This is a genomic window from Paraburkholderia sp. CI3 (assembly GCF_050436505.1).
Classification (GTDB): Bacteria; Pseudomonadota; Gammaproteobacteria; order Burkholderiales; family Burkholderiaceae; genus Paraburkholderia; species Paraburkholderia tuberum.
Genome location: NZ_JBNDMI010000004.1, coordinates 1,151,765 through 1,208,771 on the forward strand (window position 1 = coordinate 1,151,765; position 57,007 = coordinate 1,208,771).

General features: G+C 62.3%; 53 protein-coding genes (2 of these 53 cut by a window edge). 7 read left to right on the forward strand and 46 right to left on the reverse strand.

The window, feature by feature from the left end; translation table 11 throughout:
- A protein-coding gene (locus OKW29_RS26680) for a LuxR C-terminal-related transcriptional regulator (protein WP_429293224.1) crosses the window boundary here: on the forward strand, nt 1-389 show its final stretch. The gene continues 2,350 nt to the left of window position 1, outside the view; 389 of the gene's 2,739 nt are visible here — the last part of the coding sequence; its start codon lies beyond the left edge, outside the window; the stop codon is at nt 387-389.
- Between the two features lie 36 nt (nt 390-425).
- Here the strand turns inward: OKW29_RS26680 and OKW29_RS26685 are convergent, their stop codons facing one another.
- From OKW29_RS26685 to OKW29_RS26715, 7 genes are all read right to left on the reverse strand, one after another.
- Nucleotides 426-1,196, reverse strand: coding sequence for an SDR family NAD(P)-dependent oxidoreductase (locus tag OKW29_RS26685; RefSeq protein WP_429293225.1), 771 nt, complete (start codon nt 1,194-1,196; stop codon nt 426-428).
- Nucleotides 1,197-1,238: 42 nt separating this feature from the next.
- Nucleotides 1,239-1,553 carry a DUF445 family protein gene (locus tag OKW29_RS26690; RefSeq protein WP_429293226.1) on the reverse strand — a complete coding sequence of 105 codons (315 nt, stop codon included), beginning with the start codon at nt 1,551-1,553 and terminating at the stop codon, nt 1,239-1,241.
- On the reverse strand, nt 1,450-2,283 hold the full coding sequence (gene phaZ / locus OKW29_RS26695; protein ID WP_429294942.1) for a poly(3-hydroxyalkanoate) depolymerase: 834 nt from the start codon (nt 2,281-2,283) through the stop codon (nt 1,450-1,452). The genes OKW29_RS26690 and phaZ overlap by 104 nt, the downstream gene beginning before the upstream one ends.
- 86 nt (nt 2,284-2,369) lie before the next feature.
- Nucleotides 2,370-2,786 carry a phasin family protein gene (locus tag OKW29_RS26700; RefSeq protein WP_429293227.1) on the reverse strand — a complete coding sequence of 139 codons (417 nt, stop codon included), beginning with the start codon at nt 2,784-2,786 and terminating at the stop codon, nt 2,370-2,372.
- A gap of 65 nt (nt 2,787-2,851) precedes the next feature.
- The gene (locus OKW29_RS26705; protein WP_429293228.1) at nt 2,852-4,558 is read right to left on the reverse strand and encodes an alpha/beta fold hydrolase; all 1,707 of its coding nucleotides are present in this window, start codon (nt 4,556-4,558) and stop codon (nt 2,852-2,854) included.
- Nucleotides 4,559-4,605: 47 nt separating this feature from the next.
- A complete protein-coding gene (locus OKW29_RS26710; protein WP_429293229.1) occupies nt 4,606-5,070 on the reverse strand; it encodes a MaoC family dehydratase in 465 nt (154 codons plus the stop codon).
- A 22-nt stretch (nt 5,071-5,092) separates the two neighbouring features.
- Nucleotides 5,093-6,736, reverse strand: a complete 1,644-nt coding sequence (locus OKW29_RS26715; protein WP_429293230.1) for a fatty acid--CoA ligase — start codon at nt 6,734-6,736, stop codon at nt 5,093-5,095.
- Between the two features lie 415 nt (nt 6,737-7,151).
- Between OKW29_RS26715 and OKW29_RS26720 the strand changes: the two genes are divergently transcribed.
- Entirely contained in the window at nt 7,152-7,601 is a 450-nt protein-coding gene (locus tag OKW29_RS26720; protein WP_429293231.1) for a hypothetical protein, read from the forward strand.
- A gap of 18 nt (nt 7,602-7,619) precedes the next feature.
- On the opposite strand, the gene OKW29_RS26725 is transcribed toward OKW29_RS26720, so the two are convergent.
- The 12 genes from OKW29_RS26725 to OKW29_RS26780 all read right to left on the reverse strand — a co-directional run bounded on the left by OKW29_RS26725 (nt 7,620) and on the right by OKW29_RS26780 (nt 22,269).
- Nucleotides 7,620-9,107 carry an MdtP family multidrug efflux transporter outer membrane subunit gene (locus tag OKW29_RS26725; protein WP_429293232.1) on the reverse strand — a complete coding sequence of 496 codons (1,488 nt, stop codon included), beginning with the start codon at nt 9,105-9,107 and terminating at the stop codon, nt 7,620-7,622.
- Nucleotides 9,104-11,203, reverse strand: a complete 2,100-nt coding sequence (locus tag OKW29_RS26730) for an FUSC family protein (protein ID WP_429293233.1) — start codon at nt 11,201-11,203, stop codon at nt 9,104-9,106. The genes OKW29_RS26725 and OKW29_RS26730 overlap by 4 nt, the downstream gene beginning before the upstream one ends.
- A 9-nt stretch (nt 11,204-11,212) precedes the next feature.
- Nucleotides 11,213-12,271 (reverse strand): multidrug transporter subunit MdtN, encoded by a 1,059-nt coding sequence (mdtN, locus tag OKW29_RS26735; protein ID WP_429293234.1) that lies wholly within the window; start codon nt 12,269-12,271, stop codon nt 11,213-11,215.
- Between the two features lie 19 nt (nt 12,272-12,290).
- Nucleotides 12,291-12,575 (reverse strand): YtcA family lipoprotein, encoded by a 285-nt coding sequence (locus OKW29_RS26740; protein ID WP_429293235.1) that lies wholly within the window; start codon nt 12,573-12,575, stop codon nt 12,291-12,293.
- 253 nt (nt 12,576-12,828) lie between these two features.
- Complete coding sequence (locus OKW29_RS26745; RefSeq protein WP_429293236.1) at nt 12,829-13,629, reverse strand: potassium channel family protein; 801 nt, start codon at nt 13,627-13,629, stop codon at nt 12,829-12,831.
- Nucleotides 13,630-13,757: 128 nt separating this feature from the next.
- Complete coding sequence (locus OKW29_RS26750; protein ID WP_187626613.1) at nt 13,758-14,693, reverse strand: 3-hydroxyacyl-CoA dehydrogenase NAD-binding domain-containing protein; 936 nt, start codon at nt 14,691-14,693, stop codon at nt 13,758-13,760.
- A gap of 20 nt (nt 14,694-14,713) precedes the next feature.
- Complete coding sequence (locus OKW29_RS26755; protein ID WP_187626612.1) at nt 14,714-15,919, reverse strand: acyl-CoA dehydrogenase family protein; 1,206 nt, start codon at nt 15,917-15,919, stop codon at nt 14,714-14,716.
- A 31-nt stretch (nt 15,920-15,950) separates the two neighbouring features.
- A complete protein-coding gene (locus OKW29_RS26760; protein ID WP_187626611.1) occupies nt 15,951-16,688 on the reverse strand; it encodes an acetoacetate decarboxylase in 738 nt (245 codons plus the stop codon).
- A gap of 81 nt (nt 16,689-16,769) precedes the next feature.
- Complete coding sequence (locus OKW29_RS26765) at nt 16,770-17,999, reverse strand: CaiB/BaiF CoA transferase family protein (RefSeq protein WP_429293237.1); 1,230 nt, start codon at nt 17,997-17,999, stop codon at nt 16,770-16,772.
- A 91-nt stretch (nt 18,000-18,090) separates the two neighbouring features.
- A complete protein-coding gene (locus tag OKW29_RS26770; protein WP_429293238.1) occupies nt 18,091-18,894 on the reverse strand; it encodes an enoyl-CoA hydratase-related protein in 804 nt (267 codons plus the stop codon).
- Nucleotides 18,895-19,460: 566 nt separating this feature from the next.
- The gene (locus OKW29_RS26775) at nt 19,461-20,135 is read right to left on the reverse strand and encodes a response regulator transcription factor (protein WP_429293239.1); all 675 of its coding nucleotides are present in this window, start codon (nt 20,133-20,135) and stop codon (nt 19,461-19,463) included.
- Nucleotides 20,136-20,223: 88 nt separating this feature from the next.
- The gene (locus OKW29_RS26780) at nt 20,224-22,269 is read right to left on the reverse strand and encodes an ATP-binding protein (protein ID WP_429293240.1); all 2,046 of its coding nucleotides are present in this window, start codon (nt 22,267-22,269) and stop codon (nt 20,224-20,226) included.
- A 592-nt stretch (nt 22,270-22,861) separates the two neighbouring features.
- Here OKW29_RS26780 and OKW29_RS26785 point away from each other — a divergent pair.
- Nucleotides 22,862-23,845 (forward strand): helix-turn-helix domain-containing protein, encoded by a 984-nt coding sequence (locus tag OKW29_RS26785; protein WP_429293241.1) that lies wholly within the window; start codon nt 22,862-22,864, stop codon nt 23,843-23,845.
- A gap of 14 nt (nt 23,846-23,859) precedes the next feature.
- Here the strand turns inward: OKW29_RS26785 and OKW29_RS26790 are convergent, their stop codons facing one another.
- The 7 genes from OKW29_RS26790 to OKW29_RS26820 all read right to left on the reverse strand — a co-directional run bounded on the left by OKW29_RS26790 (nt 23,860) and on the right by OKW29_RS26820 (nt 29,778).
- The gene (locus OKW29_RS26790; protein ID WP_429293242.1) at nt 23,860-24,657 is read right to left on the reverse strand and encodes a c-type cytochrome; all 798 of its coding nucleotides are present in this window, start codon (nt 24,655-24,657) and stop codon (nt 23,860-23,862) included.
- The gene (locus OKW29_RS26795; protein WP_429293243.1) at nt 24,654-26,276 is read right to left on the reverse strand and encodes a cbb3-type cytochrome c oxidase subunit I; all 1,623 of its coding nucleotides are present in this window, start codon (nt 26,274-26,276) and stop codon (nt 24,654-24,656) included. The genes OKW29_RS26790 and OKW29_RS26795 overlap by 4 nt, the downstream gene beginning before the upstream one ends.
- Nucleotides 26,266-26,835: a cytochrome C oxidase subunit II gene (locus tag OKW29_RS26800; protein ID WP_429293244.1), complete on the reverse strand. Its 570-nt coding sequence runs from the start codon at nt 26,833-26,835 to the stop codon at nt 26,266-26,268. Before OKW29_RS26800 ends, OKW29_RS26795 begins: the two co-directional genes overlap by 11 nt.
- A gap of 29 nt (nt 26,836-26,864) precedes the next feature.
- On the reverse strand, nt 26,865-27,056 hold the full coding sequence (locus OKW29_RS26805) for a hypothetical protein (protein WP_429293245.1): 192 nt from the start codon (nt 27,054-27,056) through the stop codon (nt 26,865-26,867).
- A 7-nt stretch (nt 27,057-27,063) separates the two neighbouring features.
- Entirely contained in the window at nt 27,064-28,347 is a 1,284-nt protein-coding gene (locus tag OKW29_RS26810; RefSeq protein WP_429293246.1) for a c-type cytochrome, read from the reverse strand.
- A gap of 13 nt (nt 28,348-28,360) precedes the next feature.
- Entirely contained in the window at nt 28,361-29,029 is a 669-nt protein-coding gene (locus OKW29_RS26815) for a c-type cytochrome (RefSeq protein WP_429294943.1), read from the reverse strand.
- Between the two features lie 377 nt (nt 29,030-29,406).
- Nucleotides 29,407-29,778: a response regulator transcription factor gene (locus tag OKW29_RS26820; RefSeq protein ID WP_429293247.1), complete on the reverse strand. Its 372-nt coding sequence runs from the start codon at nt 29,776-29,778 to the stop codon at nt 29,407-29,409.
- A gap of 570 nt (nt 29,779-30,348) precedes the next feature.
- Between OKW29_RS26820 and OKW29_RS26825 the strand changes: the two genes are divergently transcribed.
- A complete protein-coding gene (locus OKW29_RS26825; protein WP_429293248.1) occupies nt 30,349-32,001 on the forward strand; it encodes a Na+/H+ antiporter in 1,653 nt (550 codons plus the stop codon).
- 273 nt (nt 32,002-32,274) lie between these two features.
- Here OKW29_RS26825 and OKW29_RS26830 read toward each other — a convergent pair whose 3' ends face one another.
- The 5 genes from OKW29_RS26830 to OKW29_RS26850 form a co-directional block, all read right to left on the reverse strand.
- Nucleotides 32,275-33,573 carry a tyrosine-type recombinase/integrase gene (locus OKW29_RS26830; protein ID WP_429293249.1) on the reverse strand — a complete coding sequence of 433 codons (1,299 nt, stop codon included), beginning with the start codon at nt 33,571-33,573 and terminating at the stop codon, nt 32,275-32,277.
- A gap of 222 nt (nt 33,574-33,795) precedes the next feature.
- The gene (gene guaA / locus OKW29_RS26835; protein ID WP_429293250.1) at nt 33,796-35,379 is read right to left on the reverse strand and encodes a glutamine-hydrolyzing GMP synthase; all 1,584 of its coding nucleotides are present in this window, start codon (nt 35,377-35,379) and stop codon (nt 33,796-33,798) included.
- Nucleotides 35,380-35,594: 215 nt separating this feature from the next.
- A complete protein-coding gene (locus OKW29_RS26840; protein ID WP_429293251.1) occupies nt 35,595-36,338 on the reverse strand; it encodes a hypothetical protein in 744 nt (247 codons plus the stop codon).
- 6 nt (nt 36,339-36,344) lie between these two features.
- Complete coding sequence (gene guaB, locus OKW29_RS26845; RefSeq protein ID WP_187610480.1) at nt 36,345-37,805, reverse strand: IMP dehydrogenase; 1,461 nt, start codon at nt 37,803-37,805, stop codon at nt 36,345-36,347.
- A gap of 51 nt (nt 37,806-37,856) precedes the next feature.
- Entirely contained in the window at nt 37,857-38,048 is a 192-nt protein-coding gene (locus OKW29_RS26850) for a hypothetical protein (protein ID WP_429293252.1), read from the reverse strand.
- Nucleotides 38,049-38,111: 63 nt separating this feature from the next.
- On the opposite strand from OKW29_RS26850, the gene OKW29_RS26855 reads away from it, so the two are divergent.
- Nucleotides 38,112-39,098 (forward strand): DMT family transporter, encoded by a 987-nt coding sequence (locus OKW29_RS26855; protein WP_184066148.1) that lies wholly within the window; start codon nt 38,112-38,114, stop codon nt 39,096-39,098.
- Between the two features lie 73 nt (nt 39,099-39,171).
- Here the strand turns inward: OKW29_RS26855 and OKW29_RS26860 are convergent, their stop codons facing one another.
- Together OKW29_RS26860 and OKW29_RS26865 are read right to left on the reverse strand one after the other, a co-directional pair.
- Nucleotides 39,172-39,504, reverse strand: a complete 333-nt coding sequence (locus tag OKW29_RS26860; protein WP_090800565.1) for an RnfH family protein — start codon at nt 39,502-39,504, stop codon at nt 39,172-39,174.
- Nucleotides 39,501-39,938, reverse strand: coding sequence for a type II toxin-antitoxin system RatA family toxin (locus tag OKW29_RS26865; RefSeq protein ID WP_018417666.1), 438 nt, complete (start codon nt 39,936-39,938; stop codon nt 39,501-39,503). The genes OKW29_RS26860 and OKW29_RS26865 overlap by 4 nt, the downstream gene beginning before the upstream one ends.
- Before the next feature lie 100 nt (nt 39,939-40,038).
- Between OKW29_RS26865 and smpB the strand changes: the two genes are divergently transcribed.
- Nucleotides 40,039-40,485, forward strand: a complete 447-nt coding sequence (gene smpB / locus OKW29_RS26870; protein WP_013089686.1) for an SsrA-binding protein SmpB — start codon at nt 40,039-40,041, stop codon at nt 40,483-40,485.
- A 100-nt stretch (nt 40,486-40,585) separates the two neighbouring features.
- Here the strand turns inward: smpB and OKW29_RS26875 are convergent, their stop codons facing one another.
- The 3 genes from OKW29_RS26875 to ppsA all read right to left on the reverse strand — a co-directional run bounded on the left by OKW29_RS26875 (nt 40,586) and on the right by ppsA (nt 44,597).
- The gene (locus tag OKW29_RS26875; RefSeq protein ID WP_429293253.1) at nt 40,586-41,533 is read right to left on the reverse strand and encodes an SPFH domain-containing protein; all 948 of its coding nucleotides are present in this window, start codon (nt 41,531-41,533) and stop codon (nt 40,586-40,588) included.
- An 87-nt stretch (nt 41,534-41,620) separates the two neighbouring features.
- Nucleotides 41,621-42,076, reverse strand: a complete 456-nt coding sequence (locus OKW29_RS26880; protein WP_090805347.1) for an NfeD family protein — start codon at nt 42,074-42,076, stop codon at nt 41,621-41,623.
- A 118-nt stretch (nt 42,077-42,194) separates the two neighbouring features.
- Nucleotides 42,195-44,597, reverse strand: a complete 2,403-nt coding sequence (ppsA, locus tag OKW29_RS26885) for a phosphoenolpyruvate synthase (protein WP_429293254.1) — start codon at nt 44,595-44,597, stop codon at nt 42,195-42,197.
- A gap of 515 nt (nt 44,598-45,112) precedes the next feature.
- On the opposite strand from ppsA, the gene ppsR reads away from it, so the two are divergent.
- Nucleotides 45,113-45,928 carry a posphoenolpyruvate synthetase regulatory kinase/phosphorylase PpsR gene (ppsR, locus tag OKW29_RS26890; protein WP_090800570.1) on the forward strand — a complete coding sequence of 272 codons (816 nt, stop codon included), beginning with the start codon at nt 45,113-45,115 and terminating at the stop codon, nt 45,926-45,928.
- Between the two features lie 58 nt (nt 45,929-45,986).
- On the opposite strand, the gene OKW29_RS26895 is transcribed toward ppsR, so the two are convergent.
- From OKW29_RS26895 to OKW29_RS26940, 10 genes are all read right to left on the reverse strand, one after another.
- Nucleotides 45,987-46,775 carry a TrmH family RNA methyltransferase gene (locus OKW29_RS26895; RefSeq protein ID WP_429293255.1) on the reverse strand — a complete coding sequence of 263 codons (789 nt, stop codon included), beginning with the start codon at nt 46,773-46,775 and terminating at the stop codon, nt 45,987-45,989.
- Between the two features lie 92 nt (nt 46,776-46,867).
- Nucleotides 46,868-47,617, reverse strand: a complete 750-nt coding sequence (gene rnhB, locus OKW29_RS26900) for a ribonuclease HII (protein ID WP_429293256.1) — start codon at nt 47,615-47,617, stop codon at nt 46,868-46,870.
- On the reverse strand, nt 47,614-48,783 hold the full coding sequence (lpxB, locus tag OKW29_RS26905; protein WP_429293257.1) for a lipid-A-disaccharide synthase: 1,170 nt from the start codon (nt 48,781-48,783) through the stop codon (nt 47,614-47,616). The genes rnhB and lpxB overlap by 4 nt, the downstream gene beginning before the upstream one ends.
- Nucleotides 48,784-48,786: 3 nt before the next feature.
- On the reverse strand, nt 48,787-49,575 hold the full coding sequence (gene lpxA, locus OKW29_RS26910; protein WP_184056892.1) for an acyl-ACP--UDP-N-acetylglucosamine O-acyltransferase: 789 nt from the start codon (nt 49,573-49,575) through the stop codon (nt 48,787-48,789).
- Between the two features lie 100 nt (nt 49,576-49,675).
- Entirely contained in the window at nt 49,676-50,140 is a 465-nt protein-coding gene (fabZ, locus tag OKW29_RS26915; RefSeq protein WP_006048683.1) for a 3-hydroxyacyl-ACP dehydratase FabZ, read from the reverse strand.
- A gap of 187 nt (nt 50,141-50,327) precedes the next feature.
- Nucleotides 50,328-51,440 (reverse strand): UDP-3-O-(3-hydroxymyristoyl)glucosamine N-acyltransferase, encoded by a 1,113-nt coding sequence (gene lpxD / locus OKW29_RS26920; RefSeq protein ID WP_184066166.1) that lies wholly within the window; start codon nt 51,438-51,440, stop codon nt 50,328-50,330.
- A 103-nt stretch (nt 51,441-51,543) separates the two neighbouring features.
- A complete protein-coding gene (locus OKW29_RS26925) occupies nt 51,544-52,065 on the reverse strand; it encodes an OmpH family outer membrane protein (RefSeq protein ID WP_429294944.1) in 522 nt (173 codons plus the stop codon).
- Between the two features lie 89 nt (nt 52,066-52,154).
- Nucleotides 52,155-54,458: an outer membrane protein assembly factor BamA gene (gene bamA / locus OKW29_RS26930; protein WP_429293258.1), complete on the reverse strand. Its 2,304-nt coding sequence runs from the start codon at nt 54,456-54,458 to the stop codon at nt 52,155-52,157.
- Between the two features lie 67 nt (nt 54,459-54,525).
- Nucleotides 54,526-55,920: an RIP metalloprotease RseP gene (gene rseP, locus OKW29_RS26935; protein ID WP_018417653.1), complete on the reverse strand. Its 1,395-nt coding sequence runs from the start codon at nt 55,918-55,920 to the stop codon at nt 54,526-54,528.
- Between the two features lie 7 nt (nt 55,921-55,927).
- Nucleotides 55,928-57,007, reverse strand: partial view of a 1-deoxy-D-xylulose-5-phosphate reductoisomerase gene (locus OKW29_RS26940; RefSeq protein ID WP_429293259.1) — the 3' portion only. Its footprint extends 126 nt past the window's final position; only the last 1,080 of its 1,206 coding nucleotides appear in the window; its start codon lies beyond the right edge, outside the window; its stop codon occupies nt 55,928-55,930.

Here is a 57,007-nt window from a genome sequence, read left to right on the forward strand (position 1 = left end):
CGCCCGCAGGCATCTACCAGTCGATCCTCGACCAGGGGCCTGAAATCGGGCCGCTATTGCAGGCAGTGCGCGACGATACACGCAACACAGCGCAGACGAGGGAGATGGTGAATTACCTGGATCGTCTGCTCCACGGCTGGCGTGCGCTCCATCAACCCAACGGCAAGCGTCAACGGGATGCGGAACGCGAAGCGCTGAGCGCGAGAGAGCGCAATATCGTCGACCTGATCGCGCAGGGCCGGTCGAACAAGGAGATAGCTCGCGACCTCGGGATTGCCCCTGAAACGGTCAAATCCCACGTCAAGAGCATTTTCGTCAAACTGGCGGTCGACAAACGCGCACATGCCGTCGCACGCGCGCAAGCGCTGGGGCTGGTCGGGCATAGCTAGACCCGGCATTGTGCGGTGAACTGACACACAGGGCCGTTATTTTGGCGGCATCCGCACCGCCCCATCGAGGCGGATGACTTCCCCATTCAGCATCAGGTTGCCGAGTACATGCGCCACCAGGCTCGCGAACTCCGGGGCGCGTCCGAGACGCGGCGGGAACAGGACGTTTTGTGCCAGCGCGTCGCGCACGGTCTGCGAAACGTCTGCCGCCATTGGGGTCTCAAAGACGCCGGGGGCGATCGTCACCACGCGGATACCTGTGCGGGCCAATTCCCGGGCAAGCGGCAAAGTCATGCCGGCCACGCCCGCCTTGCTTGCCGCGTAGCACGCCTGACCAATCTGTCCATCGAATGCGGCGATCGACGCCGTGTTGATGATGACCCCACGCTCGCCTTCGATATCAGGCAGATTATCAGCCATCGTCTTTGCGGCCAGCCGGACGACGTTGAAGGTTCCAATCAGGTTCACCTCGATACCTTTGGTAAAGAGCGCCAGTGGATGGACCGTGCCATCCTTGCTGAGCACTTTGTGCGGGATAACGATTCCGGCACACTGAACCACACCTTGCATGCTCCCCCCGAGTTCGCGCGCACTCGCAATTGCGGCCTCGACATCTGTTTCACTCGTCACATCGGTCGGGCAAAAGTGCACCTTGTCACCGAGCGCGGCGGCCAGTTGCAGGCCGGCGTCATGATTGACGTCAGCGATGACTACGTTGGCGCCGGCTGCTGCGAACATCTCGACAGTTGCGCGCCCCAAACCCGAACCGCCGCCTGTGACCAGAAAGGTGTTGCCGCAAATGTCCATGATTGTCTCTCCTCGAACGATGATTGAGCGAAGCGCACGCGTTCACCGCACCACGACGAACGTGGCAGCGTGAAGCAACACGCCCGCCATGCCACCGACAAGCGTGCCGTTGATACGAACATATTGCAGGTCACGGCCGATCTCCGCTTCGATTTTCCTGCTGACCGCATACGGGTCAAACGAAGTTCCTTGTGGTTCTCCCGTATATCGGGTGAAGCGCGGCTCACGCTTCGATCGTCGCGAATCCGGAAACTCAAGTCCCCTCCTGACGGAGAAACCTGCGCACGACGGGTGCGACTTCTTTCGCTCGCGTAATAAGAAACAGATGACCGTCGTCAATGACATAGAGCGTCGCATTGCGGATGCGCGACGCAAGAATCCTGGCGTTGGACAAGGGCACGATGGGATCGTCGTTGCCGTGCATGACGAGCGTCGTCTGACGCAACGTACGGAGCCAGTGAAGACTGGTCCAGCCCCAGGCGGCCATCAACTGATAAATGTATCCGCGACCGCGCGGCGGCTGAATATGGCGGCTGTGCTCCTTGAGCAACCCCGGATCGCGCCGGTAAGCGCCACCGTAGATCTCCGGCCCGATCCGTTGCAGATAGGCCGGATCGGTATAACGCCTGGGACCGATCAGCTTCGACAGAACGGAGAGTTTGGCCGGCATCATCAGAACACCCGGCGAAGTCGCAGCGAGGATCAGTCTGCGGCAGCGCACGGGATAATGCCGCGCGAACTGCTGCGCGAGCGCGCCGCCCCACGACACACCGAGCACATCGACAGGTCCGTCATGCCCCAGCCGCCGCAACAGTTTGTCGGCCAGCACGGAGAGTGTCGAAAACCGATAGGGCGCGAAAGGCGCCGGTGATCCGCCCACGCCGGGAATGTCGAAGATGATGACGCTGACATCGCCCAGTGCTTCGACGAATGGCTCGACAAGTTCCAGATTGGCGCCAATGCCGTTGAATATGAGTAGCGGCGGGGAGGCGTCACTGCCATTCCGGACGCCGACGCGCACGATCTGGCCATCCAGATCGATCATCCGGATTTCCATGCTCTTGACTGACTCGGGACTGTTATTCATTTCTCTCATCCGGACACAAGCTCCTCGCAACACGCTTCGTCATAGCATCGGCGCCAGGCCGCGCCGTGCTGCTTTACTTTGCTGCGTTATCTCGCCGGTTGCAGGAGTGCCTTCAACTCCTCGACGTTCTCCGCTACGCGCTTCGAGATCACCACGTAGCTGTCGGCCTGGGCGCGATAAGCCGTTTCGGCGAGTTCCTGCATGTCCGAAAGCGCCTTGTGCAACGCCTGTTGCACCGCTTTGTCTGCGGCCGGCTTGCTCTCCGATCCGCTCTGCTGCGCGACCAGCGACTGGAGCCGCGTCATCGTCGCGCTCAAAATCTCCATCTGTTTCTGACCGAGCGACTGCATGCCGGTCAGCGCCGTGGTGTTGGCGGCTGCCAGCGCCACGATGTCCTTACGGCGCGACTCCAGAATGGCGCACGCGTCGACGCCGGGCAGCTTGAACTGCTTGATGAGTTTGATGTATTCAGCAAAAAGGGTGTTGGGATTGATTGATTCCATAATCGGTTCTCCAGACAAAGTATGTTGATTCGATGACGGCCACAACGCCGCCAGCGTGTTGTACGTCAGGCTTGCATGACGTAGATTCCCGGCGCCGCCGTCATCGACGCATGCCGCTCGTTGCCGAGCGCCGCTGGCGCGGCTCGCCGTTCGCCGGAACGCGCGGACAGCCAGTCTCGCCAGTTGCCCCACCACGAGACCTTCTCGGCCTGCGCACTCGCGAGCCATGCGTCGGCGTTCGCGGGCAATTCAGGATTGAGGTAAAACTTCGCTTTCGGATTGCCCGGCGGGTTGATCAGACTCTGGATGTGGCCGCTCGAACTCAGTACGAACTGCGTATCGCCGCCAAACAGCCGAGCCGTGTTGTAGACGCCTTTCCAGGGCGTAATGTGATCCGTGATGCCGGCCACCACGTACTTGTCGCACGTCACCTCGGACAGGTCGATCGGCGTGCCGAGGACGCTCAGAGCGCGAGGCTTCGTGAACAGGTTGTCCATGAAAATGTCGAGCAACTGGCCGTGCAGACCGGCGGGTAAGCGCGTTGTGTCGTTGTTCCAGTACAGGATGTCGAACGCGGGCGGCGTCTTGCCCATCAGGTAGTTGTTGACCCAGTAGTTCCACACCAGATCGTTGGGTCTCATCCAGGCGAACACGCGGCCCATCTCCTCACCGGCGAGCACGCCTCGGGACGTGCTGTTTTGCTTGGCCGCCGCGATCGCCTCGGGCGTCGCGAAAAGACCGAGATGCGAGTCCGCCGTATTGTCCAGTACGGACACCATCAGCGTGGCAGCGTTGACGGTTTTTTCGCCGCGACTTGCCAGATGTCCGAGCAATGCCGAGATGGTCATCGCGCCGGAGCACGCACCGTGCAGATTGACATCGTCGCTGCCCGTGATATCGCGTACCGCCGCGATCGCTTCGAGCAGTGCCGTGACGTAGGTATCGAGATCCCAGTGAGATTGCGCGGCCGTGGGATTGCGCCAGCTCACCGCAAAGACCTGGAACTCGCTCTTCACGAGATAGTCGACAATGCTCTTGCCTTCCGAAAGATCGAACACATAGAACTTGTTGATCTGTGGCGGCACGATCAGTTGCGGGCGACTGTAGACGTGCGTGGTCTTCGGCGCGTACTGGATCAATTCCAGCACTTCGTTGCGAAACACCACGGCGCCGCGCGACGTACCAAGGTTCTTGCCCACCTCGAATGCCGTCTTGTCGACCTGGGCCGGCATGCCCTGATTCTTCAGCATGTCCGTCACGACGTTCCGGAACCCGCCAAGCAGGCTCGCGCCGCCGGAATCGACGATCTTCTTGATCGCCGCGGGATTGCCGAGCAGCGTGTTGGTCGGCGACATCGCGTCGGTGAACAGCGACATCACGAACTGTGCACGTTCCTTAGTCTTCGGGTCGAGTGCGGAGCGATCGACAAACCCGGAAAGCGCTTCACGCCACGCGAAATAGCCCTGGAGCGTTATGCGGTACAGCGAATTGCCCTGCCATGCTGCATCGCCAAAGCGCTTGTCACCCTGCGGCGGCGTGCATTGCCCATTGCCGCTCAGCACGGCGATCAACTCACGGGCCAGCTTTGCTTCCTGCTCCACGACCAGAGCGGGTTGCCGCAACGCCTGCTCGCCGATCTGTTGCGCGGTGGCGAGAACGTCACACGGACGCAGTCCGACGAACGGGTTGGGGCCCAACATGCCTTCCGTGGCAGATGCCGCGAGATCGTCTGCTTGCTCGCTTTGCGACAGGTTTTCAGTGCTTACCGCCATTTTGCAACTCCTCAAACGACTATTTCAGCCTTGTTAAACACGTCCGGTTACGCGACCAGCATTGCCAGTGTCTCGGCAATCAGTGCTGGTTTGTCCTCGCCGTCGATCTGCAACTCGTTCATCGTCTTGACGATGATCCGGCCGCCGCCCTTTCTCTCCACCGCCAGCAACGTCACGCGGTTTCGCACACGCGCTCCGGCTTTCACAGGCGTCATGAAGCGCACCTTGTCCAGCCCGTAGTTGAGACCGGCGGACGCGTCCTCCGGAATGAAACCGATCTCGATCGCCAGCGCCGCCAGCATTGAAAGCGTCAGATAGCCATGTGCAATCGTTGCGCTGAAGGGACTCTCGCGTTTCGCGCGTTCGACATCCACGTGAATCCATTGCGTGTCGCCCGTACATTGCGCGAATGCATCGATGCGCGCCTGGTCGACGACGACCCAATTCGATACACCCAGTTCGCGTCCGACGAAGTCCTCGATCGTTGCGATGCTGTATTCCTTGATGCTCATCGTACTTGCTCCTTGTATCCGATCAGGCGAACTGCGCACGCAGCCACTTCTTGTTCATCTTGCCGACGCTTGTCTTCTCCAACGCCTCGACGAACTTGACGATTTGCGGCACCGCGTACTTCGAGATCCGTCTCGACGCGCTGAACGTCAGAACATGACGCTTGATATCGTCTTCGGTGATTACGACGCCGTCGTTGAGCACTACCAGCGCCACCGGCCGCTCGCCCCATTTCTCATCGCTGATTCCGATGACGGCGACTTCGGCCACGCCCGGGTACAACGAAATCAGGCTTTCGATTTCGAGCGACGAAATCCACTCGCCTCCCGACTTGATCACGTCCTTGGCTCGGTCCGTGATCTGAAGAGTTCCCGTCGGGTCGATATTCGCAATGTCCTGCGTGTGCAGGTAACCGCCGCTCCAAAGGTGAGCGGAAGCCTCAGGATTGTTCAGGTAGCCCTGGGTCAACCAGGGCGCGCGCACGACGATTTCTCCATACGCTTTGCCGTCGTGGACGACCTCCTCCATGCTTTCATTGACAATGCGCAGATCGACAAGCGGTACGGGCGTTCCCGTCTTGCAGCGCAGGCGCAACTGCTCATCCGCGTCCAGCGCCTCGGCGCCGGGCCGCAGTTGCGCGAGACTCAATACGGGGCACGTTTCGGACATGCCGTAGCCCGCGAAGATGTCGATGCCGCGATCGAGTGCCGCACGCGCGAGCCCGTGCGTCAGCGCCCCGCCTCCAATGACGATCTTCCACTTGCTGAAGTCGGCGGACTTCGCTTCGGCACAGCTGAGCAGCATGTGCAGAATCGTGCTGACGCAATGCGAGAACGTTACACCCTCATCGCGTACGAGTTGCACCAGCCGATCCGGCATATAGCGGCCCGGATAGACCTGCTTTACACCCAGCACGGTGGCGATGTAGGGCATGCCCCACGCGTGCACGTGGAACATCGGCGTGAGCGGCATATAGACGTCGCCGCGATGAAAGCGCTGTCCGGATTCCGGGCTCGACAATGCCGACATGACGGTCAGGGTGTGCAGGACCAGTTGACGATGCGAAAAATAAACGCCCTTGGGCAGGCCCGTCGTCCCCGTCGTGTAAAACGTCGTTGCCCGCGTATTCTCGTCAAAGTCAGGAAATTCGTAGCGGTCCGAACTTGCGGCAAGCATTGCTTCGTATTCGGTGGAGAACGGAATGGAGTGCGTACAGACCTCGTTGCCCTCCTCGTCGATCCAGACGAAGGTGCGCACCGTTTCAAGCTGGTCTTTGATCGCCTCGACGACGGGCAGAAAATCGGTGTGAACGAACAGTATCTCCGCGCCTGCGTGATTGATCGTGTAAGCGATCTCAGCCTGCGACAGGCGCACATTGACCGTCTGCAGGACGGCACCCATCATGGGAACCGCGAAATAGCATTCAAGATAACGGTGACTGTCCCAGTCCATCACTGCGACGGTGCTGCCGTGTCGTGCGCCGAGTTGGCTCAGTCCATTGGCGAGGCGCGCGATGCGCTCGCGCAGCGTCGTATAGGTCATCCGCACCTGTCCGCGATACACGATTTCCTGGTCCGGCGCCTGAACGAATGGCGTGTGCAGCAGTTGCCTGATCAGCAATGGATAGGCGTAAGCCGAGGGCGCGGCAGCCTGGACATCGTCCCGCATCTGAATCTCCTTAAGTCTTGAACTGGATGGCGGGCAGACACGACTTCATCGTTGCTTCGGCGTACTGTGTCGTCCCAATAAGCAAATGATCGGCGCGAACGCGATCTGGAAATATCCCCTGAACGGGGGAGCGAGAGGGGGTGATGCGGGAGGGAGCACGGCCGTTCCGCAACGGCCAATTGCCTCTGGCACTGGGCGACCAAGGGTTTTTTCCTAGATCCGCCGCCGCACTGCAGCTGGATAACTTGGACTGGATTTTTTCTTTGCGGGCGGTCTACGCCACTTTCTGAGTCCTTGAACAAAAACCCGAGCGCGGCGAGCGTCAACGCGAAGCGTTGCGTCGCACTTGTATCGCGAAAAATGCACGCACCGGCGCTAATATGGATGACCGTGATTGGCAGAGAGAAAATGCTCTATGAACCCATCGGTCATCTCCGCACTGGCTGCACTCATCGGCGCCGCCATTGGCGGCCTGACTTCCGTTCTTGCCACATGGCTGACCCAACGCACTCAGGTTCGCGCGGAGTGGCGAGCGCATGACCGCGTCCGGCGTCAGGAACTCTACAAGGAGTTCATCGAGGAGGCGACGAAGTGCTATGTTGTCGCACTGCAACACAACGAGCCGGATTTGAACTCGCTCGGCAGCCTCTACGCCAAAATAAGCCGCATGCGAGTCCAGTCTTCACGCGAAGTCGCAGACGAAGCCGACGTGATCGGACGCAAGATCGTCGACACCTACCTCGCGCCGGACAAGTCCTTCATCGAGATTCGCGAGATGCTCGCGGACGGCTCGATCGATATCCTCAACAACTTCAGCGACGCATGCCGCGCGGAGTTTGCATCGCTTCGCGCGCAACTGGATTGAAACCCGCTCGCACGCCGTTCAACGCGGCATGAGTTCGACGGGCGCTTCGGCGCGATACCCGCCGCCGAGCGCCTTCGTCAGCGTAATTTCCTGGCTGAGCATCTGCCCGTTAAGCGTGAGCAATGCGACCTGCTCGGCGATCACCGGCTGGCGCGCTTCGAGCGCCGCGAGCCGGCTCGTCAGACCTCGCTGGTAGTGTGCCTCGACGCTGTCCCGCGTAAACGCAACCGATTCGATGCGCTGCTTCTGCAACCCGGCCTCCGCATCGAGGGCCTGCAGGCGGCTGCCCGTCTGCGCGACATCGCGTACCGCGTTCAGCACAGCCTGGTTGTACTGCTCGATCAACAGGTTGCTCCCCTCGCGTGCGCCGCTCAGGTTTGCGTTGAGCCTGCCGCCGTCGAAGATCGGTAAGTACAGGCCCGGAATCAGGTTGATCTGTTGGCTGGCATGCGTGAAGAGGTCCGCGAGATGCAATGCGTTGAAGCCGAAGAACGCCTTGATGTCGAAACTCGGATAGAACGCCGCTCTCGCTGCGTCGATCCGGTCGAACGACGCCTCCACATACCAGCGCATCGCCTGAAGGTCGGGCCGCCGGGCCAGCAGTTCGTATGACAGCGTCGCCGGCAGGGCCGCTTGCGTGCGTGGCAACGCGACCGGCTCGATGGCGGGCAGGCCATTGGGTCCCGCGCCGACCAGCGCTCGCAACGATTCGCGAAACTGCTTGATCTGCCCTTGCGCCGACACGATCTGCCGTTCGATGCCCAGTTGCTGCGCGCGGCTTTCTTCCAGTAACGTACGGGCTTCGAGACCCCGCGCCGCACGTGATTCGTGTGCCTGCACCGCGAACACCGCGACATCGTGCGATTCATTCAGCAGATCGATAAGCTGGTAAGTCGTTTGAATGCCGTAGTAAAGCTGCGCGACATCCGTCGAAATTTCGAGTTCGACGGCGGCCGTCTCGGCGAGCCGCGCATTGCTCACACCAAGCGATGCGGCGACCTGCGCGCGCTGCTTGCCCCAGATGTCGACGTCCAGGCTTGCGCCAAGCCCGACGATGCCTTCGGTGTACCAGGGGCCCGTCAGCCCCAACGCCGGTTCGTTCATCGCGAACGGGCCGATAAAGCCGTTCGCCGAGACATGCTCGCGATTCAGCGACGCCAGCGCGGCCACCTGAAGGCTCGACCCCGTTCTGACAAGCTCGACGTCCGACTTCGCCTGCGCGACGCGGGTTCGCGCAATCACCATCGTCGGCGCATCGGCGAGCGCCTGATCGATAAGCGCGTCGAGCTGCGCATCGCGATAGCGGTCCCACCAGCGCGCCGCGGGCCAACCCTCTCGCGCAAGATGGATGTCGTCAGCAAGATTGATCTGCTCGGGCGCGATCTCGGTATAGGGCGTCCCGTTGTGATGGATCAGCGCGCAACCCGACAGCGCGAACGATATCCCCGCGACGCATACGAAGCATCGACGCCATTGCCAGGCACGCAAACCCGATAGCGTATTCATGTTCGTACGGCCTGTGAAGAGCTCGCCGCGACGGGTGCCTCGATGCGCCAGTCCGGCAGGCCTGCGACCTGCCGCGACAGATCTTCCGCGGCGACGATGAGCGGCTGATCGGCCGGTTCGACGGCTTGGGCAGCGATCAGGATGCGTTGCGGGGCGTGCGCCTCGGGCGGACTGACGGCAAGCTCGTCCGCGTATCGGTTGACCTCGGCGCAAGCCTGTTCCTGAGCCGCCCGAACTGCGCCCACGGCCTGCGGGCTCGATGACCCCGCTTGAGACGCCAGCGCCTTGTGCAGCGCATCGCCAGCGAGCATGATCTCGCGCCCCTGCGCGAGGACGGTTTGTGCGCGCAGCGTCAGTTGGGCCTGTTCCGTTTCCTGCCAGCCGGGCTCAAGTGCGACGCGCGAGAGCGTCGCTTCGCAATCGGCCAGCACGGCCCACGCCTGCAACTGGCGCTGCGCGTACGGCAACTCATCCCGTTCGTCGCTGCCCGCCTGTGGCGAGCGTAGCTGGGCGGCAATCGCACGCAGCATCGTCGCGAGTTTCTGCCGCAACACGTCGCCCTCGCCCTCGCGCCAGAACGACATCTGCACAAAAGTCGCCACGCCGACGCCCAGCAGAATGCCGACCAGCCGGTCGCGTATTTCCGTCAGATTGATGGTTGGACCGAACTGTTCGAACAAGGCGAGCGAGAAGGTGAAGATCAGCTGGACGCCCGCGTAGCCGATCCGTTCCGAACCGGCCGAGATCCATGCCCCGAACGCGACGACAGGCAGCGTCATCAGCAGCAGACCGACAATGTCGTCGAGATGAGGAACGACGAACACGACCATGAACAGCGCCAGCGCGCTTCCGATGGCAGCACCGGCCACCCGCAGCAACGCGCGCTGCGCCGATGCGCCGAGGCTCGGCAGCGCGACGATCACGCAAGTCAGCATGATCGTGTGGACGCCCTGCCAGTCGACGGCGTTGTAGAACACGTAGCAGGCCAGCACGGCGAGCAGCGTCTTCAGCGAAAAGCGCGCGTACGCGGGATTGTTCCATGCGTCGGGCGCGAGCATCGGCTCGCTCGCGGGCGGCTTGCCGGGTTCGACATCGCTTGCGGTGAGATCGGCGAATGCGCGCAGCGCCCGCTGCAATTCGGCCGTGGCGGGAAACGTATCGGCGGCAGCGCGTTCTTCAGTTGTTGCCGTGCTCAGGTAGCGATACGGCTCGTCTGTCAGCACCGCTTCGTCGAGCGCGCGGCAGTTCGTGTGCAACTCGCGCAACATCGCCAGTTGTGCTGCCGACGCGCCCGGCCAACTGGGCGGCAGGTCACTCGCTCCGCGATAAAGACGCGACACTGTTGCAATGCATGCAAGCTGCAGCGCCTGATGCTCGCGATAGTGGGCGTCACGCATCGTCGTAAACCGCAGCAGCTTCTGCAGCGTCAGCGCGCCTTGCTGGAGGGCCGCCAGCGTGATCGGCTCGGCGTGCGTGGTGCCGTCGACCAGTTGCGTCAGGCGCATGTCCAGCGCCGCCAGTTGTCGATGGATTTCCGCCTTGAGCTGCAATTGCGGTTCGGCGGGCAACAACAACGTGTTGACCACGAGCGTCAGCGCGATCGGATAGTTAACGGCGACCCACACCCACAACACCGCGCGGATCAGCAGATCGGCCTGATCGGTCCGGTCGACGAAGCTCTGCACGTAAATCACAATGATGGCGACGATGAAGAACACCACACCGATCTTGAGAACGCGCAGCAGATACACGCTGCCGAAGAACAGCAGGCTCGCGATGACGATGCGCAGCAACGGGTAGTCGAATGTAAACTTCATGAGCAGGATCGACAGACCGATGCCGAGCGTCGATCCGACGATGAACATCAGGCCTACCAGCCGCGTGACCACCACGTTCGCCTGCGTCACGTAGAACACCACCAGCAACGACAGCGCAAGCTCCGGCACTTCGAGCGTCATCGACGCGACGATCACGATCGCGCTCGTCAACATGCAACGCAACGTCACGTTGACGCGACCGGGGAAAGGCGCAAGCTCGCGGCTGAGGAACGCGCCTGTATCGCGCAGCGTGACGGGCAGGTAGTCGGCGGCGGCCATGGGCGATCCTCAATGGCGCTCGCCGTCGTCGCCGCGCCCGGGGTGCAGAACAACCACCGCCGATGTCCCGACGCGAAACAGCTCCGGGTTCGGATTGTCGACGCGGATCTTCACTGGGAAGCGCTGCGAGACGTGGACCCAGTTAAGCGTGCGTTGAATGCGCGGCAACCCGCCCGGCAACGCAAGGCCGGCTTCATCGGACGCGACGCCATAGCTGATCGAATCGACCCTGCCCTGGAAGCGCTGGCCCGTATCGCTCATCAGGTAAACCATGGCGGGCGTCCCGGTCCGGATGCCTTTGAGCTCTGTCTCGCGAAAGTTCGCGACCACATACCAGTGGCGCGTGTCGATCAATGTGAAGACGGGTTTGAGCGCGGACGCGAACTGCCCCGTCGATGTTTTCAACGACACGATGCGTCCGTCGAACGGCGCCCGCACGGTCGAATATTCGAGGTTCAGCTCGGCAATCGAGATTTCCGCCATGACGACGGCACGCTGCGCAACCAGCGCGTCGACGCCGCTCACGGCCGCTGCCGCTTGTTGCGCCTGCAGTTGCGCGGCGCTGAGTTCGGCCTGCGTGGCACGCTGCGCGGTACGCGCACGATCGACGTCCTCCGCCGATACATAGCCGTGCGACAGCAGCGGCTCCATGCGGTGCAGCGTATCGGACGCCTGGCCCGCAGCGGCTCGCGCGCGCTCGACGGCCGCACGCACCGACTGCGCGTTGTACTGCTGCGCATTGACCGTGCGCTGGGTCAGCTCGATCTGGCGGTCGAGCGCGACGAGGGACGCCTTGCCCCGCGTGAGCGCGTCCTGATAGGGACGCGGATCGACGCGGAACAGCAGATCGCCCTGCTTCACCGCCTGATTGTCGTGCACGGGCAGTTCGACGATGCGCCCATTGACCTCGGGCACCACGTCGATCGTATCCGCATAAACATAGGCATCGTCGGTGCGCGGCGCGCGGTCCAACTGGCGGATGACAAACACCGCCAGCAACAGTGTCACCACGACAAGAATGATGGCCGGCCATGCTATCTTCTTCGTTCTGCTGGCAGTTATCGCCATCGCATCTACCTGAGAAGATTCAATGTTGGAACAACATCAACCACGCAGCGAGTGAAAGGAAGACGAAGAGCGTGGGATATACCACGGCTGAAGGCCACATCAGTTGGTCGACCTGCCAACGCTTGAGAACCAGATAGATGACGACCGTGAGCACGACGCCCGCGACGATACAGAACAGCCAGTCGGGAAAGTATGCGCCGAGCACGCCAATGGACGGCGAGTTGGCACACCCGCCCGTCAGAGGGACAGCCGCCAGGGCAACAACGACTGAACGCGGCACACGTTTTGTTCTGAAGAACGGCATGTGGTCGCTCCAAAGTCACTCGCGTCATCAGGACTTGTATCACCAATCTGAGCCTTTCGCGCGCCGTTGTACCCAATCGCAAGGACTTGGAAGGAGCTATACGTCGCGGTATGCCCCATTATCTCCCGGATGCCCACGACCGTTAGCGTGATGTGTGCAATGATGTCGCGCGGCAGTTGTGCGGGGTCGATGGGCAGAAGTCTCTGCAGGAACGCAATGCGATGCAGATGAGAATCCGTGGAAGCCGCTGGTTTCATGTCGTCTCCACCCGCGCTGTGAGCTTGCCGACCAGCGCATCCGCCACGATCTCATCGACGATAACCACGTTGGATGCCCCTGCACTCTCGAACAGCCCCTTTCTCAAGGGATTTTCGCCGGGCACGATGATCGCGAGCGAGGCATTCAGCGAATGCGCCAGCAAGGTGATCGCCAGATTGTTATTGCTGTCGGGCGTCGTCACGACCAGCGCCTTTGCGTTGTCCAGCCGCGCGCGCCTGAGCACGTCGTCGAACACGCCCGGAGAACCGAGCACAACCATATGGCCGCGATCAGCCGCGCGGTCCGCCTGGTCCTGATCGCCCACAAGGACAAGCACCGTCTGTCCCGCTTCGCGCAACCGGTGTGCGACCAGTTCACCAAGCGAATGGAACCCAACCAGGACCACATGATTGGCGAGATGTACGAGCCTGCCTTCCATGACCCTATTCTCCCGATAAGCCATCACATCGTCGCCCGATAGCATGCCGGTGAGCCTCGAAACCGCGAATCCGCCGATCAGCAGCGTCGCGAACATGGCTAGCAGCATAAAGATCTTCTGCGGCTGATTGAACTCGGTAAAATCACCGAGTGTCGAGACGAGATTGACCCCGTCCCAGAGGGCCGCGAACACTTTATCGGGAATAGAGGCATTGGACTGATCGAGCAGGACCAGCCCAACAGCGGCGGCGCCCAGCAGCAGAACGAGCAGGCCGACGGTATGGCGCGCGCGGCGGCGCCACTCGCGAATACGGATGCCCCCAAGACGCGGCTCATCGACACGGAATATCCACATCATTACCTCGGGTAGGTATGCCGATGGAGACGACAGCGAACCCAATGCCAGATAATCACGCTCGCCTTGTGGATCAGTTGCCTATAGTCAGTCAAGAGTCTCTCGACAGGCCGCGCTTGGGACGCATAGCGTCATTCCTTTCCTCGCAAGCGCAGCAGGCCCATCAGAACCTCGTCGCGGTACGTCGCCAGGTCCTCCTGTAAGGAGCGTGACTGAATCTCCTCGTGCACCCCCTTGATGATGGTCGCGCGAACGTCAGGCGTCAGTTCCGGCGTACCGAGTACATGCCACCACGCCGTCAACGGGCCGGTGAACTGTTCGAAGAAATGCTCGATGCCACCCTGACCGCCGCCGAGGTGATACAGAAGACTCGGCCCCATGATCCCCCAGCGCAAGCCCGGGCCCCACGAAACGGCGGCATCGGCGTCGGCCACGCTGACCACACCCTCCGCGATCAGATGGACCACCTCGCGAAAGAGTGCCGCCTGCAGACGATTGGCGACATGGCCCGGCACCTCCTTGTGCAGGCGTATCGTCCGCTTGCCCAGGCCGCGATAGAACGCGCTGACGCGTTCTATCGTCTCTTCTGAGGTCTTCGCGCCGCCGACGATCTCGACAAGCGGAATGAGATGCGGCGGATTGAATGGATGGCCGATCACGCACCGCTCAGGGTGGTTCGGGCAAGCCGACTGAATCTCGCTCATCGTCAAGCCCGACGAACTCGATGCAATGATCACGTCCGGCGCCAAGGCCTCATCGAGACGCCGGTAAAGATCTTTCTTGAAGTCGATTCGCTCCGGACCGTTTTCCTGAATCAGATCGCTGCCGGCGATGGCGGCATCGAGGTTGTCGGTGAATTCCAGCTTCGACGGGGCAGCTCCCGGGGCGAGGCCCAGATGCTCCAATGCAGGCCAGGCGGCCGAGATGAAATCGTCGAGCTTTTTCTTTGCGTCGGGGGCGATGTCGGTGGCGACCACCTCCAGGCCTTTCGCAAGGAACAGCGCAGCCCAACTCGCGCCGATAACACCCGTCCCAATGATCGCGACGCGTTTGATTGGCTTGGCCATGACAGATGAACTCCGGTAATTTAAACAAACGCACTGAAACCGGTGACCGCCTTGCCGACGATCAGCGAATTCATCTCGCGCGAGCCTTCATAGGAGTACAGCGCTTCGGAATCGGCAAAGAAGCGGGCGACGTTGTAGTCAAGCACAATGCCATTGCCGCCCAGAATCTCGCGAGCCGACGCCACCGTTTCGCGCATGCGCACCGTGCAGAAGGCCTTGGCAAGCGATGCATGCTGGTCCTTGAGCTTGCCCTGGTCCTGCAACTGCGCCAGCCGCACGACCAGGCACTGCGACGCGGTGATGTTTCCCAGCATCTTCGCGAGGTGATCCTGGATCATCTGGAAAGACGCAATCGGTCTGCCGAACTGCTCGCGTGTCTGCGCATACTTCAGCGCATGTTCGTACGCGCCCATGCTGCAGCCGACCGCCTCCCACGCGACGTACTGCCGGGTCAAACGGAGCACGCGCGCGGTATCGCGGAACGACAGATCGCCCTGCAGGCGGTTTTCTTCGGGCACGCGGCAGTTATCCATCGTGATGACGCCGTTCTGCACCACACGCAGCGCGACCTTGCGCTCGATCTTCTCGACGGAAAATCCCGGCGTGGTCTTGTTCTCGACGATAAAACCCTTCACCTGATTGTCGGCGACATCCCGCGCCCAGATGATCGAGACGTCGCACCACGGCGAATTGCCGATCCAGCGTTTCTGGCCGTTGAGGACCCATGTATCGCCTTCGCGTTTGGCCGTCGTCAGCAGCCCCCCGCCGGCACCGGAACCGACGAGCGGCTCGGTCAACCCAAAGCAGCCGATCTTCTCCATCCGCGCCATCGGTGGCAGCCACTTCTGTTTCTGCTCTTCCGATCCGCCCAGGTAGATCGAGCCCATCGCGAGGCCGCTGTGCACACCGTAGAACGTCGCGATCGATGCATCGACCCGCGCGATTTCCATTGCGATGAAGCCGTCGAGCAAGGTGCTGCCTCCCGGGCAGTCGTAGCCCTTGAAGCCGATTCCGGCAATGTTCAGCTCGCGGATACCGGGAATCAGATCGAACGGAAACCGGTCCTCAGCCCAGTACAGGTTGATGACCGGGGCGACGCTCGTTTCCATGAAATGGCGCACCTTCTTGAGGATGGCCTGCTCTTCCTCGCTCAGAATGTCGTGGATCTGATAGAAGTCGCTGTCGGGTGCAGGCAGCGACGGTTGGGAAGTCTTCGTCTCGGGCATGGCGATCTCGCACAGTGGGTCTGGACAACGTCTACGCAAGGTAGTTGTAGACGACCTCGGCATTCCCGAGAGACAGATCCGTCAGGATATGGACAGCTGACAGCACCTCGAGAACGGGAAGCTTCGCGACGGGTGCAAAGCAGTGTGGGTGCAGTTCCAGGGATGCGGGTCCTGACCAGGCGCCCTTCACTGTCAGATCGTCGACGTGGTATTTGACGATCTCGCAGACCCGCGCGGTGCCGTTCACATTCGGCAGGATCTTCAGCAAAAAGCCTGGCGCTTCGAGCGACTTCCTGACGCCGACGAGATCGAGCTCGGCGTATTTGTAGGCCATCGTCGCGGTGGCGATGCGTACGCCGTTATAGTCGAGCGTGCCGACGAGGGCGTCCTTGCGCACCTCGAGCTTCGGTTGCGCCAACACCTTCGGAAAACCCAGCAATTCGCGGCCGGAGGCAATGCCCGCTTCGCTGTCGAGATACATCGCGTGCGTGAACCCGCCCGCCACGCCGTTGAACGTCACGGGAATGACCTGGCCGGATTCGGTGTACGAGCCGAGTCCGCTCGAGTCGGGCATGTTGATGAATTCGTATTTGACAATCGGCTCGGTCGGCTTCAGCGGCGCCGGCACCACGCGGGCAAGCGCCTCCGGATCGGTGCGATAGGTGATGATCACGAATTCGCGGTTGACGAACCGGAACGGACCCTTAGGATAGGCGGGACTCGTCAACGGCATGGTATAGGCGGTCGAGCGTACTTCGTCTTCAGTCATGTGCATCTCCGTGTGTGCTGCAGCGCGACGTATGCGAAGCCGGGCGGTGGGGTGCCTGGTCCGGCGCCTGGACGCGCTACCTCATGATTTGTCTTCAAAGCGGGCGACGGCGCCGCCATCGTTCAGCCGCGCAATCTCGGCATCGTCGAATCCCAGTTCCTTCAGGATTACCGCGCCGTGTTCGCCGAGCCGGGGCGCGATGGAGGGTTCGACCTTCGGTGCACCATGGATCTGAATGGGGCTGCTGACGGTACGGGCACCTGCTCTTCCGGCAACTTCGAGCGGCACGACGATACCGTTGGCCGACAGTTGAGGATCGTTGATGATCTCTTGCGCGATCTGCACGACACCGAAAATCACGCGGCCCGCGGTCAGCACTTCCTTCCAGTGGGAAAGCGGTTGACTCGCAAACATCGGATCAAGAATCTCAACAAGCTGTGCAGCATTGGCCGTGCGCTTGTCGTCGGTGAAACGCGGATCTTCGAGTAGCTCTGGCCTGCCGATCGTCTTCACGAAGCCGGGCCAGTCCTTGCGCTGCGCAGCAACAAGGAGAATCCAGCGATTGTCCGACGTCTGGTACGGATTGAGCAGCGCATTGGGTGGAGACTTACGGTTATGTTGCGCGAAGAAATGGCCGCCATTGAGGCCGCCTTCGACCCACGCTGCCGCCGCCCAGATACCGTTTGCGATCAGTGAAGTCGAGACGTGGCTGCCCTTGCCCGTCGTCGCGCGCACATAAAGCGCTGTGACGATCGCCGCATAGAGCGTTGTCGCAGTCGCGTGGTCGCCGATGCCGGGTATCGGAAGCGTCGGCGGGCTTCCGGCATCATGCGTCACTTCCATCAGGCCCGAGCGTGCCCAATAGGCGGTCACGTCAAACCCCGGCGTATCAGCCTCCGGCCCCCGGGAACCGTACCCTGTGATATCCGCATAGATCATCTTCTCGTTCAGTGGCGATAGATCTTCATAAGCGACGCCCAGAGAAGCCTTCACGCGAGGCGGAAAATTGACGACGACAACATCGGCCCAGCGCACGAGGCGCTGCACCACCTCTTTCGCTTGGGGAGACTTCAGATCGATGGCAATGCTGCGCTTGTTGCGATTCGTGAGTTGCCACGCGTAGTTGACGTCGCTGGTCGGATTCGGTGGCATCGCCGAGAAGAATCGATAGGCGTCACCCGTACCGGGTGGTTCCACCTTGATGACGTCGGCGCCGAAATCGGCAAGGATCGTCGCCGCGGCCGGGCCCGCAATATAGCTTGCCAGATCGAGTACCTTCAGACCCGAGAAGACGTGATTGCCGGTAGTCATCTAATCATCTCCATGAGGTGGGACTAACCTCGTCGTGTTGGTTACGCGCTGTGTTTGAGGCAGTGACGACGGTCGCATTGACAGTCGCTATTCATCGACCGGTGAACTTTGGTGGCCGCTTTTCGAGGAATGCTTTAGTGCCTTCCGTCTTGTCTTCAGTGGATGCGCACAGCGCAAACAAGGCTCCTTCAAGGGCGAGTCCCTCAAACAGCGAGCCGTCGAGTCCGCGATTGACGGCCGCAATGGCGTAGCGCACCGCGAGGGGTGCATTCACGGCGATCTGCGCGAGAATTTCTTCTGCACGCGCGAGAAGCTTCGACGGCTCGACGATTTCGTTAACCAGGCCGATACGAAGCGCTTCTTCGGCGGTGATCATCTCGCCGGTGAGAATGAGCTGCAGCGCGATTCCCTTGCCGACAAGGCGCGCAAGACGCTGTGTTCCGCCAAAGCCCGGAATGAGGCCGAGTTTGATTTCGGGTTGCCCGAATTTCGCAGTTGATGTTGCGAGTCGGATCGTGCAGGCCAATGCGGTCTCACATCCGCCGCCAAGCGCAAGACCGTTGACCGCTGCAATGACCGGCTTGCCGAGGCTTTCGACGAGACTGAGCAAGGCCTGCCCGTCACGTGTGTGCTGCTCGGCCTCGACGGGTGTCGCGCTTGCAAGTTCGCCGATATCCGCTCCCGCAATGAATGCGCGATCACCTGCGCCAGTGACGATGACACCGCTGACCTGAGAATCATCCCGAGCGGCTTCGAACGCTGTCCTCAACTCGCTGATGGCTCGCTGGTTCAATGCATTGAGAACCTTGGGGCGATTCAGCGTGACGTAGGCGACAGCACCTTTCTTTTCAAAGACGATCGTTTCAAACGATTCCGGGGTAAGTGACTCAACCATGGATCTCAACACTCCGCATGAACGTTAAGAATGATCTACGATACTTTTGCGATCGCCAGAATTCCAGGTCCGTAGTTGCGCGCAATCCTTCTTTTCGCTTTTTCTCGGTTCCAGTGCCCGCTATCTCGCACACGTGGCGCGTGAGCCTCCCGCCGACCACCGGGGTTTTTTTGCGATGCGCGGTCAAGTCCATGAGATTAGTTTAGAAATGCGCCTCGCACAAAACCATGCTACGAACGGCTAGTCTTACTAACGAATTGGCATTGGATTCTCATACATTTGTATATCTTGACCATGAAATACCTTGTACGGTTTTCTGTTGCGCTGGTTGCACTCGCAGTGTGCTGCGTTGTTGGTCTTTCGCCGCAGGCACAGGGGTCCTATGAGCGCCTTGTAAGCGCACAGTGAGGACGCGCGCGACTATGTCGTAGAGACGTGCTATTCCAGCGAGGGTACCGATGACTTACCTGAACGGCGGCATGCGGAACGACTCGCGCCAGCGCGCGCACACCGCAGCAACCATGCAGATGACGCGCGAAACATCGCAACTTCTGGGCCCCACGCTGTCAACCCGATCTTTCCGAATGCGGCTTAACGCCAAGCGCTTCTGCCTTTCTGACGAGATCCGCTACCGAGCGCGCGGCCATTTTTTTCATCGCTTGTCCACGATGAATCTTTACCGTAATTTCGCTGAGTTTCATTTCCGCGGCAATCTGCTTATTCAGCAGGCCGGCCACGACGAATTCCATGACCTGCTTTTCTCGTCGCGTCAATGAATCATGGGAAATGCGGAGGGCGGCAATTGACTGTTCGGCCAGAAGCCGCTCGCGGTCACGTGTCAACGCATGAGTGACAGCATCCAGCATGTCCTGGTCGCGAAAAGGTTTGGCGAAAAAATCGAGAGCACCAGCTTTCATGGCTTTGACCGACATTGCGATGTCACCGTGCCCGGTCATGAAAACGATCGGCACGCGAAGCGCGCTCTTTGCAACCTCCTCCTGAAAAGCAAGACCGCTCTCGCCCCGCAGCCTGACATCGAGAATTAGGCAACTAGGTGCGTCATACCTCGGAAATGCCAGAAATTCCGGAGAAGATGCGAATGTTTCAACGTGTAGCCCGACAGAACGCAGCAGGGAGCCTAGCGCAAGCCTGATCGCTTCTTCGTCGTCGACAATGTACACCACCGATTGCGCGCCTTCGCTAGTGCCTTTGACCGAACTCAAATCTTGTCCAGAACTCATCAACGTCTCCCTATCGGCACACTGCGCGGCAAGGTTCTGCATACCGATACCGGTTCTGATACCTCATGCCGCAATGAACGCTTCTCGCTCAATCCGTTTTCCTTTGGATACGGCTAGATCCGCTGGTGCACCTCTGTCGGGCTCCGGAAGAAGACGTCTTAATGTCAAATCGGTCTGCGCGTCGTTGCTTGACGTATGGCGTCGACTCCCGGAAGTCGATTTGTCCTCGTGCGTTATCCGGACGACCGATAATCGCAGGCAGGCCGAGCTGGAAGGTCGCGCCGTGGCCAGGCTTGCTGGACGCCCACATCCATCCTCCATGAGCTTCGGCAATCGATTGGCAGATCGACAAGCCCATGCCGAGTCCGTTGGGTTTCGTCGTGAAGAAAGCATCGAATAGTCGTTCTGTATTCTCCGGATCAATTCCCGACCCTGAGTCCTGAACCGCGACGACCAGGTTTCCATCCTCATCCATGCGTGACTCAATGAGCAACTCACGGGGCCGACCATGAATGCCGTCCATGGACTGAATGCCGTTCATCATAAGATTTATGATCACCTGCTGAAGCTGAACCCGGTCGCCCAGCAACGGGGGCAGCCCATAGGCAAGTCTGAGGCAGAGTGATACCTTGTGATTAAAAACTTCACGCTGAGTCAGGCAGACGACGTCATTGATCACGTCGTTGAGGTCCAGTAGCGTTTTCTGAGGAGAATCCTTCTTGGCCAACGTGCGGATATGATGAACAATTTTGCTCGCGCGCCGGCCTTCACCAATCATGCGCGTGATGCAGGACTGCACCTCTGCCAGTTCCGGGCTCGGGTGCCCCAGCCATCGCAGACAGGCCTCGCCGTTTGTGACAATCGCGGCGAGCGGCTGGCTGACTTCGTGGGCGATCGATGCGCTCAGTTCTCCCAGTGTCGTCACGCGCGTGACCCGCGCGAGTTCTGTCTGTGCCTCATGCAACTTTTGCGCTGCAAGCTTCGTCGCGGTCACATCCATTATTGCGCCCACAAACCGCCGCTTGCCGGGTTCATCGGTCACGACATGGGCGACGACGTGGAGATGCTTGACGGAGCTGTCCGGCATCAGCAGACGATACTCACAATCAAATTGCTGTTCGCCGCTCTTCGCCTTATCGATCACTTGCCTGAAGAGGGCAACATCGTCGGGATGCACGCGTTCGAGCGTTAACTCAACCGTGGGGGTGATGTCCGGGTCGTAGCCAAAGATCCTGAAGCTTTGCTCGGACCAGAAGATCTCTCCGCTCGCTGGGTTCCAGCCGAAACTGCCGGTGAGGCTCAATTGCTGGGCTTCAGCCAGGTAGGCCGCCTGACTTCGGCGCAGCGCGTCTTCGGCGCGCTTGCGCAGCGTAATGTCATTGTTGGTTTCGAGAACCGAGATGGGGCGTCCGTTCGCACTGTGCTGCAATGACCAACGGCTAGCTACCACGACTTGCGAACCGTCCCGTTTGGCATGAACGAGTTCACCTTCCCAGCGCCCCGTCTTCAGCAACGTGTTCATGATGTCGTCAATAGAGACGGGAAAGCGGGTTTGCAGGAGTTGGTGGGAAGTCCTGCCGAGTGCCTCACCCTTTTCCCATCCATAAAGCTCCTCCGCGCCGCGATTCCAATAGGTAATCACGGCGTTCATGTCGCGAACGAAGAAAGAGTCGTGGGACAGATCGAGGAGCCGGGCCTGCTCGCGCGCCGCTTTCCCGAGCCAACGTACGCGTCTCACAAGTGTGGTGATGGCGAGTGACGTGGTTAGAAAAGCAATCAGCGCTGCAACATCGCGTAACTCAGCTACCCGAAAGCCGAAGATCGGCTGCGTAAAGAAAAAAGCAAGGCAGCCAACGGCGATTATCGAGAAAACTGCAGAGGTAATGAAGCTGTCCATTAACGACAGCAACACAATGACAATCAGATAGACAAATCCCGCTGTGCCAAGGCGAGCCTGAAGGTGGAAGCAGACCCCGGTCGCAGTCGCCATGGCAAAGCCACCGGCTAACCAAAGCCAGGCCAGATAACGTAATCGGGCAATCTGGTCGACCGAGGTATCTGATCGAAACAGCCGACGCTTTGGAAGGCAACGGAGCCGCTCCGACTGCTCGACCAATTCCGCGAAGAAATTCATGGGGTATCGTGATGTCAACCGGGGTGAACTGATCTCTGTTGATAGCTTGAGCCGTTGTGCCCGTGGGTCGTGAGTCATCCGCCGATGGAACTGCCGCCACCCGAGGAGGTGACGGTAAGTTGTCCCGCTTTGTTTTCTGGTAGATCAATGCGAGGCCCGGCGTTCTGAGCGAAGCACAAACGTTTCGGCTAGTTTTCGCTTTTCTGCTGCGCTTCGCTTCGGCATCGCAACGATTCGTCAAATGTGAAGGAAGCCTGCCTTGCTTGCCCGATTCGCCGACTATGACCCTTGCAGTCACAAGTTTAGATGTGGCCTCGCCCGCCAGATTGACTGATCGTGCCATTCATGCGCGAAATATGGTCTGTAAGTGCCACAGCAGACCATTGCCGGTCTGGCAGGCTTCAGTGATGTACGCCTTTCCTGGGATCAAGTCGTCCCCGCGCCGGAACGCTCAGCGAATGGCATCCATCACGGGCCGAGGATTCGCAAAGGTTCGCACCTTATGTTCGGATCACGACGCTGCTCAGGAAACCTGATTGACCAGGCGATCTCAGCGTCCTAATCTTTGCTTAATCACCATAAGAGGAAGAATATGTGGAGCGTCGAGCCACCTTCGATTGCGCGGTTGTCGACGCAAGATGTGCCACCAGTGCAGCGGCTTGACTACTGGGCCGACGTTCTCGCCTCTGCCCTCGTGCCGATGGCGATCGGTTGCCACTCGCCACGCCAGTTCGAGTCGAACCTCGTGAGCACCCCGCTCGGTATGGTTACGGTAACAGCCCAATGTGGATCAGCACACGATGCCCTGACCACGCCACGTGAGATTGCGCGGAGCCGGGGTCGTTCGTTTCACCTCGTGATGAGCCGTAACCACCCGTGGACGATGACGCACCGCGGGCAGGCGCGACTTCTGCCCGGCGAGTTGGTACTTTTTGATTCGCAGCTTGAATTCGAGATGAATTGTCCAGATACGTACGACTTCCTGAATTTGACGCTCCCGCCAGAATGGCTGGCCACGTGGGGCTCGAACGTGGAGGGACTAACAGGTCGGAGAATTTCAGCAGACTCGGGATGGGGGCGAGTGCTGTCAAGCTATGTGAGCCAGCTCTCGCCTGAGTTCACCCTTCACGCGCCGCTGGCTGAATCCGTTCTCGCCGATCAACTCGGTGCATTGCTTGCGCTTACGGCCCACGAGCTTTCGGGCGAATCGTTCAAGACATCGCCTACGGAGCGATCCCTGCTTGAACGGATTCACGAGTGCATCATGCAGCGTCGTACTGAGTCGCAGTTGACTGCAAGCGACATTGCAGCAGCGTTAAATGTGTCGCCTCGCACTTTGCACCGGGTTCTGGCAAGCAGCGGCGAGACGTTCGGTCAACTGTTACTGAAAGCCAGGACGGAAGCGGCCGTGCGTATGCTCCAGTCACGGGCATTTGATCACGTAACAACCGCTGAGATCGGCCGACGCACGGGATTCTCGGATGCGTCGCATTTCGTCCGCGTGATTCGCCAGAGGACTGGTCGGACTCCCCGGCAGCTTCGGCAAGGCCGAAAAGTCAACGAAGGCGCAGGCTAGCGCACGCGGCTCCATCACCGCGTCAGGTTTGCGTAGTAAGAAGCGGCAGCGGCGATCTCATCCGGCGTCATATTGCGCGCAATGTTGCGCATCTGCTCTGAGATATCGTTATGCCGCTCGCCCGACGCGAACGCCTGCAGCTGCGCCTGCGTATAGGCCGCCGGCAAACCGTCGAGCCAGGGGCTGCCCGCCTTGTTGTCGATCCCGCCATGGCACGTCGCGCACGCCGGAATATTGCGCAGCGGCGCGCCATGCAGGACGATCCCGGGGGCGCCCGCCGCATCGAGGCCCTGCGCCAGCCTCGGTCGCGGCAGCGACGCGTAGTAGGCGGCCAGATCGCGCATGTCCTGGTCGCTCAAGTTCGCCGCCATCGGCGACATCACGGCGTTCGCGCGTGCGCCGCTCTGGAAGTCCTGCAACTGCTTGTAGACCATGATCGCATACTGCCCCGCCAGATTCGGCGAGTTCGCGCCGCTCATGCCGCGCTCGCCGTGGCACATCGTGCAGCGCAGCGATAGAGTGGCGCCGCGTCCGATCGACAGCCGCGTCGCCCCCGCGAGCAATTGAGGCGTCACTTCCACCTTGCTCAACCGCACGTGCGGCGCCACCGGCGCCTCGTTGGCCAGCCAATGCTGCGGCACCCCCGCCGCGCTACAGATCGCATTCCAGAGACCCTGGAACTGCGCATCGCGCTGCACCGACGGCAGCCATACGAAGCCCACCGCCACGCCGAACACGAACACCGCGGCCGTGGCGATGACGCTCGTCTTCAACCAGCGATTGCTCCACGAGAACAGGCGTTCTTCGCTCATCGCCGGGCTCCAATCGGAATTACCGGGACGGTGTCGCCTCTTGCCATCAACTGCGCGATCGGATAGCCGTAGTTGAGCACCGTCAGCGCAACCATCAGCGTGAGCCACAGCGCGAAGCCGTTGAGCGCCACCGGCACCGTACGCGGCTCGTGCACCGCGGTACTGAAGCGGTATTCCTCGGGCTCGGCGGCTTCGCTGCGATGCCCTTGAATCAGAACCACGAAGAACACGATCGCCGAGAGCACGAGGATGAAGCCGCCGATCGCCGACATCACCACCCAGATCGCCTGCGCCGCGATCTCCGGGTCGGTGTAGTCGTAGTACGCCATGCGGCGCGGCATGCCCAGAATGCCGACCCAGTGCCACGGGAACGTCAGCACGATCATGCCGATGAACCACAGCCACAGCTGCAGGCGCATGAGCCTCCAGTTCGTCATCGCGCGGCCCGTGATCTGCGGCCACAAGTCGTAGGCGATCGCGAAGTACATGATGACGATCGCGCCAGCGTAGATCAGGTGGAAGTGCCCGGTAATCCACTGCGTGTTGTGGATCGTCAAGTCGAGCTGGTAGCTCATGTTGATGAGGCCACCCGCGCCGCCGAAGCCCAGCATCACGAACGAGAGCGCGAGCGCTAGCATCTGCGGGTTGTCCCACGGCAGCGCGCGAAGCCAGCCGAACGCGCCCTTGCCGCCGCGCAGGCGCGCGGCAATCTCCACCGATGCACAGATCGTGAACACCGTCAGAAGCGTGGGCACCGCCACCAGCGCCGTGAACACCGACTGCAGGAACTTGAAGCCCGAGCCCACTTGCGGATCGGCGAACAGGTGGTGAATGCCAATCGGCATCGCCACCACGAGAAACAGGATGAACGCAATGCGCCCCATCATATCGCTGTAGAGCCGCCCGCCGATCGCGCGCGGCACGATCGTGTAGAACGCGATATAGGCCGGCATCAGCCAGAAATAGACAATCGCGTGAAGCGTCCACGAGAAGAACACGCGCGCGAGGCCCGCATCGATCGTCGTCTTCCAGCCGAAGGCGACCGGCAGGATCTGGAAGATGATTTCGAGCGCCGCGCCCACGGCGGTCCACCCCCACAGGTAAGCACCCGCCACGGTCGCGAACATCGGCAGCGGCACCGGCATGCCGGGGTTGTCGCGCTTCCACGCCGCGAGGTTCACCGACATCAGCGCCACCCATATCCACGAGCCCACCACCACCAGCACCACGCCGAGGTAATAGAACACGCTGCCGATCATCGGCGGATAGAACGTGTAGAGAACCGAGGCCAGCCCGAGCGCGACCGTGATCGAGGCCATGACCGCGCCCGCCGCCACCAGCACGAACCCGAGCCACGCCCAGCGCACACCGATGAGCGTGCGCTTGAGAGAAAGCTCGGTGACCGCATAGCCGAAGCCCATCGCCACGAGCGTCGGGAACACGTAGCCCATGACAGTGCCGTGCTCGGTCACCGAGCGGTAGTAGACTTCGGAGTCCTGCAGCCACGCGTGCAGCGGGCTGCGCACATACATCTGCCACGCGCCGAGCAATAGCGCTGCGCCGAAGACGCCGAACGCCAGCCAGAAATGCGAGAGCACGAGTCGCTTGTTATTTAACACAGCTGAGTCTCCGCGAATTGGCGGCCATTTGCATGAACCTGGCCTTGTCGATGACGTTCACATGCGCCCACATCCCCTGGTGGCCCGTGCCGCAATATTCGTGGCACGGCATCAGGTGATCGCCCGGCTCCGGGAAGGTGGTGCTGAAAGTGGAGATATAGCCGGGCTCAACCATCGAGTTGATGTTGGTATGGGTGACGAGAAAGCCGTGCACGACGTCGGCGCTCGTCGCGCGAAAAGTAATCGGTGTGTCAGCGGGAACCAGCAGGCACTGCGGCGTGAACGAGTACTGCTGCGCGATGATGCGCACGGTGACTGAGCCGTCGGACTCGAGAGCGCTGCCGAGATTGCTCTCGATAAATTCGCCTGCGATGTTCAGCGTTTCAGGCCGGATCGTCTCGACGCGCGAGGGCGGCATCGCCGCCCAGTGCAGTCCGGTGAAGATCACCACCGCGACGGTGCTCGCGATGAGCAGCACCGCGAGTGCTGCCCAGCGGCGCTCGATGCGCGCGGCGACTTCAGCGGAGGTGTGCGGGTCGGGAACGGTAGGGTTCGACATGGCGCCATCTGGTTCGATGAGGGGTTCGCTTATTGGATGACGCCGCGCGGCAGGAACACCAGGAAGTAGAACACGTACCACATGCCTATCACGATGGCCGTCGCGACGCCGGCCACCGCGATCGCGCCGCGCGGGCCGCTGCTGACGATCTGGTCGACGCGTTCTGCTTCGTCGCGGGAAGCGGCGCCGTCGTCGCCTGAAGGGAGGGGGGATCTGATCATCGCTGCCTCAAAAGATCGGTGCCGAGCGCAACTCGTTGACTTCCTTCACGGTCACGGGTGTGCCGTGATTGCCCCATGCCGTGCGGATGTAGGTCACCACGGCGGCCACTTCTTCGTCCGACAGGGTCTGGGCGAACGGCGGCATGCCGTACGGCATTGGATTCTTGCTGGTGCCCGGCGCATAGCCGCCGTTCAGGACCATGCGGATCGGATTGACCGACGAGCTCATCTGGATCGACTGGTTTTCGGCGAGCGGCGGGAAGTTCGGCAACTTGCCCTGCCCCTGCGCAGCGTGACAGATCGCGCACTGGGCGTCGTAGATTTTCTTGCCGAGCGGCGTCAGGCGATTCTCTTCCTCGGTCATCGCGGCGCCGGGTGGGTTCTGCTGCGCTTCGCCGGAGCGCGCCGGCAACGCCTTGAGGTAGACCGCGACCGCGCGCACGTCGTCTTCGGAAAGGTACTGGAAGCTGTCGTAGACGACTTCGGCCATCGGCCCGTACACCGCGCCGCGCCGCGACACGCCCGAGTGCAGCAGGTCGACGATGTCGTCGATGCTCCAGTCGCCAAGGCCGGCTTCCTTGTTCGAGGTCAGCGACGGCGCATACCAGTTCTGCATGGGAATCAGGCCGCCTTCGAACTGCTTCGAGGGGGAGTTGCCGCCCAGCGCGTTGATCGCCGTATGGCACATTGTGCAGTGGCCAAGCCCTTCGACAAGATAGGCGCCACGATTCCATTCGACCGACTGCGTCGGGTCCGGCTGATACTCGCCCTCGTGCATATACAGCGCGCGCCAGCCGCGCAGCAACTGGCGCTGGTTGAACGGGAAGCGCAGTTCGTGCGGACGGTTCGGCTGATGGATCGGCGGCACCGATTGCAGATACGCGTAGATTGCATCCGAGTCGGCCCGTGTGATCTTCGTATAGGACGCGAACGGCATGGCCGGATACAGCAGCGAGCCGTCGCGCGACTTGCCGGTATGCATCATCCGGTAAAACTCGTCGGCACTCCACTTGCCGATGCCGTCGACCTTGTCCGACGAGATATTGGGCGTATAGAGCGCGCCGAACGGCGTGTCCATCGGCCGGCCACCGCCGAACAGCTTGCCAGCGGGCTGGGTGTGGCAGGCGATGCAATCGCCGGCGCGGGCCAGATATTCGCCGCGCGTGATGACCTCCGCCTGGCTGTCCACGGGCGTGCCGGCCTGCGCGGCGCAGACGCCCAACAGCGCTACGGCACGAAGCAGCAGTCCGGCAAGTGCGGTGACGGCGGTGAGCTTTCGGAAACTGGGCACGTCGCAGCCTCGGCTAGTGAGAAACGCTGCCGCAAGCAAGCGGCATCTTCAAGGTGCCCGCGGCGGCGGGCTGCGGATCGGCAGGCGCGGGCTGCGCGGCGAGCCACACCGCGATCGCAGTGATGTCGCTGTCGCTCAAATGCGTCGCAATCGTGTGCATGCAGTCCGGCGCCACGGTGCGGCGCGTGCCATAGCGGAACGCGCCCAGTTGCGCGCTGATGTAGTCGGCGTGCAACCCCAGCAGCCCTGGAATCGCCGGCTCCATGCCGGTCAGCGCCGCGCCGTGACAGCTGGCGCAGGCGGACACGCCGCGCGCGCGGTCGCCGTCGCTCACGAGCGCCTTGCCGAGCGCGAGCGTCTGCGCGCCGACGCTCGCGGTGGCAGGCACGGGATAAGGCGGACGCTCGGCGGCGAAGTAGTCCGCAATCTGGCGCAGATAGGCGTCGGGCAAATAGGCCAGCAGATAATTCATCGGCGGGTACTTGCGGCGGCCATCGCGAAACGCCAGCAACTGGTTGTACAGATAGCCGGCCGGCTTACCGGCGAGGCGCGGGAAATAGTCATTGTCGGTGCCTTCACCGTGCGCGCCGTGACAGGCCGCGCAGCCCATGACGCGAGCCTGCATGGTGTCGGGCGCCGCCTCGGCGTTGGGGCTCGAGACGTGCGTCGGTTCAGCGGACATCGCGCACACCGAATACAGCGCGACGATGAACAATTCGATGCGATTCGTCACCAGTTTCCTCGTACGGATTGCCTTGGCCGAAGCGAAGTTGACCTTCGCCGTGTTTGCTTGACCACCTTTCTTCTAGCGCCGCCCCACCACCCTCGTGCGTCCGCGCGCTGCCACAAATTCAACTTAGGTTTTCAAGAAAAACAAAGCCCATTCTACGAACGGTTGGCATACACGCGCATAGCTACGGCAAGCTCATACTTGAGTTTGTCCCGAGTGACCCGTCAGCGTAAAACCGACGACCCAGCACTCTTCATACGCAACAGGCCCTACGGAAACAAGCACGAAGTACTCCATTTCCAGCGCCCCACTTGCGGGCGTTGCACCGCCTACGGCTGGCCCAGCGCGACATTGAGCCAATGCGCCATAGCAGCGGCGTCAAACGGCTTCTCGAGCAAAACCAGTGCGCCGTTCGCCTGAATTTCCGCCTGCAGCGAAGCGGTCGGAAACGCAGTGATGAAAATGATCGGCGGCGCAGTTCCTAGTTCGAGAAGGTGAGTGTGCATGGCGACCCCCGACATGCCGGGCATCCGCACATCTGAAATCAGGCACGACGTGTCGCCGACGTGGCCGGACCGCAGGAATTCCTCCGCCGACGCAAAAGTACGCACCCTCCAGCCCAGGGAACGCACGAGGCTTGAAGTCGCCAGACGAACCGCCTCATCGTCATCGACTATCGCAACTATCTGGGAGGTATCCAAACGGAGGACCCCGATCTTTCGGGAAACGGGACACAAAAGCGCGATCAATTACGAGCACGTCCATTACAGCAAGCGTAGTTCGGAGCAAACCAAACGAGAATCATACGAACGTATAGCGCATCGAACATGTGACCGCTACCCAAAGCGTGTCGCCCCAGTCATCGGGCTGGAAGGGTTCCCACATGCCATTCGCGGGCGCCCCGCGACGGCCCACTGGCGGGATCGGCGATAGGACTGTTCCGCAGCCTCTCCTAAAAATTACTTTCGTTTCTCACAACAGCGTTTCAAACTTAGTTCCGTTGGCAGCGCGGGGGACTAACGGTGGCACGTTTTGGGGAAGTAAAAGCGCAAGGTCGTGTAAACGTCAAAATCGACGCACAATTCGAAGGTCGACCCAGCGCAGAAAGGGATGCAGAGAACATGAAGATTGCGTCGATGGGAATGTGTAGCAGAGCAGCTTGCTCAGACGGGGGTTGGCAGAGACGTCGGAGATGCAGTTGACGACGATATGTCCACCTGGCAACATCGTTCGTGAAGCAATACGTGGGGTGGAACCGTGGGGACTGAGTTTTGGAAACGATAACAATCACTCTCGAACTGCTCGCGTGCGTCATTGCCAGCAGTTTCGTTAAACGTGTCGCCAGGATTCCGCTTCCCCTTGCTCTTGTTCAGATTGCGATAGGTGCCCTAATTGCCCAAGTGTTTGGCTTCCGGGTTTCGCTCGCTCCAGACGTCTTTTTGCTGTTGTTCGTCGCGCCATTACTTTTTCTTGATGGTTGGCGCATTTCAAAGGAAGGGCTCTTTCGCGACAAGTGGACGATCGGCGCGTTCGCGCTCGGTCTGGTCCTGTTCACGGTGATGGGAGCAGGTTTCTTCATTCATTGGCTTATTCCGATGATGCCGCTACCCGTCGCCTTTGCGTTAGCGGCAACGCTTTCTCCGACTGATGCTGTCGCGGTGTCGGCAATCGCCGAACGTGTACCTATTCCGAAGCGGTTAATGCACGTGCTGGAAGGGGAGGCTCTGCTGAACGACGCCTCGGGTCTCGTCTGCCTTCGCTTCGCGATTGCGGCTGCCGTGACCGGCTCATTTTCACTTGTCGAGGCGGGTGGTACTTTCGTGTGGTTATTGGTCGGCGGTGTTTCCGTCGGCGCAGCGGTGACGTTTTTGGCGAGCGCGGCGAAGGACTGGACGGCGAGACTTTTTGGCGAAGAGACTGGCACACAGATTCTTATCAGCTTGCTGCTGCCGTTTGGCTCGTATATTGTGGCCGACCGGCTCGCCGCATCGGGTATTTTGGCAGCCGCGACGGCGGGCATCGTGATGAGCTACGAGGAGTTCTCGGGAAGGGCGTTGGCAGGCACGCGTATCCGCCGGGCCGCCGTCTGGGATGCACTTCAATTTGCCGGCAATGGCGTGATTTTTATTCTTCTCGGCCAGCAGCTTACGGGCGTCGTTGCTCAAGCCCGACAAGCGATTCGCCAAACCGGGAGGGACGAGGAAGTATGGCTGCTCTTCTATGTCACCGTAATCAGTTGCGCGCTGCTTGTTGTACGGTCTCTGTGGACCTGGGTTGCCCTGCGCCTGATCTTGTTTCGCGGCGGTCGCAGCGCCCGGACGATCAACTCGCCAGACTGGCGTTTGATCGCGGCGACGTCGTTGGCTGGAGTACGCGGCGCGGTTTCGCTCTCCGGCGTGATGACCCTGCCGTTGTTTCTCGAAGACGGCTCGTCGTTCCCGGCGCGAGACCTCGCCATATTGCTCGCCGCCGGCGTGATTGTGGTTACCCTGGTCGCTGCAAACGTCGGGCTGCCCTATGTGTTGAGCGGCATCAGGGTCCCTCCCGGCACGCTGGAGCAGCGGCAAGAGGATGAGGCTCGATCCGCTGCGGCTCGGGCGGCGATTATTGCCGTTGAGCGTGCCCTTCATAAGACAGGGAAGGCGGCGGAAGACGCCGACCTTTTCTCGCAGGCCGCGGCGCGTCTCATCGCACACTATCGCGAGCAGATCGAATCGCGTTGCCATACCGGCGCGCACGCGAGGCACGGCATGCAGATCGACGAAATCGAACGCAGGATGCGCCTCCTTGCCCTCAGTGCCGAACGGGAAGAGCTGTATCGTATTGCCCAGTCGGGCAAGCTGACGGACGAACTGGTTCGAGACCTGGTTCGCGAGGTCGATCTGCAGGAATCACGGTTTAGTGTCCGCAGTTCCCGAAACTGAGGCCTTGGCCCGGTACTTCAAGTAGCTCGATAGCCAGTTACCCACACTGTGTCGATGCGGACCACGCGCCATCCCTCACAAGGGTGGCCGCACATGAATCCGTGAGATGAGTTTCGGAGAAACGTCGCGAGCACCGCGCTATAAAGATAAGTTTGAATCCGATTCATCAAGAAATTTTCGGCGTACTATCAAATTCTGTTTCTTGCCGTCCAGCATCAAACATGGCGATCCGAGTGCAAACGGGTACATTCTTGAGCACCCAGAAGTTCGAGCTCAAGAGACGTACTCACGAATCTTGGCTGGCTGTGCCAGCGCAAGGACGCTCGCCTTTGGATTCGTACCAATCCAGCCGTCCAGCATATCTGCCCACGCCTGGAGCATCGCCCTCCTCTGCTCTGCATACTCCGCCTTGTTGTAGACCGCGCGCACGCCACGCTGTTCGTGAGCGAGGCATTTCTCGATCCAGTCGGTGTTGAACTCTGCTTCGTGCAACAGCGTGCTGGCCGTCCGACGCAGATCGTGCACCGTGAAAGGATCACAATCTGCCCCGCCGTCGCGTATCAGCTTGACCGTGCTGTCAATGACGCGGTTCAGAGTCGCCGCACTTATTGGCGAGGCCGTCTCATAGCGGCCGGGATGCACGTATGAACTCGCTCCGAAGCACGTCTTGAATGCGACCAGAATGTCCAGAGCCTGTTGGCTCAGATAGACAATGTGGGGACGACCGGCCTTCATCCGTTCCTTCGGAATTGTCCAGACTGCGGCGTCGAAATCTATCTCACCCCACATCGCCAGAATGAACTCGGACTTGCGCACCAGCGTGAGCAGCATGAATCTGATAGCAAGACGCAGCGTAGGCATCGTCGGCGTCTGCTCCAATGCACTGAAAAACACGTGGATTTCAGCAGGCGACAGTGCCCGATCGCGCGGCTTGAAGCTGGCGATGGCAGATGGGCGGATGGCCTCCGCAGGATTGTCCACCTTTAGTCCCCGCGCCTGCACGAAACGGTAGACCTGCAGAACGATGTCGCGCGCCTGCACGGCAGGGGCCGCGGCGCCCCTCTCCTTGATCTTCTCGCAGCGCGCCATCAGTCGTGCGGGCGTGATCTCTTCCAACTTCAGCCGGCCAAATTCCGACGCGAGATTCCGCTCATATACCGATTTGCGCATCGCTCGCGTGGAGTCGGCAAGAGCAGTCTCCACAAAGTATTTCTCCGCCCACTTACCAAACGTTAGCGCCTCGGTCGCCTCGACCCGTTTCTCGACTTTCGCACGTGAAGGACTCTCTCCGCGTTGGATTGCCCCGTAGGCTTGGTCGCGTAGAAGCCGGGCTTCCGGGAGGCTGATAGCCATTCCGAATCCGAGTTCGTCTGGCTTGCGTGGCTTTCGTGCGGAATGTGACGGATCGTACCGGCCGATTACCAAGGTTTCCCGGCGACCGTTCACCCGGTAGTCGTACCGGAAGCTCACCGCGCCTGAAGGCGTCACTGCCGCATATAGCCCCCGCTGATCGGCAACCTTGTAGATCTTCTTGGCCGGCTTCAGCGCTCGCAACTGCATGTCTGTGAGCATAGGGACTCCTCGAACGTATACCGTCAACCGATACCGTCAGACTGACTTGACGGTATCGGACAAGGCCGTCCGAGGAAGAAACGTCTGTACCGTCACCGATACCGACATTTCCACCAGGCATTGCCCGGATAACAGCAGAACACACCGGACAATAACCTCATGTTTTTAAACGGAAAAACATGGAAAACCGGACCTCCCGGAACGACTTGGGAGCAGTCTAAATCACTCCCACTCGATCGTCGCAGGCGGCTTCCCCGAGATGTCGTAGACGACCCGGTTGATCCCGCGCACTTCGTTGATGATCCGGTTCGACACATGCCCAAGCAGTTCATGCGGCAAATGCGCCCAATGCGCGGTCATGAAGTCGAGCGTCTGCACCGCGCGCAACGCGACGACATACTCGTAGGTGCGCCCGTCGCCCATCACGCCGACGCTCTTGACCGGCAGGAACACCGCGAATGCCTGGCTCGTCAGGTCGTACCACGACTTGCCGGTTTCCTTGTCGATCGTGTTGCGCAGCGTCTCGATGAAAATCGCGTCCGCGCGGCGCAGCAGGTCCGCGAAATCGCGCTTCACTTCGCCGAGGATCCGCACGCCCAGACCCGGACCCGGGAACGGATGGCGATACACCATCGAGTGCGGCAGACCCAGCTTCACGCCAAGCTCGCGCACTTCGTCCTTGAACAGCTCGCGCAGCGGTTCGAGCAGCTTCAGGTTCAGCGTCTCCGGCAGACCACCGACGTTGTGGTGGCTCTTGATGGTTTGGGCGGCCTTCTTGCCCTTGCCCGCCGATTCGATCACGTCCGGATAGATCGTGCCTTGTGCCAGCCACTTCGCGTCGGTCAGCTTGCCGGCTTCGGCCTGGAACACTTCGACGAACTCCGCGCCGATGATCTTGCGCTTCGCTTCAGGATCGGTCACGCCGGCGAGCTTGCCGAGGAATGCTTCGCTCGCGTCGACGTGATTCACCTTCACGCCAAGGTGATCGGCGAACAGCGCCATCACCTGTTCGGCTTCGTTCAGGCGCAGCAGGCCATGGTCGACGAACACGCAGGTCAGTTGATCGCCGATCGCGCGGTGCAGCAGCGCCGCCGCCACCGACGAATCCACGCCGCCCGACAAGCCCAGAATGACGTGCTCGTTACCGACCTGCTCGCGAATCTTCGCGACGGCTTCGTCGATGTAGTGGCCCATTTCCCAATCGGCCTTCGCGCCGCAGATCTGCAGCACGAAGCGCTCGAGCATCGCGCGGCCCTGCACCGTGTGCGTGACTTCCGGATGCCATTGCAGGCCATAGAAGCGGCGCTGCTCGTCGGCCATCGCGGCGATCGGGCACGATTCCGTCGATGCCATCAGCGCGAAACCCGGCGGCATCTCCAGCACCTTGTCGCCGTGGCTCATCCATACCTTCAGCATGCCGTGGCCTTCGGACGTGGTGAAGTCGCTGATGCCTTCGAGCAGGCTCGTATGGTTGCGCGCGCGCACTTCGGCGTAGCCGAATTCGCGCAGATGACCGATGTCGACCTTGCCGCCGAGCTGCTGCGCCATCGCCTGCATGCCGTAGCAGATGCCGAGCACCGGCACGCCGAGTTCGAACACGGCTTGCGGCACGCGCGGCGTGTCTTCCTCGGTGACCGAGCTCGGGCCGCCCGACAGAATCACGCCCTTCGGCGCGAAGTCGCGGATGAACGACGCGTCGACGTCGTACGGATGGATTTCCGAATACACGTTGGCTTCGCGAACGCGACGTGCAATCAGTTGGGTGACTTGCGAACCGAAGTCGAGAATCAGGATCTTGTCATGCATGGCAGCGGACGGAATCAGAAGTGAGCGGATACGGAATGCCGCGCGCGAGGCGCGGCGTCGAATTCAAAGCGGTCCGCGCGGCGACGATCTTGGCGCGGCGCGGACAGCCAACATTACGATGAAGCACAAGGGCGCGGCCAACCACGGAACTCGCCGCCTGCGATGCGCGCGAACGAAATCCGGTAGCTTCGGCAAACGGCCTCGCGCGCGGCGCTTCAACCATGAAACGGCGGGCGGGGTGCGCCGGGCACGTCGTTGCTGGTGTCGCGCGCAGCGCGTTCGGACTCGCTCAGGCCGGGCTCGCTTGCGGCCGGATGAAGCGGCGCGGTAGTGGCAATGGAAGCCGGGGCAGCCGGATTGGCCGGCCGCGTGACCGGCACGACGGGCTCTGGCACCGGCTCGGCGTGATAGACCGGAAAGCCCGCTGAGGCACGTGGCTCGCGCGCGTTGTCGCGTTCGGGTTCACGCTGCCGTGCGGCATCCTTTTCGGCTTCTTTCGCGGCACGCTTATCGGCACGACTGTCGGCCTTGCTCGACGAGGGCTTGATCACGATCCCCTTCTCGCGCCGCCGCACCGCACCCGACAGTCGCACGCCGCCGAGCCCGATCACCACCAGCACGACACCGGCCAGCACCGCCACGATCTGGCCGAAACCGGTCAGCGACGGCGTATGCAGCCCGAGCAGCCAGACCAGCATCAGCACGCCGATCAGCCAGTGCACATGACCGACGACCTTCGCGACCGTCGAGGTCAGCGCCCCGTCGAACGACGCATGCAACGCGAGCCACGCGAGCCCGATCAGCGCGACGCCGAACGCCTGGCCGACCAGCATCGGCTCCGTTGGCACCAGTTGCAACGCGTCGTACAGCGAGGTCCACGGCGTCAGCACGAACAGCAGGCCGAACGCCAGCAGCAACAACGCATCGAGGATCAGTACAACGCGCAGCAGTGGCTTCATGGGCGTTTAGTCCACGTGGTAGTTGGGCGCTTCCTTGGTGATTTGCACATCGTGCACATGCGACTCGCGCAGGCCCGCACCGGTGATCTGCACGAACTCGGCCTTCTCGTTCATTTCGGCGATGGTGCGGCAGCCGCAGTAGCCCATGCTCGCGCGCACGCCGCCGATCAGCTGGAACAGGATCGCGTTGACCGAACCCTTGTACGCGACGCGACCTTCGATGCCTTCCGGCACCAGCTTGTCGATGTTGGCCGAGTTGTCCTGGAAGTAGCGGTCCGCCGCGCCGTCCTTCATGGCGCCGACCGAGCCCATGCCACGGTACGACTTGTACTGGCGGCCCTGGTACAGGAATACCTCGCCCGGCGACTCCTCGGTACCGGCGAACATGCTGCCCATCATGACCGCGCTGGCGCCCGCCGCGAGCGCCTTGCTGACGTCGCCCGAGAAGCGCACGCCGCCGTCGGCGATGACCGGCACGCCGGTGCCGTTCAGCGCTTCGGACACGTTGGAGATAGCGGTGACCTGCGGCACGCCGACGCCTGCGACGATTCGCGTCGTGCAGATGGAGCCCGGGCCGATACCGACCTTGACGCCGTCCGCGCCGTATTCGACGAGCGCCCTGGCAGCCGCGGCGGTTGCGATGTTGCCGCCGATCACCTCGACGTGCGGGAAGTTCTGCTTGACCCACTTGACGCGCTCGAGCACGCCCTTGCTGTGGCCATGCGCGGTATCGACGACGATCACGTCGACGCCGGCCTGCACGAGCAGCTCGACGCGCTCTTCGTTGTCCGCGCCGACGCCGACCGCCGCGCCCGCGCGCAGCTTGCCGTGCTCGTCCTTGCATGCATCCGGGTGCTCGGTCTGCTTGGTGATGTCCTTGACGGTCATCAGGCCGCGCAGTTCGAATGCGTCGTTGATGACCAGCACGCGCTCGAGGCGGTGGCTGTGCATCAGCGCCTTCGCTTCGGCGAGCGGCGTGCCTTCCTTGACGGTGACGAGGCGCTCGCGCGGCGTCATGATGTTGCGCACCGGCTCGTCCAGACGCTCTTCGAAGCGCAGGTCGCGATTCGTCACGATGCCGACGAGCTGCGAGCCCTCGACGACCGGGAAGCCCGAAATGCCATGCTGGCGCGACAGTGCGATCACGTCGCGCACTTTCATATGCGGCGGCACGGTGATCGGATCGCGCACGACGCCCGACTCGAAACGCTTGACCTTCGCGACTTCACGCGCCTGCTCGGCCGGCGTGAGGTTCTTGTGGATGATGCCGACGCCGCCCATTTGCGCCATGGCGATTGCCAGACGTGCTTCGGTGACCGTGTCCATCGCGGCGGACACGAGCGGCATGTTGAGGGAGATGTTGCGGGTCAGCCGGGTCTTGAGGCTGGTGTCGCGCGGCAGAACATCGGAGAAGGCCGGGACGAGGAGCACGTCATCGAACGTGAGTGCTGTTTGGATCAGACGCATGGCAAATCCTATAGGCGCAAAAGCGAATTATACGCGATACCACCCCGGTTTTCACTGCGCGAACAGCAGCTTAGCGAATTTCAGACGATTTTTTGCCGCTCCGGCCTGCGTCGATTTCGCTTGCCTGTTCGCGTCGGGTTCGATCGGGTTTCGATTGCGCGTTCGCAGGCGAAATCGGGGCAGAGCCGGCGGCATTTTCGCGGCACGTACCCTGTCGAGCGGTCCGAATGCAGGATCGAACAAGACGCCCCGCTCGCAAAACCGCTATTCTGCCGGCCATTCCAGTTTATCCAGCAGAGGCAGTCGATGCAGCGCGGTGTCGTCTATGGCGTCATGGCCGGAGCCTTGTGGGGCATGGTGTTTCTGGTGCCGCGGGTGCTGCCCGACTTCTCCCCGCTCCTGCTCGTCGCCGGCCGCTACTCGATGTACGGCGTCGTGTCGCTCGCCGCGGCGCTGCCGATCGCGCGTTCGCTCGCCAAACGGCTGAGCCGCGAGGATCTGATCGCGCTCGTCAAGCTCGCGCTGGCCGGCAATATCGTCTATTACCTGCTGCTGACGGCCGCCGTGCACCTGATCGGAATCGCGCCGGCCTCGCTGATCGTCGGCGTGCTGCCGGTCACGGTCACGCTGGTCGGCCGGCGCGATCACGGCGCGGTGCCGCTCGCGCGCCTCGCATGGCCGCTCGCGACCGTGATGGCGGGCATCGTCTGCATCAATATCGACGTCTTTACGGTGGCCGGCGCGGCGCCGGTGAGCATCGCGACGCGCCTGCTCGGCGTGGCCTGCGCGGTGGGCGCGCTCATCTGCTGGACCTGGTTCGCGGTCGAGAACGCCCGTTACCTGCAGCGTCAGACGCATTTCAGCGGCAATGAGTGGTCGGTGCTGTGGGGCGTCGTGACTGGCGCGCTCGGCGGCGCGTTGTGGCTCGTGGTCGCGGTGCTGCCGTCGGGCGGCCCGCAGGGTGAGTTGGCCGACCCGCGCTGGCACACGTTCTGGCTGCTCAACCTCGCACTCGCGATCGGCGCGTCGTGGCTCGGCAACGGCCTGTGGAATGCCGCGGCAAAACGGCTGCCGCTAACGCTGTCCGGCCAGATGATCGTGTTCGAGACGCTGTTCGCGCTGCTTTACGCGTTCATTTACGACGAGCGCCTGCCGCGCCCGCTCGAACTCGCGGCGATCCTGCTGCTGGTGGCGGGGGTCTGGTGGTCGGTGCGCCGGCATTCGGACGACGATTCGTCGGGTGCGGCGCGCATCGAGGGCATGAACGATAAGGCGCAGACGGCGGCGCCTTGAGGTGATGTGACGTGATGATGCAAGACGGGCGGCGCGCGAAAAAGTCCGCCGCCGCCCCCCCAACTAGCGCCGCCTAGCGCGAATCCTTGTTCAACCAACGCCGCCCCTCGATCGACCCCGCCTTGCGTGTCTTTTCGACGCGGCGTTGGCGCGACACCTTCGGATCCACCAGCAACGGCCGGTAAATCTCGACGCGATCATGGTCCGCCAGCACTGTATCGAGCGGTTTGAGCTTGCCGAACACGCCCACCTTCTGCGTGTTCAGATCGATCGACGGAAAGCGCTGCAGAATCCCGCTTGCGCCGATCGCCTGTTGCAGCGTCGCGCCCGCGGGCAACTCGACCGCAATCAGCGCCTGCTCGGCAGCGAGCGCATAGCAGACCTCGACCGTTAGCCGCGCGCTCATGACTGACCATAGCGCTGGTTGGCGCGCTTCACGAAAGATTCGACGAAGGTATTGGCGATGTGATTGAACACCGGCCCGATGATCTTCTCGAGCAGGATGCTGGTGAACTCGTAGTGCAGCGCGAATTCGATCTTGCACGCATCGGCGCGCAGCGGCGTGAAGCGCCAGAAACCGGTGAACTTGCGAAACGGACCGTCGGCGAATTCCATGTCGATGCGCGTGGGGCGCTCCATCGAGTTACGCGTGGCGAAATGCTGCTTGATGCCCTTGAAGTTGATATCGATCCTCGCCTCCATGCTGGTGTCGTCCCGGTGACGGATTTCGATGCCCCCGCACCATGGCAGGAACTTGGGGTAATCGTCGACGTCGGTGACGAGGTCGAACATCTGCTCCGCCGAGTGGCGAATCAAAACGGTTTTCTGGACATCTGCCATAAATTGAACAGCGCGTGGCAACGGTGGACGAGCGCCGCGGGCTTTCCTTGCCCCGCTTTGCTAAAATCGTGATTTTAAACGAGTTGGGCACTTTCCATTCATGAGCATCATAGACAACAGAAAAGCCTTCTACGACTACTCGGTCGAGGAACGCTATGAGGCAGGCCTCGTGCTCGAAGGATGGGAGGTCAAGGCGTTGCGCGCCGGGCGCGGCCAGATCAAGGAAGGCTACGTGGTGATCCGCAATGGTGAGCTGTTCCTGATCGGCACGCACATCAGCCCGCTGCCCGAAGCGTCGACGCACATCCATCCCGACCCGGTGCGCACGCGCAAGCTGCTGCTGCATAGCGAGGAGATCAGCAAGCTGATCGGCAAGGTCGAGCAGCGCGGCTACACGCTCGTGCCGCTGAATTTTCACTACAAGAACGGTCGCGTCAAATGCGAGATCGGTCTCGCGAAGGGCAAGAAGATGCACGACAAGCGCGAGACCGAGAAGAAGCGCGACTGGGAGCGCGAGAAGGCGCGCTTGATGCGCTCGCCGACCTGAACGCGATTCGTTTCCGGCTCATGCAATAATGGCCCGCGCATCGATGTGCGGGCCATTTGCTTTTACGTCACGCACTCATTGCGCATGCATTGCCCGTTCGTCAGCGCAAGTCGCCGCGCGGCGGCTCCGCTGCCGCCTTGCTCTTGTTCACGATGGTCAGCGCCGACGCGATCATCGAACTCATCTTCGACATGTCGCCCGGCACGATCAGTGTCGTGCCCTGCCTGGCGAGGTTCGAGAACGCGTTCACGTACTGTTCGGCCACCTTCAGATTCACCGCGTCCATGCCGCCGTTCAGCTGGATCGCCGCCGCGATCTTCTGGATCGCCTGCGCGTTCGCCTCGGCTACCGCCAGAATCGCCGCGGCCTGCCCCTGCGCCTGATTGATCGCTGCCTGACGCTCGCCTTCGGACTTCTGGATCGCCGCCTCGCGGCCGCCCGACGCGATATTGATCTGCTCCTGCTTGCGCCCTTCCGATGCCGCGATCAGCGCGCGTTTCTCGCGCTCGGCGGTGATCTGCGCCTGCATCGCGTGAAGGATTTCCTTTGGCGGCGTCAGGTCCTTGATCTCGTAGCGCAGCACTTTTACGCCCCAGTTCGCGGCCGCCTCGTCCAGCGCGGACACGATGCTGTGATTGATGAAATCGCGCTCCTCGAAGGTCCGGTCCAGCTCCAGCTTGCCGATGACCGAGCGCAGCGTGGTCTGCGACAACTGCGTGATCGCGAACACGAAGTTGCTCGATCCGTACGATGCCTTCATCGGATCGGTGACCTGGAAATACAGCACACCGTCGACCTGCAGTTGCGTGTTGTCGCGCGTAATACAGACCTGGCTCGGCACTTCGAGAGGAATTTCCTTCAGCACGTGCTTGTACGCGACCCGGTCGACGAACGGGAACGCGAAGCTCAGACCCGGCGTCAGCGTCGCGTGATAACGGCCGAGGCGCTCGAGCACCCACGCATGCTGCTGCGGCACGATCTTGATGGTCTGCGACGCGAGCACGATCACGACGATCAGCAGCACTGCCCCGACGATGGTTGAATCCATATCGCTACCCTCCGATTCTGCTTCGAATAGTTGTGCGCAGGTTGGTCGGGCCTGCGTTTTCAGCTTGGGCGGCCGGCGCTCAGATCGTCAGGTCGCGCTCGCGCGCGCCTTCGGCTGCCGGCTCGCGACGACGACGAGGCAACTGCCCCGCAACTCCTTGATCTCGTAGACCTGCGCGTCTTCGGGTTCGCCCGCGGCCAGCTCGATGTCCCATGCCGCGCCACGATATGTCGCGCGTGCTTTGCGCCCCTGCCAGGCCGGCACGTTCAGCGTCTGCCCGATATCCAGATTGACATCCGGATTGCGCGACGCCTGCTCGCGCCTACGACGGCCGAAGCGCGAGCGTCTGAGCACCACGACCGCCGCGAGCGCAACCAGCGCCGCCACTACGAATTGCAGATCGGTCCCGGCGCCGGCAATGCGCGCAAGCGCGGCCGCGACGAAGCCGAACGCGATCATCAACAGATAGAAGGTGCCGCTCATCAGTTCCAGCACGACAAGCACACCCGCCCCGATCCACCAGAACAGTCCACCAGGCGCCACGTCGACCTCCACAAAGCAAAACACCCCGGTTCTACCGGGGTGTTTATAGCACGAAGCGCACGTGCCTTTAACGCGTGCCGAATGCCGCCTGCGAAAGCGGCATTCGATACCTCGCGAGTTACTGCTTCGCCTTTGCCAGCTGCTGCCACGTATCGATGATCGTGTCGGGGTTGAGCGAGATCGACTCGATGCCTTCGTCAGTCAGCCATTGCGCGAAGTCCGGATGATCCGACGGCCCCTGGCCGCAGATACCGACGTACTTGTCGAGACGCAGACAGGTTTCGATCGCGCGCTTGAGCAGGAACTTGACCGCTGGATCACGCTCGTCGAAATCGACCGCGAGCAGCTCCATGCCCGAGTCGCGGTCGAGGCCGAGCGTGAGCTGCGTCAGGTCGTTCGAGCCGATCGAGAATCCATCGAAGTACTGCAGGAACTCTTCCGCGAGGATCGCGTTCGTCGGCACTTCGCACATCATGATCAGACGCAGGCCCTTCTCGCCGCGCTTCAGGCCGAACTTCGCGAGCAGCCCGACCACGCGCTCCGCCTGCTTCAGCGTACGCACGAACGGCACCATGATCTCGACGTTGTCGAGGCCCATCTCTTCACGCACCTTCTTCAGCGCGACGCATTCCATCTGGAACGCCTCGGCGAAGTCTTCCGCGATATAGCGCGACGCGCCGCGGAAACCCAGCATCGGGTTTTCCTCGTCCGGCTCGTAGCGCGAACCACCGATCAGCTTCTTGTACTCGTTCGACTTGAAGTCCGACATACGCACGATGACGGGCTTCGGATAGAACGCCGCCGCGATCGTTGCGATACCTTCGGTCAGCTTGTCGACGTAGAACGCGCGCGGCGACGCGTGACCGCGCGCGACGCTTTCGACCGCCTTCTTCAGGTCCTGATCGACGTTCGGGTACTCGAGGATCGCCTTCGGGTGCACGCCGATGTTGTTGTTGATGATGAACTCGAGCCGCGCGAGACCCACACCTGCGTTCGGAAGTTGCGAGAAGTCGAATGCGAGCTGCGGATTGCCGACGTTCATCATGATCTTCACCGGAATCGGCGGCAGTTCGCCGCGCTGCACTTCGGTGATTTCGGTTTCGAGCAGGCCGTCGTAGATCTTGCCTTCGTCGCCTTCCGCACATGACACGGTGACGAGTGCGCCGTCCTTCAGCACGTCGGTCGCGTCGCCGCAGCCGACCACGGCCGGCACGCCCAGCTCACGCGCGATGATCGCCGCATGGCAGGTGCGGCCGCCACGGTTCGTGACGATCGCCGACGCCCGCTTCATGACCGGCTCCCAGTTCGGGTCGGTCATGTCGGCGACGAGCACGTCGCCCGGCTGCACGCGGTCCATCTCCGACGGGTCGTGGATCACGCGCACCGGACCCGCGCCGATCTTCTGACCGATCGCGCGGCCCGTTGCCAGCACGGCCGACTGGCCCTTCAGCTTGAAGCGCTGCTCGGCCTTGCCACCGCCCTGGCTCTTCACCGTTTCCGGACGCGCCTGCAGGATGAAAATCTTGCCGTCGCGGCCGTCCTTGCCCCACTCGATGTCCATCGGACGCTGGTAGTGCTTCTCGATGATCACCGCGTACTTCGCGAGCTCGATCACGTCTTCGTCTGTGATCGAGAAGCGGTTGCGCTGTTCGTGCGCGACGTCGACGGTCTTCACGCGGCCCGGCTCGCCCGGCTTCGTGAACTCCATCTTGATCAGCTTCGAGCCGATCGTGCGGCGAATGATCGGGTACTTGCCCTGCGCGAGCGTGGTCTTGAACACGTAGAACTCGTCCGGATTCACCGCGCCCTGCACGACGGTTTCGCCGAGGCCATAGCTCGACGTGATGAAGACGGCGTCCTTGAAGCCCGATTCGGTGTCCAGCGTGAACATCACGCCCGCGGCGCCGACGTCCGAACGCACCATGCGCTGCACGCCCGCCGACAACGCGACTTCAGCATGCGTGAAGCCCTTGTGGACGCGATAGGAGATGGCGCGGTCGTTATACAGCGACGCGAACACGTGCTTCATGCGATCGAGCACGTCGTCGATGCCGACCACGTTCAGGTAGCTTTCCTGCTGACCGGCGAACGATGCGTCCGGCAGGTCTTCCGCGGTCGCGGATGAACGCACGGCAAACGACAGTTCCTCGGGCGAGCTCTGTTGCAGCGTGTCGAACCCCGCGCGAATGTCAGCCTCGAGCTGCGGCTGCAGCGGCGCGTCGACGATCCATTGACGGATCTCCTTGCCCGCTTCGGCGAGCGCCTTCACGTCGTCGACGTCGAGCGTCTCGAGACGTTTGGCGATGCGCTCGGTCAGATCGTTGTGCTGCAGGAAGTCACGGAACGCGAGCGCGGTGGTCGCGAAGCCGGTCGGCACGCGCACGCCGGCTTCGGCGAGCTGGCTGATCATCTCGCCCAGCGACGCGTTCTTGCCGCCGACGATCTCCACGTCGGTCATCCGCAACTGCTCGAACGGAACTACATACGCCTTGTCCTTTGCGACGGTAACTGCGTTAGTCATACAAGCCCCTAAGTGTGAAAGAAATTCACGGCTGTGCAAGTGGGCTTGAACACGGGCAGCCCATTGGAAGCCTCGACCCCGTGTCTTGCACAACCTGTTAGATAAGCAATCGCCTGGACGGCAGAGATGCGTTGCATGGCGCGCCGGCCATGGAGCACGAGGCGGACGCACCGCAGAACGCGGTTGAGCGGACTTACCGCTCGATCTGTTGCGTTCAACGCATATTGACATTAGATAACGTGACGTTGAACGACCGTTCGCGGCAAGTTAGCGGCCAATCGCCTGCAATTGCTTATCCAACAGGTTGCCGCTATTCTACCGTGCCGACTCCTGAAATGTGGCAGTCGGTCGAGAATTGCGCCTCGAATCGCGCGCCGACCGAGCCAGCCGGCTTTTGCGGGACCGCCCGCGCGGGACACGAGCGTGGCGCGCCCGCCGCCGCGCGGTTTGATTCGAGCGCGTTGTCGCGCTCGCGCTTTCCGGCTCATTTGCCTTTCACGTTCACAGCTCCTCTGATGCCGCCCACCGTATTCATCGTCTCAGACGGTACCGGGATTACTGCCGAAACCTTCGCGCATTCGATCCTCTCCCAGTTCGACCAGAAATTCCGCCTGGTCCGCGTGCCATTCGTCGACTCGACCGAGAAGGCCTACGCAACGCTCGAAAAGATCAACGAAGCGGTCGTGCAGGACGGCCGTCGACCGATCGTGTTCACCACGCTGGTCGATAGCTCGTCGAATCAGATCGTGAAGGGTTCGAACGCGCTCGTGCTCGACATGTTCCAGACCTTCGTCGAGCCGCTCGAGCAGGAACTGGAACTGAAGTCGAGCCACGCGATGGGGCGCGGCCACCAGAACGCGGACACCGAGGAGTACAAGAACCGGATCGAGGCGATCAATTTCTCGCTCGCGCACGACGACGGTCAATCGAATCGCAATCTCGCAGACGCCGACGTGATCCTCGTCGGCGTGTCGCGCAGCGGCAAGACGCCGACGAGCCTTTACCTGGCGATGCAGTACGGCGTGAAAGCGGCGAACTATCCGCTGATTCCCGAAGATTTCGAACGCGGCAAGCTGCCGACGCCGCTACGCGAGCATCGACAGAAGATGTTCGGCTTGTCGATCGATCCGCAGCGGCTGTCGGAGATCCGTAACGAGCGGCGGCCGGGCAGCAAGTATGCGGCGCCGGAAAACTGCCGCTATGAGATCAACGAAGCCGAAACGATGATGCGGCGCGAGGGGATCAAGTGGCTGTCGTCGACGCACAAGTCGATCGAGGAAATCGCGACGACGATCCTGCAGGAGATCAAGCTGGATCGGCCGTCGTATTGAGGGATGGCCGAGCAGGCCTTGCGTTGCCGGGCCAGAGCCCTCGCAACGCCACTTAAGTCTACTTTTTGCGCCCGCGCTGCTGCCGGCACTGCTCGAACACGCAGACCGCCGCCGCGGCCGCCACGTTCAGCGACTCCATACCGCCGGGCTGCGGAATCGTCACCCGCAACGACACGGCATCGCGCCACGCCTGCGACACGCCCGCCCCTTCGTTGCCGAACACCCACGCGAGCGGTCTTCTCAGGTCGCTGTCATAGACCGCTTCGGCACCGTGCGAATCGGTGATGACGATCGGTACCGCGAGCCGTTCGATCAGCGCACGCGCGTCGACATCCTCATGAATCTGCAACAGGAAGTGCGCGCCCATCCCGGAACGCAGCACCTTCGACGACCACGCGTATGCGGTGCCCGGCGCGCAGAACACGTGCTCGATACCCGCAGCCGCTGCGCTGCGCAGAATCGAGCCGACGTTGCCCGCGTCCTGCACGCCGTCGAGCACGAGACAGTTTTGCTCGACGCGCTCGGGCAGCGGTGCGTCGAGCTTCTCGACGAGCAGCAGGATCCCGACCCCATGCACGACATTCGACAACTGCCCGAACAATGCATCCGGCAGCGTCACGAGCCGATGCTCGTCGATCCGTGACACGATCGCCTGCGCTTCGTCGTGACGCAACGCGCCGTCGGTGACGACGCATAGCTCCGGCTGACCTGCGACCTCGAGATACGTGCTCGCGAGATGGAAGCCCTCGAGCAGCGCGTGGCCGCTGCGGCGCTGTTGATGCGTCGAGCCGGCCAGTGCCTTCAGGCGCTTGTAGAGCGGATTGTCCCGCGAGGTGATGGCTTTCACAGGCAGCGAAGGCGGTGAGAAGGGAAAAGGAATCAGCGGCAATCAACGGCACGCAAGCGCGGAGCGCGCTCGAGCCGCGCTGATGGGGTCGGTCACGCGAAGCCGGCTTCGCCGAACGCATCGCCGTCGAGCAGCAGCGCGTCGGCCACGACGACGGCGTCCGCCGGCGGCAACGGCACGCCAGTGCCGAATCGCAAATGCGCTTCGCGCACCGGCGCGAACGATCGCCGATGATGCTCGCACGGCCCATGCTCGCGCAGCGCCGCGAGATGCTGCGGCGTGCCATAACCGGCATGCGCGTCGAAGCCGTACATCGGATACGTCTGGTGCAGTTCGACCAGCATGCGGTCGCGCGTGACCTTCGCGAGAATCGACGCCGCCGAGATGCTCTTCACGAGCGCGTCGCCGCCAATCACCGCCTCGCTACGGATGCTGAGCGTCGGGCAACGGTTGCCGTCGATCTTCACGAGCGTCGGCACGACCGACAGGCCCTCGACCGCGCGCTTCATCGCGAGCATGGTGGCGTGCAGGATGTTCAGCGAATCGATTTCCTCGACTGTCGCCGACGCGATGCAGTACGCGAGCGCACGCTCGACGATCTTGTCGTACAGCGCTTCGCGCTTGAGTGCGCTCAGCGCCTTCGAATCGTCGAGGCCACGGATCATCGGTTTGGCGGGATCGAAAATCACCGCCGCCGCGACGACCGGACCGGCCAGCGGTCCGCGCCCTGCCTCGTCGACGCCGCAGACGATGTCGTCGGCGCTCTCGAAGTTCAGGCCGGCTTGCGCCACTACCCGAACGGTGGCCGCGATCTTCCGGCGAGGCGCGCGCGCGGCGGTCATGGCCGCCCTGCCCGCTGCTCGACGACGCTCGCCACGACTTCGGCCGCGCGCTGCGCGGTGTTCTGCTTCAGCACGTGATGCATCTCCGTGAAGATTTCCTTCAGCGTGCGCCGGTTCGCCTCGTCGCGCAACTGTTTCAGTGTCGCCTCGGCGAGCGCCTGCGGCGTCGCGAAGTGCTGCAGGATCTCCGGCACCACGAAACGCCCGGCCAGGATGTTCGGCAGGCCGACGTACGGCAGATAGCCCTGGCGGCGCATGATCTGGCCGGTCAGCCAGGGCACCTTGTACGAAATCACCATCGGCTTTTTCAGCAGCGCGGCTTCGAGCGTGACGGTGCCGCTCTTCACGAGAATCGCGTCGGCGGCGGTCATCGCGAGTTGCGACTGGCCTTCGGTGATGGTCAGCACGAGGCCCGGATGTGCATCGACGAGCGGCTGCAGCAACGCGCGCAACGCGGGCGTCGCCGCCGGCATCACGAAGCGCACGCTGGGCTCCTGGTGCTGCATCATCTCCATCGCCGCGAAGAACGTCGGGCCGATCAGATCGATCTCGGAGCGCCGGCTGCCCGGCAGCACCGCGATCACCGGCCCGCTTTCCGCGAGACCGAGTGCGCGGCGCGCACCGAGGGTGTCGGGTTCGAGCGGGATCTGATCGGCCAGCGGATGCCCGACGTACGACGCCGCGACACCCGCCTTTTCGAGCAGCGCGGTTTCGAACGGGAACACGCATAGCATGTGGTCGACGGCCTTGGCGATCTTTTTGATGCGGCCGCCACGCCACGCCCAGATGGACGGGCAGACGAAGTGCACGGTCGGAATGCCGGCGTCGCGCAGTGCGTGCTCGAGCCCGAAATTGAAGTCGGGTGCGTCGACGCCGACGAACACGGACGGCGGCTCGGCGAGCAGCTGACGCTTGAGCTCGTTGCGGATACCGAGGATTTCAGGAATGTGCCGCAGTGCTTCGACATAGCCGCGCACCGTCAGCTTTTCCATCGGCCAGTGGGCGCCGAAACCCGCAGCGATCATGCGCGGACCGCCGATGCCGTAGTACTGCGTGGCGGCCGGCAACCGGCTGGCGAGGCCGTCGAGCAGCGACGCGGCGAGCAGGTCGCCGGACGGCTCGCCGGCCACCATCGCGACGCGCAGCGGACTGGGTTGCAACGTCATCGGTTAGCGGATGATGCCGCGCTGCGACGCTTCGACGAACGCGAGCAGCGTCTGCACCGGGGCGTCGCCGTCACCGCCGGCCGAACCGAGTTCCTTCAGTTGCACCTTCGCTTCTTCGAGCGACAGGCCGTTTTTGTACAGCACGCGATACGCGGTGCGCAGCACCGAGATCGCGTCGGCCGAGAAGCCGCGGCGGCGCAGCCCTTCGACGTTGATGCCGTGCGGCTCGGCCTTGTTGCCCGCGGCGATCACGTACGGCGGCACGTCCTGCACGAGCGCCGACGCGCCGCCGAGCATCGAATGCGCACCGATGCGCACGAACTGATGCACGCCCGACATGCCGCCGATGATCGCGTAGTCGCCGATCGTCACGTGACCGGCCATCTGCGCGTTGCTCGACAGGATCACGTTGTTGCCGACGTGGCAGTCGTGACCGATGTGCACGTAGGCCATGATCCAGTTGTCGTCGCCGAGCGTGGTGACGCCCGCGTCCTGCACCGTGCCGGTGTGGATCGTCGTGAACTCGCGGATCATGTTGCGGTTGCCGATCACGAGCCTGGTCGGCTCGTCCTGGTACTTCATGTCCTGCGGACGCCCGCCGACCGAAGCGTAATGGCCGATGCGGTTGTCTTCGCCGAGCGTGGTATAGCCTTCGATCACGCTGTGCGAGCCGACCGTGCTGCGCGCACCGATCGTCACGTGTGCGCCGATCACCGCATAGGGCCCGACTTCGACGGATTCGTCCAGCTGCGCGCCCGCTTCGATGATCGCGGTGGGATGGATCCTGCTCATGCGTCCTCGCTTCTGATTCTGTTGCGTTGTGTGGATGGCCTTTCCGTCAGGGCCGCCGCGCGCGCGCCTTGCCGCGCCGCGACCTGCCCCGACGCGGGCTTTACGCGTCTTTGTCCGTGTGGCGCACCGCGCACATCAGATCGGCTTCCGCCGCGACGACGCCATCCACTTCGGCGCGCGCCTTGAACTTCCAGATGCCGCGCATGTGACGCTCGAACGTGCAGTTCAGGATCAGCTGATCGCCCGGTTCCACCACGCGCTTGAAGCGCGCGTTGTCGATGCCGACGAACAGGTACAGCGTGTTCGACGGATCGCTCGGCTCTTCCGAGAACGTCAGCAGCGCCGCGGTCTGCGCGAGGGCTTCGAGGATCAGCACGCCTGGCATCACCGGCCGCGTCGGGAAATGTCCCTGGAAATACGGCTCATTGATCGACACGTTCTTCAACGCTTTGATGCTCTTGTGCGGTTCGAGTTCGAGCACCCGGTCGACCAGCAGGATCGGATAACGATGCGGCAGCAGCGTGAGAATCTTATGAATGTCGAGATTGATTTTTTCGGTGCTCATGGTGTTTCTGCTCACGCGTTGACTGCGCGATGATGACTGCGGATGCTGGGTGCAGGTGGGTTGAAAACGCGCACGACCGGCGCCTCTGATGACCGGGTGGTCGTGCCACCCGGTCACGGCCACCGGCTTTGCTTCATGATGCTCGACCACTATTTTACGCGGTGCGGATGGGTCGCCGGGATAACTGTCAGATCTTGTTGCCTGCGGGTTGACCTGCGGCGCCGTCAGTGGCATTGCCGGCTTTGTCGACGGTGGCGTTCTCCAGCGCTTTGATGCGATCGCGAAGCTTGTCGATATTGCGCAGCAGCGCGGCGCTTTTGTTCCAGTCCGCGTGGTTCACGGCCGGGAACGCGCTCGTGTACATGCCGGGCTTCAGCAGCGACTTCGACACGCCCGACTTTGCAGTGACGATCACGTAATCGGCGAGCGTCACGTGTCCGGCAATGCCGACCGCGCCGCCGATCATGCAATGACGGCCGATGGTCGTGCTGCCCGCGATGCCCGCGCAGCCCGCGATCACCGTGTAGGCGCCGACCTTGCAGTTGTGGCCGATCTGCACGAGGTTGTCGATCTTCACGCACTCCTCGATGATCGTGTCGGCCATCGCGCCGCGGTCGATTGTGGTGTTCGCGCCGATTTCGACGTCGTTCGCGATCGACACGCCGCCGACCTGGGGAATCTTGACCCAACTGCCGGTGCGTGCGTCGCCCTCGCCGACGAAGTCGGGCGCGAAGCCGAAGCCGTCCGAGCCGATCACCGCGCCCGCGTGGACGATCACGCGCTCGCCGAGCTTGCAGCCGTGGTACACGGTCACGTTCGGATACAGATGTGAGTTCGCCCCGACGCGGGTGCCGCGGCCGATTACGACGTTGGCGTCGAGCCGCGCGTGCTCGCCGATCACTGCGCCCGCTTCCACGGTGACACGCGGACCGATCACCGCGCTCGCGGCGACCTGGGCGGAAGGATCGACGGTTGCGCTCGGATGCACGCCGGGGACCGCCCTCGGCGCGGCCAGGTCGATGAAGGTTTGCGCGATGCGCGCAAAGTAAGCGTAGGGATTCGGCGTGACGATGAAGTTTCGAGCTTCGCGCGAGGCGAGCTTCGCAAGGTCGCCGGCATTGATCAGCACTGCGCCGGCGCGGGTCGTTTCGACCTGCGACAGATACTTTGGATTGGCGAGGAACGCCAACTGGTCCGGGCCTGCCTGGTCGAGCGGCGCAAGACTGCTCACGCGCTGCGCCCCGTTACCGACTACTTCACCGCCGAACCGCTGGACGATGTCCTCGAGCGTAAATGCCATGCCTATCCTGTCTCCAACCTGTTCAATCATTGCGAGGGCGCGCGCCGAGGCGTGCGGGGCGACCGTGCGCCGCCCTCAGTCGCCCTCATTGCCCTCATTGTCCTTAGTTGCCCGATGCTGCAAGTGCCTTCAGCACCTGGTCGGTGATATCGATGCGCGGGCTCACGTACACCGCTTCCTGAACGATCAGATCGTAGTGCTGCGTTTCGGCGATCTGCTTGATGACCTTGTTCGCGCGATCGAGCACCGCCGCGAGTTCCTCGTTGCGGCGCTGGTTCAGGTCTTCGCGGAACTCACGCTGCTTGCGTTGGAAGTCCGAGTCGAGCTGCGACAGGTCGCGCTGCTTTTGCGCGCGATCGGTCGCCGACATTGTCGCGCCATTCTTGTCGAGTGCATCGGACATCAACTTGAGCTTTTGCGCCATATCGGCGAGATCCTTGTCCCGCTTCGCGAATTCGGCCTCGAGCTTCAGCTGCGCGGCTTTCGCCGCCGCCGATTCGCGCAGGATGCGGTCGGAATTCACCGCGGCGATCCTCGCCTCCTGCGCGTGCGCCATGCCGACCCCGAGGGTCATTGCCAGCGCCAATGCGCACGCTACACGTTTCGAAAACATACCGGTTAGCAAAGTCATCCTCTCGATACTGTAGGTTGGCCGGGTCCGGCGCCGCAGCCGCCCGCCGGCAACGCCGGCCGCCGGGAACACCCGCCGCCCGATCAGAACGCCGTCCCGATCTGGAACTGGAACTTCTGGTACTGGTCGCCAGTGTGCTTCGTGAGCGGGAAGCCAAGGCTCAACTTGAGCGGGCCGATCGGCGAGATCCACGCGAGACCCACACCGTAGCCGTAACGCAGGCCATTTGCGCCGATGCTGTTACCTTCCGTTCCCCACACGTTACCGGCGTCGAGGAACGTGAACACACGCAGCGTGCGATCGTAGCCCGTGCCCGGCAGCGGGAACGTGAGCTCGATATTGCCGACGAGCAGCTTCGAGCCGCCGATCGGGTCGTTGGTCTTCGCGTCTCGCGGACCGAGCGAGCTCGGCTCGTAGCCGCGCACCGAACCGATACCGCCGGCGAAGTAGTTCTTGAAGATCGGATAAGGCTTGCCGCCGAGGCCGTTACCATAGCCGCCCTGGAAGTTGAAGCCCAGCACGAAGCCACGCGCGAACGAGTAATAGTACTGCGCGTTGATGTCGGCCTTGTAGTACTGCGTGCCCCCGATCGGCGTGCCGTACTCGGCGTTCGCCTGCGTGAAGTAGCCGCGGCTCGGCACCAGCGCGCTGTCACGCGCATCGCGCGACCAACCGACCGTCAGCGGTACGTTGTTCGACACCCGGCCGAACTGGTTCACGTAGTCGATATAGCTTTGCGGCGTATTCGAGTCGATGTCGAGCTGGTTCTGCTCGAAGCCGACGCCGAAAAACACCGTGTCGACTTCGGAGAACGGAATGCCGAACTTCAGGTCACCGCCAATCGTGACGATCTTGAAGCTCGAATCGGTCGAATAGTACAGCGGCTGGTACGTGCGGTAGTAGACGTCGGTGATCCGCTTGATGCCGTCCACCGTGAAGTACGGGTCGACCTGCGTAACCGTCAGCGTACGGTACGTCTTCGCGGTATTGATGTTCACCGAGAGGCTCGTGCCGGAGCCGAACACGTTGTCCTGCGAGATACCCGCCGACAGCACCACCTTGTCCGTCGACGAGAAGCCCGCGCCAAGCGTGATCGCGCCGGTCGGTTTTTCGGCGACCTTCACGTCGATGTCGACCTGGTCGGGCGTGCCTTCGACCGGCACCGTGGTCACGTCGACGTCGGTGAAGTAGCCGAGACGGTTGATACGGTCCTTCGACAGCGCGAGGCGGTTCGAATCGAACCACGAGCTTTCGAGCTGGCGCATTTCGCGGCGCACCACTTCGTCGCGCGTGCGCGTGTTGCCGACCACGTTGATGCGGCGCACGTACACGCGACGGCTCGGGTCGACCTGAAGCGTCAGGTCGACGGTGTGGTTGTTCTGGTCGATCTGCGGCTGTGCATTGACGGTCGCGAACGCGTAGCCGTACTCGCCGAGCTTGTCGACGATCGCCTTCGTGGTCGCCTGCAGCTTTTCGGCCGAGAAGCGGTCGCCCGGCTTGATCTTGATCAGCTTCTTCAGTTCCGCTTCGCGGTCGAGCAGATTGCCGGCGAGGCGGATGTTCGAAATCGTGTACGGCTGACCTTCATGCAGCGTGACCGTCAGGTACATGTCCTTCTTGTCCGGCGAAATCGACACCTGGGTCGATTCGATGCTGAACTCGAGATAGCCGCGGTTCAGGTAGTACGAGCGGACGTTCTCGAGGTCGCCGGTGAGCTTGTCTTTCGCGTACAGGTCGTTCTTCGTGTACCACGAGAACCAGTTCGGCGTGGACAGCTGCATTTCGTCGCGCAGCGTGCCGCTGCTGAATGTCTTGTTGCCGATGAAGTTGATCTGACGGATCTTCGCGCTCGGACCTTCGGCCACCGAGAACAGGATGCCGACGCGGTTGCGGTCGATCGGCGTGATCGTCGTGGTGACTTCAGCCGCGTAAAAACCGCGCGTCAGATACTGGCGCTTCAGTTCCTGCTCGGCCTTGTCGACGAGGGCCTTGTCGTAGTAGCGGCCTTGCGACAGCCCGACCGCGCGCAGCGCCTTGATCAGGTTGTCCTTGTCGAACTCGTGGATACCGGCGAAGTCGATCGTGCCGATGGCCGGGCGCTCTTGCACCTGCACGATCACCACGTTGCCTTCGGTCGCGATCTTGACGTCGTTGAAGAAGCCCGTCGCGTACAGCGCGCGAATCGCTTCGGACGCCTTGTCGTCGGAAAAGGTATCGCCTTGCTTGATGGGCAGGTACGCGAACACCGTGCCCGGTTCGACGCGTTGCAATCCCTCAATGCGAATGTCTTGCACCACGAAGGGCGTCGTTGCGTGAGCAACCAGCCCATGCGCGGCGAACGCCGCGGCTACAACCGTCTTTGGACCAAAGCGATGAGGTTTGAACAACGTGCTTCCCCAGTATGTATAGCTGCATCAGGCCTGGCGGCCGCCCTCGTGAACGCCGCCGGACACTTTAAAAATGGATTAAACGAGCCAGATCGTTGAACAGCGCAATCGCCGACAACGCGACGATGCAGGCAAGCCCCGCCCTCTGAAAAACGAGTTGCCAGCGATCGGAGACAACTTTACCGGTCACAGCTTCAACCAAATAATATAACAGATGCCCCCCATCCAATACCGGAATTGGTAGCAGGTTCAGCACGCCGAGGCTAATGCTGACAAGGGCCAGGAACGACAGAAACGCGGCAGGACCCAGACGTGCGCTCTTTCCCGCGTAGTCGGCGATCGTCACCGGACCGGACAGATTCTTCAGCGATGCCTCGCCGACGATCATCCGGCCGAACATCCTGACCGAGTACACCGCGAGATCCCAGGTACGGCGCGCGCCGAGGTGGAGGCTCTCGAGCGGCCCGTAGCGCACGTCGATCGACGGCACCTGGGTCGCCAGCTCCGCGCCGATGCGGCCGATCTGCTGCCCGCTCGCTGCATCGCGCTGCAGCTGCGGCACGATGGTGATTTCTTCGAGCGCGCCCGCCGCATGACCGCCACGGCCCCCGCGCTCCACCCGCAGCGTGACCGGCACGCCGGCGTGCGATTTTACAAAAGCGATGAAGGCCGAGGCATTATCGGTCGGCGTGCCGTTGATCGCGCGCAGCCGGTCGCCGGCGACGAGCCCCGCCTTTTGCGCGGCGCTGCCCGCCTGCACGCCCGCCACCGTCAGCTTGCCGCCGCCGGGCTCGAAGCCGAGGCGCGACATCAGATCGTCGTCGACGTCTTTCTCGCCGAGGCCGCGCAGGTCCATCGGAAAATCGGACGTGCCGTGCGCGTCTTTTGCACTGAGCACGATGCGCTGCTGATCGAACGCGGCGCCGAGCAGCTTCCAGCGCAGATCCGACCACGACCGCACCGGCTCGGTCTCATCGCTATGGCCGGTGCGCACACCGACGATGGTCTCGCCGCCCTCGAAGCCCGCCAGCGCGGCCGGCGTGTTCGGCGCGGGTGTCGCGATCACGGCGGCCGGTTCGGTCACGCCAGTTGCGAACACGAGCGCGAACAGCACGATCGCGAGCAGGAAATTCGCGACCGGACCGGCCGCGACGATCGCGAAGCGCCGCCACACCGACTGGCGGTTGAACGCATGCGGCAGATCCGCTTCGGGAATCGAACCGGGGCCGGTCTCGCGCTCGTCGAGCATCTTCACGTAGCCGCCGAGCGGCAGCGCGGCAATCGTCCACTCGGTGCCCGTCTTCGGACTGACCCACTGAACGAGCGGCTTGCCGAAGCCGATCGAGAAGCGCAGCACCTTCACGCCGCACAGACGCGCGACGCTGTAGTGCCCGTACTCGTGGACTACCACGAGTACGCCAATCGCAACCGCGAAAGCGAGCAGTTCGATCAGCAGATTCATAAACGCCTCACTGGACGGCGCGTTCCGTGCGACGGGCGCCGTCAGGCAGACGCGCGATGAATTCGGTAGCAGCTCGGCGCGCGGAGGCGTCCGCTTCGATGACGTCGTCGAGCGCGTGCGCGCTGCGGTTCGGCAACGCGTTCAGCACCGAGTCGACCGCCTCGGCAATCGCCATGAAGCCGATGCGGCGCGCGAGAAATGCCTCCACCGCGATCTCGTTCGCGGCGTTCAACGCCGCGCTCGCGACGCCGCCTTCCGCAAGCGCCTTCATGGCGAGCGCGAGGCACGGGAAGCGCGCGTAGTCGGGTTTTTCGAACGACAGCGACGCGATCTCCGCGAGATCGAGCTGCGCGACCCCGGAATCGACGCGATCCGGAAACGCGAGCGCGTGCGCGATCGGCGTGCGCATGTCAGGGTTGCCGAGCTGCGCGAGCACCGAACCGTCCGCGTACGACACCAGCGAATGAATCACGCTCTGCGGATGGATCAGCACGTCGATGCGCTCGCCGGGCAGGTTGAACAGCCAGTGCGCCTCGATCACTTCGAGGCCCTTGTTCATCATCGTGGCCGAGTCGACCGAGATCTTGCGGCCCATCACCCAGTTCGGATGCTTGCAGGCTTCGTCAGGCGTCACGTCGACGAGCGTGGCCGGTTCGCGCGTGCGGAACGGGCCGCCCGATGCGGTCAGGATGATCTTTGAAACGCCGCCATGCAGCGACGCTTCACGCGGCAGGCATTGGAAAATCGCGTTGTGTTCGCTGTCGACCGGCAGCAGCACCGCGCCGTGGTCGCGCACCGCGTCCATGAAGATCGCGCCGGACATCACCAGCGCTTCCTTGTTCGCGAGCAGGATGCGCTTGCCGGCGCGCGCCGCGGCAAGGCTCGGCGCGAGACCGGCCGCGCCGACGATCGCCGCGACCACCGTGTCGCAGCCCTCGCTCTTCGCGGCGTCGACGAGCGCCTGCGGCCCGTACGTGACCTCGGTCTTGCTGCCCGCTTCGCGCAGCTTCACGGCGACCTTCGCGGCCGTGTCGGCGTCGCCGACCACCGCCACTTCGGGCGCGAAGCGCAGGCATTGCCCGACGAG

What these genes read in the sequence shown, in the direction of transcription:
- OKW29_RS26685 (WP_429293225.1), bottom strand. Translation starts at nt 1,196, where the DNA reads ATGGACATTTGCGGCAACACCTTTCTGGTCACAGGCGGCGGTTCGGGT.
- OKW29_RS26690 (WP_429293226.1), bottom strand. Translation starts at nt 1,553, where the DNA reads ATGCGACGCTCTATGTCATTGACGACGGTCATCTGTTTCTTATTACGC.
- phaZ (WP_429294942.1), bottom strand. Translation starts at nt 2,283, where the DNA reads ATGAATAACAGTCCCGAGTCAGTCAAGAGCATGGAAATCCGGATGATC.
- OKW29_RS26700 (WP_429293227.1), bottom strand. Translation starts at nt 2,786, where the DNA reads ATGGAATCAATCAATCCCAACACCCTTTTTGCTGAATACATCAAACTC.
- OKW29_RS26705 (WP_429293228.1), bottom strand. Translation starts at nt 4,558, where the DNA reads ATGGCGGTAAGCACTGAAAACCTGTCGCAAAGCGAGCAAGCAGACGAT.
- OKW29_RS26710 (WP_429293229.1), bottom strand. Translation starts at nt 5,070, where the DNA reads ATGAGCATCAAGGAATACAGCATCGCAACGATCGAGGACTTCGTCGGA.
- OKW29_RS26715 (WP_429293230.1), bottom strand. Translation starts at nt 6,736, where the DNA reads ATGCGGGACGATGTCCAGGCTGCCGCGCCCTCGGCTTACGCCTATCCA.
- OKW29_RS26720 (WP_429293231.1), top strand. Translation starts at nt 7,152, where the DNA reads ATGAACCCATCGGTCATCTCCGCACTGGCTGCACTCATCGGCGCCGCC.
- OKW29_RS26725 (WP_429293232.1), bottom strand. Translation starts at nt 9,107, where the DNA reads ATGAATACGCTATCGGGTTTGCGTGCCTGGCAATGGCGTCGATGCTTC.
- OKW29_RS26730 (WP_429293233.1), bottom strand. Translation starts at nt 11,203, where the DNA reads ATGGCCGCCGCCGACTACCTGCCCGTCACGCTGCGCGATACAGGCGCG.
- mdtN (WP_429293234.1), bottom strand. Translation starts at nt 12,271, where the DNA reads ATGGCGATAACTGCCAGCAGAACGAAGAAGATAGCATGGCCGGCCATC.
- OKW29_RS26740 (WP_429293235.1), bottom strand. Translation starts at nt 12,575, where the DNA reads ATGCCGTTCTTCAGAACAAAACGTGTGCCGCGTTCAGTCGTTGTTGCC.
- OKW29_RS26745 (WP_429293236.1), bottom strand. Translation starts at nt 13,629, where the DNA reads ATGATGTGGATATTCCGTGTCGATGAGCCGCGTCTTGGGGGCATCCGT.
- OKW29_RS26750 (WP_187626613.1), bottom strand. Translation starts at nt 14,693, where the DNA reads ATGGCCAAGCCAATCAAACGCGTCGCGATCATTGGGACGGGTGTTATC.
- OKW29_RS26755 (WP_187626612.1), bottom strand. Translation starts at nt 15,919, where the DNA reads ATGCCCGAGACGAAGACTTCCCAACCGTCGCTGCCTGCACCCGACAGC.
- OKW29_RS26760 (WP_187626611.1), bottom strand. Translation starts at nt 16,688, where the DNA reads ATGACTGAAGACGAAGTACGCTCGACCGCCTATACCATGCCGTTGACG.
- OKW29_RS26765 (WP_429293237.1), bottom strand. Translation starts at nt 17,999, where the DNA reads ATGACTACCGGCAATCACGTCTTCTCGGGTCTGAAGGTACTCGATCTG.
- OKW29_RS26770 (WP_429293238.1), bottom strand. Translation starts at nt 18,894, where the DNA reads ATGGTTGAGTCACTTACCCCGGAATCGTTTGAAACGATCGTCTTTGAA.
- OKW29_RS26775 (WP_429293239.1), bottom strand. Translation starts at nt 20,135, where the DNA reads ATGAGTTCTGGACAAGATTTGAGTTCGGTCAAAGGCACTAGCGAAGGC.
- OKW29_RS26780 (WP_429293240.1), bottom strand. Translation starts at nt 22,269, where the DNA reads ATGAATTTCTTCGCGGAATTGGTCGAGCAGTCGGAGCGGCTCCGTTGC.
- OKW29_RS26785 (WP_429293241.1), top strand. Translation starts at nt 22,862, where the DNA reads ATGTGGAGCGTCGAGCCACCTTCGATTGCGCGGTTGTCGACGCAAGAT.
- OKW29_RS26790 (WP_429293242.1), bottom strand. Translation starts at nt 24,657, where the DNA reads ATGAGCGAAGAACGCCTGTTCTCGTGGAGCAATCGCTGGTTGAAGACG.
- OKW29_RS26800 (WP_429293244.1), bottom strand. Translation starts at nt 26,835, where the DNA reads ATGTCGAACCCTACCGTTCCCGACCCGCACACCTCCGCTGAAGTCGCC.
- OKW29_RS26805 (WP_429293245.1), bottom strand. Translation starts at nt 27,056, where the DNA reads ATGATCAGATCCCCCCTCCCTTCAGGCGACGACGGCGCCGCTTCCCGC.
- OKW29_RS26815 (WP_429294943.1), bottom strand. Translation starts at nt 29,029, where the DNA reads ATGTCCGCTGAACCGACGCACGTCTCGAGCCCCAACGCCGAGGCGGCG.
- OKW29_RS26830 (WP_429293249.1), bottom strand. Translation starts at nt 33,573, where the DNA reads ATGCTCACAGACATGCAGTTGCGAGCGCTGAAGCCGGCCAAGAAGATC.
- guaA (WP_429293250.1), bottom strand. Translation starts at nt 35,379, where the DNA reads ATGCATGACAAGATCCTGATTCTCGACTTCGGTTCGCAAGTCACCCAA.
- OKW29_RS26840 (WP_429293251.1), bottom strand. Translation starts at nt 36,338, where the DNA reads ATGAAGCCACTGCTGCGCGTTGTACTGATCCTCGATGCGTTGTTGCTG.
- guaB (WP_187610480.1), bottom strand. Translation starts at nt 37,805, where the DNA reads ATGCGTCTGATCCAAACAGCACTCACGTTCGATGACGTGCTCCTCGTC.
- OKW29_RS26855 (WP_184066148.1), top strand. Translation starts at nt 38,112, where the DNA reads ATGCAGCGCGGTGTCGTCTATGGCGTCATGGCCGGAGCCTTGTGGGGC.
- OKW29_RS26860 (WP_090800565.1), bottom strand. Translation starts at nt 39,504, where the DNA reads ATGAGCGCGCGGCTAACGGTCGAGGTCTGCTATGCGCTCGCTGCCGAG.
- OKW29_RS26865 (WP_018417666.1), bottom strand. Translation starts at nt 39,938, where the DNA reads ATGGCAGATGTCCAGAAAACCGTTTTGATTCGCCACTCGGCGGAGCAG.
- smpB (WP_013089686.1), top strand. Translation starts at nt 40,039, where the DNA reads ATGAGCATCATAGACAACAGAAAAGCCTTCTACGACTACTCGGTCGAG.
- OKW29_RS26875 (WP_429293253.1), bottom strand. Translation starts at nt 41,533, where the DNA reads ATGGATTCAACCATCGTCGGGGCAGTGCTGCTGATCGTCGTGATCGTG.
- ppsA (WP_429293254.1), bottom strand. Translation starts at nt 44,597, where the DNA reads ATGACTAACGCAGTTACCGTCGCAAAGGACAAGGCGTATGTAGTTCCG.
- ppsR (WP_090800570.1), top strand. Translation starts at nt 45,113, where the DNA reads ATGCCGCCCACCGTATTCATCGTCTCAGACGGTACCGGGATTACTGCC.
- rnhB (WP_429293256.1), bottom strand. Translation starts at nt 47,617, where the DNA reads ATGACCGCCGCGCGCGCGCCTCGCCGGAAGATCGCGGCCACCGTTCGG.
- lpxB (WP_429293257.1), bottom strand. Translation starts at nt 48,783, where the DNA reads ATGACGTTGCAACCCAGTCCGCTGCGCGTCGCGATGGTGGCCGGCGAG.
- lpxA (WP_184056892.1), bottom strand. Translation starts at nt 49,575, where the DNA reads ATGAGCAGGATCCATCCCACCGCGATCATCGAAGCGGGCGCGCAGCTG.
- fabZ (WP_006048683.1), bottom strand. Translation starts at nt 50,140, where the DNA reads ATGAGCACCGAAAAAATCAATCTCGACATTCATAAGATTCTCACGCTG.
- lpxD (WP_184066166.1), bottom strand. Translation starts at nt 51,440, where the DNA reads ATGGCATTTACGCTCGAGGACATCGTCCAGCGGTTCGGCGGTGAAGTA.
- rseP (WP_018417653.1), bottom strand. Translation starts at nt 55,920, where the DNA reads ATGAATCTGCTGATCGAACTGCTCGCTTTCGCGGTTGCGATTGGCGTA.